Origin of the sequence: Streptomyces sp. NPDC091682, assembly GCF_044756625.1 — a bacterium.
Taxonomy (GTDB): Bacteria; Actinomycetota; Actinomycetes; order Streptomycetales; family Streptomycetaceae; genus Streptomyces.
This window is the reverse complement of sequence record NZ_JBIVTH010000013.1, coordinates 109,000-164,838: the sequence shown is the minus strand read 5'-3', so window position 1 is coordinate 164,838 and position 55,839 is coordinate 109,000. Positions and strand designations below refer to the sequence as shown.

Sequence of the window (55,839 nt, the reverse complement as noted above, 5' to 3'; positions counted from 1 at the left end):
CCGAGCGCGACGACCAGCCACAGGGCGGCGTGCACCAGCTGCTTGGTGGTGACCGTGACGAGGGCCGCGCCGAGGGTGGCGAGTCCGACGAGGACGAAGGCGATCTCGACGCCGGTCGGGGAGAGGAAGCCGGGCCCGGTGGTGACGGCGGCGGCCAGGGTGACGGCGGGGCTCACGCGTCTCCCTCCGGGGTCGGGTCGGTCGGCGGTTGGGTCTCGGCCGCCCGGGCGGCGGCTTCGGCTGCGGCTGCCGCCGCGGCTGCGGCTTCGGCCTTCTCCACCGCCTTGCGGGCGGCGGCGATCTCCTTGGGCTCCTCGGCCGCCGGGTCCAGCGCGGGCGGCGCCGGGACGGTCCACATCCATTCGCGGAGCTTGTCGCGCTCGTGGGTCAGTTCGTGGATGTCGGTCTCCGCGTACTCGAACTCCGGCGACCAGAAGAGGGCGTCGAAGGGGCACACCTCGATGCAGATCCCGCAGTACATGCAGAGGGAGAAGTCGATGGCGAAGCGGTCGAGGACGTTGCGGCTGCGCTCGCGGCCACCGGGGGTGGACGCCGGGACCGTCTCCTTGTGGGAGTCGATGTAGATGCACCAGTCGGGGCATTCACGGGCGCAGAGCATGCAGACGGTGCAGTTCTCCTCGAACAGACCGATGACCCCGCGGGAGCGGGGCGGCAGTTCGGGCTGGACCTCGGGGTATTGGGCGGTGTGCGAGCGCTTCGTCATCGTGCGCAGCGTGACGGCCAGGCCCTTGGCCAGGCCGGATCCGGGGATGGGCATTACTGGATCGCCACCTTCACGATGCCGGTGAGCGCGATCTGGGCGAGCGCGAGCGGGATGAGCGTGGTCCAGGCGAGCTTCTGGAGCTGGTCCTCGCGCAGGCGCGGGTAGCTCACGCGGAGCCAGATCACCACGAAGGCGAGGATCGCGATCTTGAGCAGGGTCCAGACCCAGCCGAGGTCGTCACCGAAGGGGCCGTGCCAGCCGCCGAGGAAGAGGACGGTGGTCAGGGCGCAGAGGACGACGATGCCGGCGTACTCGGCGAGGAGGAACAGTGCGAAGCGCAGGCCGGTGTATTCGGTGTACGCGCCGAAGATGATCTCGGAGTCTGCGACGGGCATGTCGAAGGGGGGCCGCTGTAGTTCGGCGAGGCCGGCGACGAAGAAGACGAGCGCGCCGACGATCTGCCAGGGCAGCCACCACCACTCGAAGGCGTCGACGATCCCGGGGAGGGAGACCGTACCGGCCGCCATGGCCACGGAGGCGGCGGCGAGCAACATCGGGAGCTCGTAGGCGAGCAGCTGGGCGGCGGTGCGCAGGCCGCCGAGCAGGGAGAACTTGTTCGCGGATGCCCAGCCGGCCATCAAGGAGCCGAGGACTCCGACGCCCATGACGGCGAGCGCGAAGAACAGGCCCGCGTCGATGACCTGGCCGACGGCGCCCTCGCCCGGGCCGATGGGGATGGCCAGGAGGACGAGGAGGTAGGGCAGCAGGGCGACGGCGGGGGCGAGCTGGAAGATCCGGCGGTCGGCGCCCGCCGGAACGATGTCTTCCTTCTGTGCGAACTTCACGCCGTCGGCGACGAGCTGGGCCCAGCCGTGGAAGCCGCCGGCGTACATGGGGCCGAGGCGGCCCTGCATGTGGGCCATCACCTTGTGCTCGGTCTGCCCGACGACGAGCGGGAGCACGAGGAAGACGGCGAAGACGACGATCAGCCGCAGGGCGACGTCGAGGACGTCGTTCACGCGTCGCCTCCGTTGTCGGTGGTGGGGTCGGTCTCGGTCTCGGTCTCGGCCGGACGCCGCTCGGGGGCGGGTCCGGCCTTCGGGGTGGGTCCGGGCTCGGTCTTCGGGGCCGGCTCGGGGGTCGGCTCCGGGGCCGGCTCGGGGGTCGGCTCGTCGAAGGCGGGCTTCGGGTCGTGCCAGGGGGCATCGGAGCTGCGGGGGGCGGGTCGGCGCGGGGCGCGGGGCGCGGGCTCGGCTGCCGGAGCGCCGACGTCCGGGGCGGTCGGTTCCGTGCCCGGGCTCTGGCTCGCGGAGCCGTCCGCTGCCGAACGCGTACGACGGGCCGGGCGCGGCGCGGCTTCGGGGGCCCCCGTTCCCGGGGCCTCCGTACCCGGGGTCCCCGTACCCGGGGCCTCCGTACCCGGGGCCTCCGTGCCCGGGGCGGCCTCTGCTGCCTGGCTCGCCGAGCCGTCGGACGCCGAGCGGGTGCGACGGGCCGGGCGGGCCGGGGTTTCGGGGGCCTGCGTGCCCGGAGCAGCCGCGTCCGGAGCGGCCGTCTCGGCTGTCTGGCTCGCCGAGCCTTCCGATACCGAGCGGGTCCGGCGCGGCGGTCGGGGGGCGGACTCCGCGGCCGCCCCGGTGGCCGCTTCCGCCGGGGGCTGGGTGGCCGAGCCCTCGGTGACCGAGCGGGTACGCCGGACCGGGGCGCCCTCGCGCGGGGTGCGCGCCGCGGCGCCAGCCGCGCCGGCCGCACGCGGGGTGCGGGCCGGACGGGACGGGGCCGGCGGGAGCTGGCCCTTCATCGGGCCCCAGTCGTTGGGGTCCGGTACGCCCGGCGGGAGCATCTGGCGGCGCTTGGGCGCGTCCGGGTCGTGCGCCTCGCCGGGCTCCTTGGCGCCGGGCCAGGCCTTGGCGACGCGCGCGGCCAGGACGAAGTCCTTGCGCAGCGGGTGGCCCTCGAAGTTCTCCGGGAGGAGGAGGGGGACGAGGTGCGGGTGGTCGGTGAAGGTCACCCCGAACATCTCGAACGTCTCGCGCTCGTGCCATTCCGCCCCCGCGTAGACGGCGACCGCGGACGGCAGGGCGGCGGCGCTGTGCGGGACGGTCGTGCGCAGCAGCAGCCGGCGCACCCGGTGGTTCTCCAGCGACGCGACGTGCGCGCAGATCCGGAAGCCGGTGCCGGGCTCGTCCACCGCGCTCAGCCAGTCGAAGTACGTGCAGCCCAGTTTGTCCCGGGCGATCTCGAGGGCGGGGATCCAGCTGCCGACGGGCACGTCCACCGTGAGGACGTCGTACGAGAACTCGGCGACCGCCTCGGCCCCGAAGACCGTTGCCGCCGCGTCGGGCAGGGAGTCGTAGAGGTTCACGCGCCGGCCCCCTGCGCGGGTGCCGGCGGGGGCGCGACCAGGCCGCTCGTCAGCTGGGACACGGACGGTCCGGCCGCGTAGCGCTCGGCCAGCGACTCGCGGGCGATCTTCTCCTGGAGCTTGAGGATGCCCTGGAGGAGGGCTTCGGGGCGCGGCGGGCAGCCCGGCACGTAGACGTCGACCGGGATGATCTGGTCGACGCCCTTCGTCACCGAGTACGAGTCCCAGTAGGGGCCGCCGCAGTTGGAGCAGGCACCGAAGGAGATGACGTACTTCGGCTCCGGCATCTGCTCGTAGAGCCGCTTCACCGCCGGAGCCATCTTGTCCGTGACGGTGCCCGAGACGATCATGAGGTCTGCCTGGCGGGGGCCGGGCGCGAAGGGGATCACACCGAGCCGGATGAAGTCGTGCCGGGCCATGGACGCGGCGATGAACTCGATCGCGCAGCAGGCCAGGCCGAAGTTGAACACCCACAGGCTGTACCGGCGGCCCCAGTTCAGGACCACCTTCATCGGTTCCGGGGCCAGGCGGGAGAGGACTCCGAGGCGCTTGGGCTCCGGGAGCAGCACGCCCTCGGTCGGCGTCACAGCCGGTGTCACGTCCATTCGAGGACGCCCTTCTTGTACGCATAGAGCAGGCCGACGGCCAGGAAGCCCAGGAAGATGAACATCTCCACCAGCGTCGTGGCGCCGTAACCGGCGGCGGCGAACACCGTCGCCCACGGGAACAGGAAGATCGAGTCGACGGCGAAGATGACGTAGAGGAACGCGTAGACGTAGTAGCGGACCTGGGTGTGCGCCCAGCCCTCGCCGACCGGGTCCACACCGCATTCGTAGGTCAGCAGCTTCTCGGGGGTCGGGACGACGGGCCGCAGCAGGCGGCCCGCACCGAAGGCGACGGCCACGAAAAGCACACCGAGCACGGCCAGTAGACCGACGACCGAATAACTCCGGAAGTAGTCCGCCGCGAGCACGGTTACGGTCGATACCGTCGGTTCAGGCACGTCCGTTCCTCGCTCCTCGGTCACTGTCGACGATCTGGTACGGACGGGAGTCTAGGGCCTGCCTCACACGGGGTGGGGTTATCCCCCGTTCACAGCACCCCGGCCACCCCATGGCATGAGCGGGTCGTACTTGACAGGGTGTGGCGCATGACCATGAGCCATGCCGTACCCGACAACGATCGACCTCCCCCCGTACGCGCCGTCTTCAGCGCCGTGACGTGGAAGGAGATCGCCTACATGGTGAGCAACCTGCCGTTGGCGATCGTCGGTTTTGTTTACGCGGTTGTCATGGTTTCCACGGCCGGCGGCCTTTCCGTGACCGCGGTCGGAATTCCCCTGCTCGCGTGCGGTCTGTATCTGTCTCGGCAACTGGGACGGCTGGACCGGGAGCGCGCCCGCGGGCTGCTGGGCGTACGGGTGGACGAGCCGACCCCGATCCCCGGTCCGAAGCGGTCCGGCGGATTCTTCCCCTGGCTGTGGACGAGCATCAAGGACCCGGTGGGCTGGCGGACGGTGCTGTACCAGCTGATCCGGTTGCCGTGGGGAGTACTCACCTTCACGGTAGCGCTGACCGGCCTGTTCGTGCTGTGGCCGGTGCTGCCGTACCTGGTGCGGCTGATGGCGAACGTGGACCGGGCGATGGTACGGGGGCTGCTGTCGCCCTCCGAGGACCTGGAGCGGCGGATAGCGGAGCTGGAATCCGACCGGGGAGTCGTGGTCGATACGGCGGCGGCCGACCTGCGGCGCATCGAGCGGGACCTGCACGACGGGGCGCAGGCCCGGCTGGTGGCTCTGGCGATGGGGCTGGGCCTGGCGAAGGAGAAGCTGCTGGAGGACCCGGAGGGCGCGGCGGCGATGGTCGACGAGGCGCACGGGGAGGTGAAGCTGGCCCTTCAGGAGCTACGGGACCTCGCACGGGGGATCCACCCGGCGGTGCTGACGGATCGGGGGCTGGACGCGGCGCTGTCGTCGGTGGCGGCGCGGTGCGTGGTGCCGGTGAAGGTGGCGGTGGATCTGCCGGCGGATCCGCCGGCGGCGCGGCCGGCGGAGGCGATCGAGGGGATCGCGTACTTCGTGGTGTCCGAGCTGTTGCAGAACGTGAGCAAGCACGCGGGGCCGGGAGCGCGGGGCGCGACGGTGGAGGTCTGGCGGGCGGGGGCGAGGCTGATGATCCGGGTGTCGGACGACGGGCGGGGCGGAGCGAGTCCCTCCGGGGGGAGTGGGCTGGCGGGGCTCACGGAGCGGTTGGGCGCGGTGGACGGGGTGCTGGTGGTGGACTCGCCCGTGGGGGCGGGGACCGTGGTCACGGCCGAGCTGCCGTGGCGGGACCGGGGGTAGGCCCCCGGGCCCCTTGGCCCCGGCCCCTGTGGCCCCGGGCCCCCTTGATTCGTACGTGAGCGGGACTCCCGTCCGGGGTGGGTGGGGGTCCCGTCCGCGTCTCCGGCGCGCCGCCGTTTCCCAGGGCTCCGCCCCGGACCCCGCGCCTCAAACGCCGGCGGGGCTGGATTTGGCGGCCGCCTCGGACGCCCGCGGGCTCGGAGGGGTGGGTGATAGCGCGGCCACCGATCCCCGCAGGGACGGGGTGAGTGGGGCGCGTCAACGCCGGCGGGGCAGGGTTTGGCGGCGCCGCTCCGGGTCCCGGCGGATACCGGCGGGGGTGGGGTTAACCCCCCGGTGGAGATGCCGACCCGCCGCATGGTCGGGGGGCGGGCGGGGCCGGCAGGGTGGGGGTGTAGCGGAGGACCGGAAGGGCGGGTCGGAATCATGGACAACGGCAGAACAGCGGGCGGCGGGATCGGCGCGGTACTGCGGGCTCCGGTCGAGGGGCGGACCTGGCGGGAGTTCGGGTACCTGCTGATCGGGCTGCCGCTGAGCACGTTGTACTTCTCGCTCGTCATCACCGGCCTGAGCCTCGGCGCCGGACTGCTCGTCACCTTCCTCGGCGTTCCGGTCCTTGCCGGCGTGCTCGTCATGTGCCGCGGCTTCGGGCACGTGGAGCGGGCCCGGGTGCGCGCGCTGCTCGGGACGGACATCGCCGCCCCCGCGCCGATCCGGGCGAAGAAGGCCGGACCGCTGGCCGCCATGGGTGCGCTGCTCAAGAGCGGGAGCGCCTGGCGCCACGCGCTGTACTCGGTCATCCACTTCCCGTGGGCGGTGTTCTCCTTCTGCCTGTCCCTGGTGCTCTGGGCGAACGGGTGGGCGTACCTGCTGTACCCGCTCTGGTTCTGGGTCTTCCCGACCTTCACCGACCAGCCCGGTCTGCAGCTCTTCCAGAACGACGACTACGCCTTCTACCTCGACTCGCCCGTCAGGATCGCCCTCGCCAGCCTCATCGGGCTGGCCGTCACCCTCGCCACCCCGTGGGTGATCCGTGCCCTGGCCACCGTCGACCGGGTCATGGTCGGCGGGCTGCTCGGGGCGTCCAGCCTGGCCACCCGCGTCAGCGAGCTGGAGTCCGACCGCGGGGTGGTCGTGGACACGGCAGCCGCCGACCTGCGGCGCATCGAGCGGGACCTGCACGACGGCGCGCAGGCCCGGCTGGTGGCGCTGGCGATGGACCTGGGGCTGGCGAAGGAGAAGCTGACCGAGGATCCGCAGGCCGCCGCCCGGATGGTGGACGAGGCGCACGGAGAGGTGAAGATCGCCCTGCAGGAGTTGCGTGACCTGGCCCGCGGGATCCACCCGGCCGTGCTGACCGACCGGGGGCTGGACGCGGCGCTGTCCTCGGTGGCCTCGCGCTGTGCGGTGCCGGTACGGGTGGCCGTGGACCTGCCGGCCCGGCCCGCGCAGGCGATCGAGGGGATCGCGTACTTCACGGTCTCGGAGCTGCTGCAGAACGTCAGCAAGCACGCGCTGGCCCGGTCGGCGTCGGTGGACGTGTGGAAGTCCGGGGAACGGCTGCTCATCCAGGTCGCCGACGACGGCCGGGGCGGGGCCGGGCCGCGGGAGGGGTCGGGGCTGGCGGGGCTGACCGAGCGGCTGGACGCCGTGGACGGGGTGCTGGTCGTCGACTCCCCCGCCGGGGGCGGGACGACGGTCACGGCCGAGCTGCCCTGGCGCCCTTAGGGCTCGACAGAGGGCCGGCCCGGACCCCGCGAGCCCGGTCCGGCCCGGCCCGGACCCCCAAACCCGACCCCTCCCGACCCCTCCCGACCCCTCCCGACCCCGCCACGTCCGGCCCGGCCCGGAAAGGCGCTCCCCCCGACGCGAGGGCCGGGCCCGATGGCCCGGCCCTCGCGCAACTCCCGGCGCGCGCAGCGCCCGTTTGCGGTATGCGACCCTCCAGTACTCGAAAACTCCCCCCGTACGGCGACGTGTTGTCCCGGCTCTGCCTTCAGCGGGACTCAGGGCTGGGATGCTTGGCTGAGTCGGGTAATGCGTGAACGAGTGGACGCGGGAGCTGCTGAGTCGTGGAAGACAGGGTGCGGGTGGTCATCGCCGAGGATTCAGTGCTGCTGCGCGAGGGCCTGACCCGGTTGTTGACCGACCGGGGGCATGACGTCGTGGCGGGCGTCGGGGACGCAGAGGCCCTGATCAAGACGGTGGCGGACCTGGCGGCCGAGGGTGCGCTGCCGGATGTGGTGGTGGCGGACGTGCGGATGCCGCCGACCCATACCGACGAGGGTGTGCGGGCGGCCGTCCGGCTGCGGCGCGACCACCCCGGGATAGGTGTGCTCGTGCTGTCCCAGTACGTGGAGGAGCAGTACGCCACCGAGCTGCTGGCCGGTTCCAGCACCGGGGTGGGGTATCTCCTCAAGGACCGGGTGGCCGAGGTGCGGGAGTTCCTGGACGCGGTGGTGCGGGTGGCCCGGGGCGGTACGGCCCTGGACCCCGAGGTCGTCGCCCAGCTGCTCGGCCGCAGCCGCAAGCAGGACGTACTGGCGGGCCTGACCCCGCGCGAGCGCGAGGTGCTCGGGCTGATGGCCGAGGGCCGGACGAATTCCGCCGTGGCGAAGCAGCTGGTCGTGAGCGACGGAGCGGTGGAAAAGCACGTCAGCAACATCTTCATGAAGTTGGGCCTTTCGCCGAGTGACGGGGATCACCGGCGAGTACTGGCCGTTCTCACCTATCTGAAATCTTGATCGACTGACACTCTGTCAGATATGGCATACCGGCAGGGCCGTCTCAAGGGGCGGCCCTACGGTCCAGAATGTGACCGCTCCTGGGGGCCTTGATCCCTACCGTCGTAGGGTGGGTCCCGGGGGGTCACGCCTCGAAGGAGGTCCAGTTCAGTGACCAGCCAGGTCAGCAGCCCAGCCGAGCAGGCCGACGGGGCCGGGGGTGCGGTTGTCGGTGGACAGCGCACTCCGGAGAGTCCGGGCGGCAAGGAAGTGCGCCGCCTCGATCGTGTGATCATCCGATTCGCAGGTGACTCCGGTGACGGTATGCAGCTCACCGGTGACCGCTTCACCTCGGAAACGGCGTCCTTCGGGAACGACCTGTCGACGCTGCCGAACTTCCCCGCCGAGATCCGCGCCCCCGCCGGCACCCTCCCGGGCGTCTCCTCCTTCCAGCTCCACTTCGCCGACCACGACATCCTCACCCCGGGCGACGCCCCGAACGTGCTGGTGGCGATGAACCCGGCGGCCCTCAAGGCGAACATCGCGGACCTGCCGCGCGGCGCGGAGATCATCATCAACACGGATGAGTTCACCAAGCGCCCCATGGCCAAGGTCGGCTACGCCACCTCGCCGCTGGAGGACGGCTCACTCGACGCCTACAGCCTGCACCCGGTACCGCTGACCACCCTGACGGTCGAGGCGCTGAAGGATTTCGGCCTCTCCCGCAAGGAGGCCGAGCGCAGCAAGAACATGTTCGCGCTGGGCCTGCTGTCGTGGATGTACCACCGCCCCACCGAGGGCACCGAAAACTTCCTGCGGCAGAAGTTCGCGAAGAAGCCCGACATCGCCGAGGCGAACGTCGCCGCCTTCCGGGCCGGCTGGAACTTCGGGGAGACGACCGAGGACTTCGCGGTCTCCTACGAGGTCGCCCCCGCCACCCGCGCCTTCCCGACCGGCACCTACCGCAACATCTCCGGGAACCTGGCGCTCTCCTACGGCCTCGTCGCCGCGAGCCAACAGGCCGACCTGCCCCTCTACCTGGGCTCCTACCCGATCACCCCGGCCTCGGACATCCTGCACGAGCTGTCGAAGCACAAGAACTTCGGCGTGCGGACCTTCCAGGCCGAGGACGAGATCGCCGGCATCGGCGCGGCGCTCGGCGCGGCCTTCGGCGGCGCGCTCGGGGTGACCACCACCTCCGGGCCCGGTGTGGCGCTCAAATCGGAAGCGATCGGCCTCGCGGTGTCCCTGGAGCTTCCGCTGCTGATCGTGGACATCCAGCGCGGCGGCCCGTCCACCGGGCTGCCGACCAAGACGGAGCAGGCAGACCTCCTCCAGGCCATGTTCGGCCGCAACGGCGAGGCCCCCGTCCCGATCGTGGCCCCGCGGACCCCCGCGGACTGCTTCGACGCCGCCCTCGATGCGGCCCGGATCGCGCTCACCTACCGGACTCCGGTCTTCCTGCTCTCCGACGGCTACCTCGCCAACGGGTCCGAGCCCTGGCGGATCCCCGAGGTCGCCGACCTGCCCGACCTGAAGGTCAAGTTCGCCACCGGCGCGAACCACACCCTGTCCGACGGCACCGAGGTGTTCTGGCCGTACAAGCGGGACCCGGAAACCCTCGCCCGCCCCTGGGCCATCCCCGGCACGCCCGGCCTCGAACACCGCATCGGCGGCATCGAGAAGCAGGACGGCAGCGGCAACATCTCCTACGACCCGGCCAACCACGACCTCATGGTCCGCACCCGCCAGGCCAAGGTCGACGGCATCCGGGTGCCCGACATCGAGGTCGACGACCCGGACGGCGCCACCACCCTGGTCCTGGGCTGGGGTTCCACCTACGGCCCCATCACCGCGGCCGTCCGCCGGCTGCGGAACGCCGGACTGCCCATCGCCCAGGCCCACCTGCGCCACCTCAACCCCTTCCCCAGGAATCTCGGCGGGGTCCTGGAGCGTTACGAGAAGGTAGTGGTGCCGGAGATGAACCTCGGGCAGCTCGCCACCCTGATCCGGGCGAAATACCTGGTCGACGCCCGGTCGTACAACCAGGTCAACGGAATGCCGTTCAAGGCCGAGCAGCTCGCCACGGTTCTCAAGGAGGCCATCGATGACTGAGGTGACCGAGGCGACCGACGGGGCGCGGACCCTGCTCTCGCTGGTACCGAAGGCCGAGAGCAAGCAGTCGATGAAGGACTTCAAGTCGGACCAGGAGGTCCGCTGGTGCCCCGGTTGCGGTGACTACGCCGTGCTGGCCGCGGTTCAGGGCTTCATGCCCGAACTGGGCCTGGCGAAGGAGAACATCGTCTTCGTTTCGGGCATCGGCTGCTCCTCCCGCTTCCCGTACTACATGAACACGTACGGGATGCACTCCATCCACGGTCGCGCCCCGGCCATCGCCACCGGCCTCGCCACCTCCCGCCGCGACCTGTCCGTCTGGGTGGTCACGGGCGACGGCGACGCGCTGTCCATCGGCGGCAACCACCTCATCCACGCCCTCCGCCGCAACGTCAACCTCAAGATCCTGCTCTTCAACAACCGGATCTACGGGCTGACCAAGGGCCAGTACTCCCCCACCTCCGAGCTCGGCAAGATCACCAAGTCGACGCCGATGGGCTCGCTCGACGCACCCTTCAACCCGGTGTCGCTGGCGATCGGGGCCGAGGCCTCCTTCGTCGCCCGCACCGTCGACTCCGACCGCAAGCACCTCACCGAGGTGCTGCGGCAGGCGGCCGACCACCAGGGCACGGCGCTCGTGGAGATCTACCAGAACTGCAACATCTTCAACGACGGCGCCTTCGAGGTCCTCAAGGACAAGGACCAGGCCCTGGAAGCCGTGATCCGGTTGGAGGACGGGCAGCCGATCCGCTTCGGCTCGGACGGCGCGAAGGGTGTCGTACGCAACCCGGCCACCGGGGACCTCGAGGTCGTGGACGTCACCGCGGCCAACGAGGCGCGGATCCTGGTGCACGACGCGAAGAACGCCAGCGCCACCACCTCCTTCGCGCTCTCCCGCCTCGCCGACCCCGACACGCTGCACCACACCCCGATCGGGGTGTTCCGCAGCGTGGAGCGGCCCGTCTACGACACCCTCATGGCCGACCAGCTCGACGCGGCCATCGACCGCAGTGGCAAGGGCGACCTCGGGGCGCTGTTGACCGGCAACGACACCTGGACGGTCGTCGGCTAGCGCGCACACCGCCGACGCGTGACAGAGCCCGGATCCTGCGCCAGGATCCGGGCTCCGTCACGTGTCGGCGCGCCCCGGGACCTCACGGGGCTTCGCAGGGGCCCGCGTGGCTTCGCAGGGACTCGCCGGGCCCGGAGCCCCGCGCCCCCGGGGACCTCGCTCGGCGCGCGGGCCCCGAAAGGTGTCAGGAGTATCTCCCGGCTACGGGCATGACATCTCGGCCGTACGGCGATACCGTCGTGAAGTTGGCTGGAAGTCGTACGGGAGGCCCCGTGAAGGCAGAGAACGAGCAGCGCACGGGTTTGCTCTACGGATTCGGCGCATACGGATTGTGGGGGCTCGTTCCCCTCTTCTGGCCGCTCCTCATGCCCTCCGGGGCGATCGAGATCCTCGCCCACCGCATGGTGTGGTCCCTGGCCGCGGTCGGTCTGGCGCTGCTCGCGCTGCGCCGCTGGGGCTGGATACGGGAGCTGCTCCGCCAGCCCCGCAAGCTCGGCCTGACCGCGCTGGCCGCCACGGTGATCAGCGTGAACTGGGGCCTCTACATCTGGGCCGTCAACAGCGGGAACGTCGTCGAGGCCAGCCTCGGCTACTTCATCAATCCCCTGGTCAGCATCGCCATCGGCGTGCTGGTGCTCGGTGAACGGCTGCGCCGGGCGCAGTGGGTGGCGGTCGGCCTCAGCTTCGCCGCCGTGCTGGTGCTCGCCGTCGGCTACGGACGGCCGCCGTGGATCTCGCTGATCCTCGCCTTCTCCTTCGCCACCTACGGGCTGATCAAGAAGAAGCTCAACATGGGCGGCCTGGAGTCGCTGACCGCCGAGACGGCCGTGCTGTTCCTGCCCGCCCTCGGATACGTCCTGTGGCTCGGTGCGCAGGGCCAGTCCACCTTCACCTCGCACGGTGTCGGCCACTCGCTCCTGCTGGCCTCGACCGGGCTGGTCACCGCGGTCCCGCTGGTGTTCTTCGGAATGGCGGCGGTCCGGGTCCCGCTCTCCACCCTCGGGCTGCTCCAGTACCTGGCCCCGCTCTTCCAGTTCGGGCTCGGCGTCCTGTACTTCCACGAGGCCATGCCGCCCGAGCGCTGGGCGGGCTTCTCCCTGGTGTGGGCCGCGCTCGCGATTCTCACCTGGGACGCTCTGCGTACGGCGCGGCAGTCCCGGGTCAGGCTGGCCGCGGCGGCGACCGTCCTGGCGACGCCGGCCCGCGAGCCCGCGTAGCGCCCGCCCGCGAGCCCGCCCGACGCCGCCGTCGGGGCTCGCATCACCGCACCCCGCGGGGCGCGCCCGTCAACCCTCCACACCCTCGATCCCCGGTACGGGCCACCCGTACCGGGGATCGTCCGCTTTCCGAACCGCCCTGACCGAATTGTGGTCTTGACGGACAGTCATACTCTCGCTGAACATCAGGCTCGCACTGACGCACTAACGCTCACCCGCTCTATCCCCACTCGTTCCGTCATGTCCCCGCGGAATCCCGGAGCCCCCACATGAGCCTGTCCGTCTCCCGGCGCCTTGCTGCCGTGACCGCGTTCGCGGTCGCCGGCCTGTTCGCCTCCGCCGCCCCCGCCGCACTCGCCGCACCCTCGGCGGTCGCCGCGGCGCCGACACCGCCCGACATACCGCTGGCCAACGTCAAGGCCCACCTGTCACAGCTCTCGACCATCGCCGCCAACAACGGTGGCAACCGTGCCCACGGCAGGGCCGGGTACAAGGCCTCCATCGACTACGTGAAGGGCAAGCTCGACGCGGCCGGCTTCACGACCACCCTGCAGACCTTCACCTCCAGCGGCGCCACCGGCTACAACTTGATCGCCGACTGGCCGGGCGGCGACCCGAACTCGGTCCTGATGGCCGGGTCGCACCTGGACTCGGTGACCTCGGGCGCCGGCATCAACGACAACGGCTCCGGCAGCGCTGCCGTCCTGGAAACGGCCCTCGCCGTCTCCCGGGCCGGTCTGCAGCCCACCAAGCACCTGCGTTTCGGCTGGTGGGGCGCGGAGGAGCTGGGCCTGATCGGCTCGAAGTACTACGTCAACAACCTGCCGGCGGCCGAGAAGGCAAAGATCTCCGGCTATCTGAACTTCGACATGATCGGCTCGCCGAACCCGGGCTACTTCGTCTACGACGACGACCCGACGATCGAGCAGACCTTCAAGAACTACTACGCCGGCCTCGGCATCCCGACCGAGATCGAGACCGAGGGCGACGGCCGCTCCGACCACGCCCCCTTCAAGAGCGCGGGCATCCCCGTCGGTGGCCTGTTCTCCGGCGCCGACTACACCAAGACGGCGGCGCAGGCCCAGAAGTGGGGCGGCACCTCCGGTCAGGCCTTCGACCGCTGCTACCACTCCTCCTGCGACAGTCTGACGAACATCAACGACACCGCCCTGGACCGCAATTCCGACGCCGTCGCCTACGCGATCTGGACGCTCGGGGCGGCCACTCCGGTCCCGCCGGGCCCGTCCTTCGAGAACACCGCGGACGTGAACATCCCGGATTCCCCCGCGGCAGCGGTGTCCTCGCCGATCACGGTCTCCGGCGTCACGGGCAACGCGCCCGCGACCACCAAGGTCGACGTGAACATCGTCCACACCTACCGCGGTGACCTCGTGGTCGACCTGATCGCCCCCGACGGCACCGTCTACAACCTGCACAACCGCACGGGCGGCAGCGCCGACAACCTCGTCCAGACGTACACCGTCAACGCCTCCAGCGAGGTCGCCAACGGTGTCTGGAACCTCCGGGTCAAGGACACGGCGGCGCAGGACGTCGGCTACATCAACAGCTGGAAGATCACCTTCTAGGCCTTCCGCCCGCCTCAGGCGTCCTCGGCGCGAGACGGCGAGGACGCCTGGAGCGGTCCCTGGATGCGGGCGCGCAGCTCCTCGGCCACGGCCGCGATGTCCACGCGGCCCAGCTTCGCCGCCTCCACCAGATCGCCGAGCTCCTCCGGCGAGGGCAGCTGCTCCGCCCCGGCCACCCGTAGGTACGAGCGGGTGGCGGCGGCCGCGTAGAACTCGTTCATCGGGGATTCCAGCGCCGGACACACCGCGAGGGTGTGCAAAAACGCGGCAGCCCGCCACGCGGTGTCCGGGGCGGGCTGTTCGGGCACCAGGACGAGGTCGTTCTGGTGCCGGGCGACCGCGGCGGCCACCCCGGAGGGATCCCACACGGCGGGATCGGACGGGAGATGGTGGGCCAGAGCCGTCCAGGCCCACTCCATGGTGATCTTCAATTGCCGAACCGTTGCTGGAAGTAACCCCAATGGTCGGCGAACTCCTCTATGCCGGAGAGGAAGTTCTTCCGGTCCTCGTCGAGTTCGCGTTCCGTGACCTCGGTGATCAGCGCGGTGACCGTCGTCCCCAGGGCCGCCGCACGTGCCTTCAGGCGCTCGTGGAACTCTTCGTCCAGGCGGATGGTGACGTGTCTCGACATGTCCAACACCGTACAGCGGGTGTGCTGTACGGGGAGCGGGAATGCCGCAAGGGTGGGCAGGGACACAGTCCCGGCCCACCCTCGCGGCTGCCCGTCCGACTACCGACTACTTGTTGGCGTCGGCCGCCTTGACCAGCGCGTCCTTGGTGACGGCGCCGACGTAGACCTTGCCGTCGTCCGTGATCAGGGCGTTGACCAGGCGGGTCGACAGGACACGGCCCTCACCGAACTTCCCGGTGGCCTTCTCCCCGAGGGAGTCGAGGAACTGCTTGGCCTCCTTCGGGGCGTTCTTGTCGTTCTCCAGGTCCTTCAGGCTCCGGTTCACGCCCGAGTCGATCCGGGCGATGGTCGACCAACCCTCGCCGAGCACCTTCACGTCGCCCTTGCCGCCCGCGCCGCCGGCCAGATCACCGAGGCCGGGGATGGACTCCAGCGCCTTGCGGTGCTCGTCCGCGCCGCCCTTGCCCGCCCCGTCCACGCCCTCGGTCACCTTGGCGCCCTTGGGGGCGGCGAAGGAGAAGGTGTCCGCGGCCGGCTTGGCGAAGTCGACCTTGGTGAAGCCGGCGTCCACGATCGGCTTGCCGCCCTGGGCGGACAGCAGCTGCACGCGCAGCGGCACGCCGTTCTTGGCGTCCACCGCGATCTGGACCGAGCCGACCGTGGAGCCGCTCTGCTTGGGCTTCAGCACCAGCTGGTAGGCGTCCCGGCCGGCCACCTGCGCGGTGTCGCCCACGCTGACGTCCGTGGTGGGGCCGGCGGACTTCAGGATCTCCTCGGCCAGCTTCTGCGGCGAGGCGGCCAGCCGATCGGCGGTCTTGTGCTCCTTGCCGCCGTCCTTGCCCTTGCCCTGGCCGGCCTCGGCGTTCTTCTCGTGGAAGACCTCGTTCGACTTGGAGTCGTAGCCCCACACGTCGTCACCGTTGTGGATGAGGCTGTACTCGTCCTTGCCGTCGAGGAAGGTCAGCCGCTGGCGGTCCGGGCCGTCGGCCGCGACGCGCAGGGTGTGGCTGCCGTTCGCCAGCTGGGCGACCTTGTCCTCCGGGTTGGCGGAGCCGCCCGCGATGCCGCCGCCGCCGAGCAGCCCGCTCGCGATCTTCGGCAGCCCCAGGTCGGTGGTGATCCGGGCGGTGCCGGACAGCTGCTGCACGTCCGAGGCCGCGACCTTCTCGATGAGCTGCTGCGCCGTCACCTTCGGCAGGTCGGGCCCGCCGGCGTTGGCGAAGGCCGGGACCATCGCAACGGTCGCCGCGGCCACGCCCGCCACCGCTACCGGTACGGCGTACCGGGCGGCCTTGCGGGAAGTCTTGGTGTTCGGTGCCATGTCAGTGCCCTGCCCTCTGTGTCGACTGCGGTGACCACCATGTCGCCGCGCTCACCCGATCTGGTGGGGTTTGATGACTCCATCTGACCAAATCTGCGGCCGTGGGGCGTCAGTCCCCGGACGCAACTCCGTGTACGCCCGTGGGATGACATGGAAAGGGCCCTCCTCCCCCGACCCGTAGGGGTCACCGGGGCGGAAGGGCCCGTTCCGCACTCGTGGCCGTTACCCGGCGCGGTGCACCACCGCGTCGCAGAGCTCTTCGAGCGCCGACTTGGCGAAGCACTCCGGCAGCGGCGCCAGCATGGCCCGCGCGTCCTCCGCGTACTGGATGGTGTCGCGGCGGGCCCGCTCCAGGGCGGGGTGCGCCCGCAGCCGGGTGAGCACCTCGGCGTGGCGGGCGTCGTCCGTCAGGTCGCCGTCCAGGAGTCGTACGAGCTCCAGGTCGGCCGGGTCGCCGCCCTGGGCCGCCATCTCGCGCAGCCGCAGCACGGGCAGCGTCGGAATGCCCTCGCGCAGGTCGGTGCCCGGGGTCTTGCCGGACTCGTGCGCGTCGGAGGCAATGTCGAGAACGTCGTCGGCGAGCTGGAAGGCGGTGCCGAGCCGCTCGCCGTACTGGGTCAGGATGTCGACGACCGACTCGTCGGCGCCGGACATGAGCGCGCCGAAGCGGCCGGAGACCGCGATCAGCGAGCCGGTCTTGCCGGCGATGACGTCGAGGTAGTGGGCGACGGGGTCGCGGCCGTCGCGCGGACCGGCCGTCTCCAGGATCTGGCCCGTCACCAGCCGTTCGAAGGCCTCTGCTTGGATGCGCACGGCTTCCGGCCCGAGGTCGGCCAGGATGTGCGAGGCGCGGGCGAACAGGAAGTCACCCGTGAGGACCGCCACCGAGTTGCCCCAGCGGGCGTTGGCGCTCTCCACCCCGCGGCGGACGTCCGCCTCGTCCATGACGTCGTCGTGGTAGAGCGTCGCGAGGTGCGTGAGCTCGACCACGACGGCGGACGGCACGATGCCGGGCGCGTAGGGATCACCGAAACGGGACGCGAGCATCACCAGCAGCGGCCGGAAGCGCTTGCCTCCGGCCCGGACCAGGTGTTGTGCGGCCTCGGTGATGAAGGGGACTTCGCTCTTGGTGGCTTCCAGCAGACCCGCCTCGACGGCGGCCAGTCCGGCCTGGACATCGGTCTCCAGAGCCTGGTCCCGCACGCTCAGTCCGAACGGCCCGACGACGGTCACGAGGGGTACTCCTGTCTGCTGACGATCACGCTGACGATCACATGGATTGTCGATGTGTCGCTGCCATCACTCAAGCCAGCGTATCGGGTCTGTTTTCGATCACCGAGAGCGCCTTCCCGGCCACCACCCGCGCACTATCCAATGAGCACCGGTATGTTCGGAATGAGCCGAAACACCGGAGAAATAGTTTTGCCTAGAACTGCGACCGATGTGGACGGGCCCGCCGGTCCGGAGGCCGACCGGCCGCCACCTCCGTCTCGGCGGTCTACGGGACCATGCTCCACCTCGTCTGCGTCGCCGGCGGACGGCTCGCCGAGCCCCGGCCGAACGGGGCCGGCACGGCGTCCACGGCCAAGTGGCGGAGCCCTCCACCGCGGCCGGGTCCGAGGGTCAGAGGGGCCGGTGGACCGAGGTGAACCTCCGGGGCGAACGTCCGAGGCGATTGGCGGCTGAGACCAGATGATCATCCGTACCGACTTCCCGTACGGCACCACCCACGAGGATGTCCGGATCCCACTGCCCGACGGTGTCGAGCTGTACGCGCGGATCTGGCGCCCGGTGACGGACGAGCCGGTTCCGGCCCTGCTGGAGTACCTCCCGTACCGGCTCACCGACTGGACCGCTCCGCGCGACCGGCAGCGCCACCCCTGGTACGCGGGGCACGGCTACGCCTCCGTACGGGTGGACGTGCGCGGGCACGGCTGTAGCGGGGGCGTGCCGGGAGACGAGTACGACGCCCGTGAGCTGGCCGACGGTGTGGCGGTGGTGGAGTGGCTGGCGGCGCAGCCGTGGTGCACGGGGTCAGTGGGGATGTTCGGGATCTCGTGGGGCGGGTTCAACTCCCTCCAGATCGCGGCACTGGCCCCCGAGCCGCTGAAGGCGGTCGTCACCGTCTGCTCGACGGACGACCGGTACGACAACGACGTGCACTACATGGGCGGCTCGGTGCTCGCCGTGGACATGCACGCGTGGGCGGCGACCATGCTGGCCTTCGCCTCCCGGCCGCCGGACCCGCAGTTCGTCGGCGACGACTGGCGCCGGCAGTGGCTGGAGCGGTTGGAGGCGGTGGAACCGCTCGTCCACACCTGGCTCTCCCACCAGACGCGCGACGCCTACTGGCGCCACGGCAGCGTCTGCGAGGACTACCCGGCCATCGGAGCGGCCGTGCTCGCGGTCGGCGGCTGGCACGACCCGTACCGGGACACCGTGCTGAGGCTGGTCGAACACCTGCCGCCCGCCCGCGTGCGGGGCCTGATCGGCCCCTGGTCGCACCAGTACCCGGACCGCGGCCTGCCGCCGGGACCGGCCATCGGCTTCCTGCAGGAGACCCTGCGCTGGTGGGACCACTGGCTGAAGGGCGCGGACAACGGGGTGATGGAGGAACCGCTGCTGCGCAGCTGGATCAGCGACTCGCACCCGCCGGCGACGGTGTACAAGGAGCTCCCGGGCCGCTGGGTCGGCGAGAGGTCCTGGCCGTCGGCGTCCGTCATCCCCGTCCCGTACGTGTTCCAGGGCGCGCCGGTGGCGGTGGCCTCCCCGCAGCACACCGGGCTGGACGCGGGCCGGTTCTTCCCCTTCGGCAACGACGCCGACCTGCCGCCGGACCAGCGGGAGGAGGACGCGAAGTCGGCCTGCTTCGAGTTCCCGGTGGGGCGCGAGGAGCCGGTGGAGATCCTGGGGCGGCCGTCGGTCACCCTGCGGCTGCGGCTCGACGTGCCGTACGGGCAGGTGGTCGCCCGGCTCTGCGACGTGGCCCCGGACGGCTCCTCGACGCTGGTCACGCGGGGCGCGCTGAACCTCTCGGCCCGCCGGGGCCGCGACCGGGCGCTGCCCTGGCCGGTGGGCGCGTACGAGGACGTCGCCTTCGAGCTGAACGGCATCGGCCACGCCTTCGCGCCGGGGCACCGGATCCGGCTCGCCGTGTCCTCCGCGTACTGGCCGTGGATCTGGCCGCGGGCCGGGTCCGAGGTCGGCTGGACCCTGGACCCGGCGGGCAGCGCGCTGACCCTGCCGGTGCGGGCGGGCTCCGCGGCGGACGGCGGGATCGTCTTCGAGGCCCCGGAGCAGGCGGAGCCGCTGGGCGTGGTCTTCCCGGCGACGCTGGACGAACCGCGCCCGGAACGGCTGGTCGTACGGGACGTCGCGCGCGGGACGTGGCGGCTGGAGGTGGACCCGCGGTACGGGGGCACCCGGGTGTACCCGGACGGCCTGGAGTACGGCGAGGACGCGGAGGAGGTGTACGAGATCCAGGACGCGGACGCGCTGTCGGCGCGGGCGCGGTCGCGGTGGCGGATCCGGCTCCACCGGCCGGAACTGGGCTGGGACGCGAGGGTGGAGACCCGGTCGGAGATCTCCTGTGACGAGGGCGGCTTCGTGACGTCGAACGAGGTGGTGTGCCGGGAGGGGGACGAGGTGGTCTTCCACCGGACGTGGGAGCGCCGGCTACCGCGCGCGGCGGGCTGAGCGGCTGGAGCCGCCCCGACGGGCGGCGCCCCCGGAAGCGGCGGTCAGCCGAAGAGCCGTTCCAGGACCACCGCGATGCCGTCGTCCTCGTTCGAGAGGGTGATCTCGTCGGCGACGGCCACGAGCTCGCGGTGCGCGTTCGCCATCGCCACCCCGTGGGCCGCCCACGCGAACATCGGGATGTCGTTCGGCATGTCCCCGAAGGCGATCGTCCGGGACGGGGAGACGCCGAGGACGTCCGCCGCCCGTGCGAGCCCGCTGGCCTTGTCGATGCCCGGCGGCTGGAGTTCCACCGTGTGCTCGCCCGCCATCGTGACGTTCACCAGGTGGCCGACCACCGACCGCGCCACCCGTGTCAGCTCGTCGTCGTCCAGCTCCGGGTGCTGGAGCAGCACCTTGTTGATCGGCGCCGACCACAGGTCGCAGCGCCGCGGGACGCGGACCGTCGGCAGGTGGGGGTGCCACATCCGGTAGCCCGGCCCTATCAGCATCTCCGCGTCCAGGCCCTCCTGGTTGACCGCCGCGTAGACCTCGCCGACCTCCGCCTCGATCTTGCCGAGGGCCACCTCGGCCAGCTCCCGGTCCATGGACACGGAGCGCAGCAGGCATCCGCGCGCCGCGTCGTACACCTGCGCGCCCTGCCCGCACACCGCGAGCCCCGTGTAGCCGAGCCGGTCCAGGACGTGTCGGACCTGGGGGACGGGGCGTCCGGTGACGATGATGTGTTGGGCGCCGGCCGCGCAAGCCGTCGCGAGCGCCTCGTACGAGCGGGCGGAGACGGTGTCCCCGGCTTGCAGCAGAGTCCCGTCCAGGTCTGTGGCGATCAAGGCATAGGGAAGGGCCGGAGGAAGGGCGGAAGTCACGGCGCCTAGGATACGGACCCCTTTGGACAAGTCCTACAAATAGAGCAGGAATCCGGCCTCCCCCACGTCCCATCCGTCACTTTGATGCGCTCCCGAGTCGAGCGGGGCAGGGGCAGGGCAGGGAAGTACACAACCCCGACCGTAGGGCTCTCGATCGGCCTCACGCACCAAAAGATCAGATATGACCGGAACTGTGGATACCTGACCACAGGCGTCGTCCAGAGGTGTGTTTCATCTCCGCCCGGGCACCCGCGCTTTCCTGCGGGATCCTGAGTAGCGTGTCCCGCACCGTGTCTACCGGGACACCCCCGGACCGCGTCGAAAGCGAGGCAGTACCCCATGCCCCAGCAGAGCCCCCTCGATGTCCCCGAGGGCGACCCGTTCGGGCCGCACAACCTCCCCTACGGCGTCTTCTCGACCGCCGCGGACGACCGGCGACGGGTCGGCGTGCGCATCGGCGGATTCGTCCTCGACGCGGGGGCGGCCGCGACCTCGCTCGGCTCCCCGTTCGCCGACCTGCTCGGACGGACCTCCCTCAACCCGCTGCTCGCCGCCGGCCACACGGCGTGGCGCGACGTGCGCCGCGCGCTGACCGCCTGGGTGACCGACCCCGGCCACCGCCCCACCGTCGAGCCGCACCTGGTGCCGCTCGACGAGGTCACCCTGCACCTTCCGTACGAGGTCGCCGACTACGTCGACTTCTACGCGAGCGAGCACCACGCCACCAACGTCGGGAAGATGTTCCGCCCGGACGGCGACGCGCTGACGCCCAACTGGAAGCACCTGCCCATCGGCTACCACGGCCGCTCCGGCACGATCGTGGTCTCCGGCACCGACGTCGTGCGCCCGAGCGGCCAGCGCAAGGCACCCACCGACCCGGCGCCCGTCTTCGGCCCGTCCGTCAAGCTCGACATCGAGGCCGAGGTCGGCTTCGTCGTCGGTACCCCGTCCGAGATGGGCCGCCCGGTGGCGCTGGGCGACTTCGAGGAGCACGTCTTCGGGCTGTTCCTGCTCAACGACTGGTCGGCGCGCGACATCCAGGCCTGGGAGTACGTGCCGCTCGGCCCGTTCCTCGGCAAGTCCTTCGCCACGTCCGTCTCCGCCTGGGTCACCCCGCTGGAGGCCCTCGACACGGCACGCGTCGCCCCGCCCGCCCGGGACTTCCCGCTCCAGCCCTACCTGGACGACGCCGACCTCGACCGCCCCGGCGGCTTCGACCTGCGCATCACCGTCTCCATCAACGGGCAGGAAGTGGCGCAGCCGCCCTTCGCCACCATGTACTGGACGGCCGCCCAGCAGCTCGCCCACATGACCGTCAACGGCGCCTCCCTGCGCACCGGCGACGTCTTCGGCTCCGGCACCGTCAGCGGCCCCGAGGTCGGCCAGCGCGGCTCGCTGCTGGAGCTCACCTGGAACGGCCGCGACGCCATCGAGCTCACCGACGGCAAGCGCACCTTCCTGGAGGACGGGGACACCGTCACCCTCACCGCCTGGGCCCCCGGCCCGGACGGCACGCGCGTCGGCCTCGGCGAGGTCACCGGCCGCATCGTGGGCGCCCGCTAGTCGGGCGCCCACGGCGCACACGGCCGGCGGGGTGGCGGATCTTCTCGCCGCCCCGCCGAGCCTGCTGGCCCTCACGCGGTGTCAGGCAGCGTTGCCGGCCCCCCGTTTGGGGGTCCGCGGCGTGCAGGGCCCGCGGGGCACCGGGATGGTGGACGAAAGCCCGTCGACGGCAGGAGTCCCCATGTCCCCCCGTGTCCGTGTACGCAAGACCGCCCTCGTGATCACCGCCGCCGTGTCGCTGGGTCTGACCGCCGTGGTCCCGGCGCACGGAGTGGAGGGACCCGCACCCGATCCGCGGAACGAGCAGGCCGTGCGGGACATGGCGACGGCGATCGCGGCGACGGCCAAGTACGCGGACGAGCGGGAAGCCCTCAAGGACGGGTACGTCCCCCACGGCCAGGAGTGCATGACCAACCCGTTCGGGGTGGGTGCCATGAACTACCACTACGTCAAGCAGGCCAACTGGGGTTCGAAGGACCCGGCCAGGCCGACCGCGCTCCTCTACAGCAGGGACAAGGACCGCAACGGCCGTCGCCGGCTGGAGACCGTGGAGTGGATGTCCACCGACCGGGACCAGGACCTGAAGACCGCCGACGACCGGCCGAGCATGTTCGGGCTGCCCTTCGACGGCCCGATGCCGGGCCACTGGAAGGGCATGCCCAAGCACTACGACCTCCACATGTGGGCGTACAAGAAGAACCCGGCGGGCCGCTTCCACAACTGGAACCCGGCGCTGACCTGCCCGTTCAAGGCCCCCGTCCCGGGCAAGCCGGCCGACGCCCACGCGCACGGCCACTAGTCCGGGCCCGTCGATGCTGTCAAGCGCCGTAGGCATATGACTCGCCTGTAAGGACGGCTTCTCCGGGAATCCCGGGCGATACGCTGATCGCACTCGCGAGACTCTGCCCCATGGGAGCACTGATGAGCGTCGAACCCGCAGCGCCGCAGCCTGAGCGGGAGCCGGGACCCCGCTGGCCCGTCCCGCCCGTGGGCGGCTGGACCGCGGACGACCTGGACACGCTGCCGAATCTGCCTCCGCACACGGAGCTGATCGACGGGAGCCTGATCTTCGTGAGTCCGCAGAGCATCTTCCACGAGCGAGCCGTCGACTTGTTCAAGTGGCAGCTGCGGTCGGTGGCCCCGCCGACTTCGAGATCTTTCGCGCGTTCACGATCGACATCGACAAACGCAATCGGCCCGAGCCGGACGTGGTGGTCGTACGCACAGATGTCGTAGACGATCTGGAACAAACCCGGTTCCCCGCCGAGGCAGTGGTGCTGGCCATCGAGGTGGTCTCCCCCGACTCCGTCGGACGTGACCGCGAAACCAAGCCGTTGAAGTACGCCAGGGCCGGGATCGTCCACTTCTGGCGGGTCGAGAACAAGGAGCCTCCGCCAACCTGAAGCCGCAGGTCAAAGGGCTGGTGTGACCGGCTCTCGGGATGCTCACGCTGGTTGTGGGCCACCGCCTGCGAAGTAGATCGTCCCCCCTGATTTTCATCATCTGCGGGCTATTAGGGTTGTCCTATGGGCCTTGAGCTGCGGCAACGGTGGGACAGATAGCCGTTGCGGGCGAGGTGGGGGGCCTTCGGGACACGATCGCGAAGGCAGATGAAAGGGTTCTGGTGCTGGAGAAGTCCTCTCCGCTGTGGTGGCTGTTCGCCGCGGTCAGTGTGGTTCTGTATCTCGCCGTGTTGTTCCCTGGGATGGTCAACCGGCGGCAGATGATCTGGGTGTCGTGCGGTCCGGTGGCAGGGTTCCTGGCGACTGTGGCCTTCAGCGCCAACTACGACTGGTCTCTGAAGGAGCTGCTTCCCGTCTACTGCGGGGGGATCCTGGGCATCGCCCTGGGTGTCGTGGGCCACTGGAAGGCGATGCGTGCCTTCATGACGTGGCGTGCGGAGAACCCCGGCAAGCCTGACGACGAGGGACCAGGTGTTCCCTGGACGCTCCAGATAGCTTTCACGCTGCCGATTTTCCTCGGTGGCGCGTTTTGGTACATGAACGCCTACTGACCTCAGCGGTTGACTTCGAGGTTCGTCAAGACGAGCAGAGCTCGCAGGAGCTGGGTGGCGCGGGCGGGATCGGTTCGGAGCTTGGTGAGGATCCGCCAGTTCTTTAGGTGAGCGAAGCCGTGCTCGACCGGTGCACGTCCGACGGCGAGGACGCGGTTGGCTCCCTTCTGGCCCGGGGTGAGCTTGTGAGTGCGGCTGGCGGCGTAACCAGTGACGATCACGGGGTCGAGGATGTCGTTGTCCAGGCCGCGGAAGCCGAGGTCGGCCAGCGCCCCGAGGCCGGCGGCGCGCAGGTGGGCCAGGATGTGGTCGTGGCGGGCGGCGGTGTTGTCGTGGGTGCGGCCGGGCCGGGCGGCGGATATCCAGATCAGGCGCCCGTTCTCGTCGGTCAGGGCGAGAAAGTGCAGGCCATGGCTGCGGTGCTTGCCGGAATAGTTCCGCCGGTCAGCTCTTCCGGTACGGCGCCTGGTGCGGATGAGGGTGCCGTCGATCAGGACCAGTTCCCCGCCCTGCTTGGCGACCTTCTTCAGGGCGCGGTCCAGGCGCGGGGCTTGGGCGGCGAGCAGTCCGATCAGCTCGTCGCGCCAGCGGCGGACGGTGGACTCGGACACGTCGTTGCCGCCGGCCATGTCGGCCAGGCGCTGGTCGTGACGCAGTACGGCCAGCACGATCACCGCGATCTTCCCAGGCGGCAGGATCCGCCACCTGGAGCGAATCGCCTTCAGATGACGCCGCAGCAGATCGGCGAGGTGGCTGACGGTGCGCGTGGACAGCGGCAGACGGCACTGATAGACAAGCGGGCAGGTGTCCTCGGCATGCTCCTTGGTATTCTTCACACAATTCCAACGGGCGCCGGGGGCACCCTGGTTACGCCCATTATTGATGAGGTGCCTTCGAGCTGGCTTTTGTCAGTTCTGCTGGGGCCGACCTCGAACCGTGCAAAGTAGTCCCGGGGCATGCGAGTGTGCAGTTCCGGCGGGACTGAGCAGGAAGAACGGGACACAAACCGCCCATGTGAGCGACTGACCCACGGGTCGCAACCCCGATACTCCGTTGCTTGATCAAAAACCAGTTCGACAGCATGGCGCCATGCAACGACATGAGCACGCCGGACCCGCAGCACTGCGCGCCATGCAGAGCCTGGCCACCCGAACTTTTCCGGCAACCGGCTACCACCACATCGGCGACCTCGCCTGGAACTGGTGCCTGGCCCTCGACCGCGCCGACCAGTACCCGACAGCCGTCTGGACCCAGGGCGACCAGACGCTGGCCTGGGGCTGGTTAGAACTGCCCGACACCTTGATGCTCCAGGTCGACCCGGAGCACCCGGAACTGGCTCACGAGGTTCTCACCTGGGCCGAACACACGGCATCAGGCCCGCTGAGCATCGACGTCACCGAGACCGAACCGCACCTGATCAAGGCGCTGGAGCAGCGCGGATACACACGGACCGACGGCGGCCCGTTCATGGCGTGCCTTGGCCGCCCCCTCGCCGACCTGCCGGACATCCCGCACCTGCCGGACGGCTACTCGATCCGCCCCCAGCGCGACCATGCCGATGTGGCAGGCCGGGCGGCAGCACACCGCGGCGCCTTCGGATCGACGCGAATCACCACCGAACGACACGCCCGCATGAGGGACACCTGGCCCTACCGGCCCGAGCACGATCTCATCGTGACCTCGCCCACCGGGGAAGTCGTCGCCTACTGCCAAGGCTGGTACGACCCGACCAACGGAATCGGTGAGTTCGAACCCGTCGGCACCCACCCCGATCACCGCCGCCTCGGTCTCGCCCGAGCCGCCTGCATCGCGGTGCTGCACGCCTTCGCCGACGCCGGCGGCCACCGTGCCATCGTCTACTCGCGCGGCGACGCCGCATACCCCATCCCCAAGCGGCTGTACGAGTCCATGGGCTTCACCGCGTACACCCGCACTCACACCTATGTCGGCACACCGACCGACTGAGGACGCTGACCGGATCCCATTAATCAGAACGACCGGGACCCGATCACTTCGCCGATCAGATAGCGGGGGAACCGCTCACTCCCACCAGGAACGGACAGGTGGGGCCAAAACAATCCGTTCCTCACCCGGGGCCAAGAGAACCCGTTACCCCGGGGCCCAAAGAGGCCGTCCTAGACAGGCGGTATTGCTGGTCACAGGCGGGTGGTGAACCGGCCGTCGGGCAGTTTGCGGAGCCAGCCGCGATCGACGAGTCTGACCAGCCTGCTGCGTAGCGGTTCCAGCTTGGCCTTCACGCTGACGTCCACCCCCACTACCTCGCCGACCTCGCGGGCCATGACCGGTCCGGCGGCCTGCCGCACGGCGGTGATGATGCGCTGGTAGTCCCACGGAAGCGAGCCCTCCTCCACGCCCGGCTCGCGGTGCGGGATCAGCATCACTGCTCGTCCGGCCACCTGCCCGGGCATGGGCGCGGCCGGGGCGCGTTCCTCAGCGAGCTGCCCGGTCATCCGTTCAAGAACGCGTTCGGCGACGGCGAGTTCGTCCCGCTCGGCCCGCACTTCCGCAAGCTGTTTGGCCAGCTGTTCTTCGAGTTCGTCCAGTTCCGCGCGCCGCGCGGTGATCCGTTCCAGCAGCTCGGGATCCAGCATGCAACGGATCGTAGAAGGCTGCCGAACCACGGCGAGCAAGAACCGGATAATTCAGCTACCTGCTTCTGCTGACGACCGCTTGCGCAGGGGCTCGATTGCTACGAGAGTCGGTTCTGGCCAGCCCGACCATGCGCCAGACGGTGAGCTTCGGCCGTGACCTCGGCATCGAGCTGGGCCAACGTCCTGTCCCCGTACTCGACGATGTCGTACTCGTCATCGAGCTCAGCAAGGCGCTCGGCCAGGGGTAGCTGGTGACCGAACCGCTGGTGGATACGCAAAGCAAGCTCTCGCGGCGTCAGCCGGCCCGCCAGCATTTGGTGCGCGAGCGCCCACACAGCAGCCTCCTGCCCGGCCTCGCTGCCGCGCGGGTAGAACACAAGGTTCAGCTCATCGAGTACGACGGGAAGCAGGTCGGGAACGTCGTACTCCGCCTCGGCACGCGTATATCCGGCCAGAATGCGCAGTGCCGGGCTGTCTAGTCCGGCAACGAGTGCCGCGCAGGCAGCCTCGACGACATCGTGAGCATGGGCCTCGCCAATACTCCAGAGAACAGCGAGGTCCTGCAGGTCATCGGTTGCGGCTTCGATCGGCGACACCCACACATGATCTCCTGTTCGAGATGATCCCGTCGACCGCCTTTCGGCTCAGGCGCCGACCGCGCTGACGGACGATCTACTGCTCAGACAGTCGCCCGTGACCAGCGCGAGTACCCCGACAGTCGATCACACCAGCCCTTTGACCTGCGAGTTCAAGTTGGCGAAGGCTCAAGGACGGACGCGCCGTGGTCTATGTCTACGAGTTGGATCCCGCCACGGGCGCCTACGTCGCGACGGGGATCTTCCACGACCGTCTAAAGGTCTCCGTGCCGTTCACCATCGATGTCGACCTCACCGCGATCACGCCCCGTCACCGTCCGAAGAAGTAGCCCCGCACAACGGGCGAAGGGCCCGGCTCCCCCAAGGGGAGCCGGGCCCTCCGTCCGGGCCGCACCGGTCAGCGGACGAAGGTGCTCGCCTGCCCCGCCAGGTCCAGGAAGTACTGCGGGGCGAGGCCCAGGACCAGGGTGACCGCGACGCCCACCGCGATGGTGGTCATCGTCAGCGGCGAGGGGACCGCCACCGTGGGACCGTCGGCCTTCGGCTCGCTGAAGAACATCAGGACGATCACCCGGATGTAGAAGAACGCGGCGATCGCGGACGAGATCACACCGATCACGACCAGCACCCCGGCGCCGCTCTCCGCCGCCGCACTGAACACGGCGAACTTGCCCGTGAAGCCGGAGGTGAGCGGGATGCCCGCGAAGGCGAGCAGGAACACCGCGAAGACGGCCGCCGTCAGCGGCGAACGCCGTCCCAGCCCCGCCCACTTGGACAGGTGCGTGGCCTCGCCGCCCGCGTCGCGCACCAGCGTGACCACCGCGAAGGCGCCGATCGTCACGAAGGAGTAGGCACCCAGGTAGAAGAGGACGGACTGGACGCCCTGCGCCGAGGTGGCGATCACACCGGCCAGGATGAAGCCCGCGTGCGCGATCGAGGAGTAGGCGAGCAGCCGCTTGACGTCCGTCTGGGTCACGGCGATCACCGCGCCCGCGAGCATGGTGACGATGGCCACCGCCCACATCACCGGACGCCAGTCCCAGCGCAGCCCCGGCAGGACCACGTAGAGGAGGCGCAGGAGGGCGCCGAAGGCGGCCACCTTGGTCGCCGCCGCCATGAAACCGGTGACCGGGGTCGGGGCGCCCTGGTAGACGTCCGGGGTCCACATGTGGAAGGGGACCGCGCCGACCTTGAAGAGCAGGCCCATCAGGATCAGCGCGCCGCCGATCAGCAGCAGTGCGTCATTGCCCATGGTGGAGGCCAGCGCCGGGTCGATCTTCGCGACCGTGCCGTCGACCACGTCGGCGATCACCGCGTACGAGACCGAGCCCGCGTACCCGTATAGCAGCGCGATGCCGAAGAGGAGGAAGGCGGAGGAGAAGGCACCCAGGAGGAAGTACTTCACCGCGGCCTCCTGCGACATCAGCCGCTGGCGGCGGGCGACGGCGCAGAGCAGGTACAGCGGGAGGGAGAACACCTCGAGGGCGATGAACAGCGTCAGCAGGTCGTTGGCCGCCGGGAAGATCAGCATGCCGGCGATCGCGAACAGGGCCAGCGGGAAGACCTCGGTGGTGGTGAAGCCCGCCTTGACGGCGGCCTTCTCGCTGTCGCTGCCCGGTACGGACGCCGCCTGGGCGGCGAAGGAATCCACCCGGTTGCCGTGCGCCGCGGGGTCCAGGCGCCGCTCGGCGAAGGTGAAGACCGCCACGACCGAGGCCAGCAGGATGGTGCCCTGGAGGAAGAGCGCCGGGCCGTCCACGGCGATGGCACCCATCGCGGCGATGTGGGCCTTGCCCGACGCGTACCCGCCGGCCGCGAGGCCGACGACCGCGGCGAAGGCCGAAGCCAGCGCCGCGACGGCGAGGAACACCTGGACGTAGTAGCGGGACTTGCGGGGCACGAAGGCCTCGACGAGGATCCCGAGGACCGCCGCGCCCACCACGATCAGCGTGGGCGCGAGCTGTGCGTACTCGATGGTCGGTGCCGGGATCCGCTCGGCCGGTACCTCGGCCGCCAGTGTCCACAGGCTGTGGGCGGAAGTCAGCGCGCTCACTTCGCCACCTCCCCGTTCTTCGCTTCGACGTCGACCGCGGGCTGCGGGTCCGTCTGCTTCACGTCCGACATGGTGTGCTCCACCGCCGGGTTGACGATGTCGGTGAGCACCTTCGGGTAGACGCCCAGCCCGATCAGCAGGGCGATCAGCGGGGCGACCACCAGGACCTCCCGCAGGTGCAGGTCCGGCATGGTGCGGACCTCCTCCTTCACGGGGCCGGTCATCGTGCGCTGGTAGAGCACCAGGGTGTAGAGCGCGGCGAGCACGATGCCGGTGGTGGCGATGATGCCGACGACCGGGTACCGGGCGAACGTGCCGACCAGGACCAGGAACTCACTGACGAAGGGCGCGAGGCCCGGCAGCGAGAGGGTGGCGAGGCCGCCGATCAGGAAGGTGCCGGCGAGGACCGGCGCCACCTTCTGGACGCCGCCGTAGTCGGCGATGAGCCGCGAGCCGCGCCGCGAGATCAGGAAGCCGGCCACCAGCATCAGCGCCGCCGTCGACAGGCCGTGGTTGACCATGTAGAGGGTGGCGCCGGACTGGCCCTGGGAGGTCATCGCGAAGATGCCCAGGATGATGAAGCCGAAGTGTGAGATCGAGGCGTAGGCGACCAGCCGCTTGATGTCCCGCTGGCCGACCGCGACCAGCGCGCCGTAGACGATGCTGATCAGGGCCAGGACGAGAATCACCGGCGTGGCCCACTTGCTGGCGTCGGGGAAGAGCCCGAGGCAGAAGCGGAGCATCGCGAAGGTGCCGACCTTGTCGACGACCGCGGTGATCAGCACGGCGACCGGGGCGGTGGACTCGCCCATCGCGTTCGGCAGCCAGGTGTGCAGCGGCCACAGCGGGGCCTTGATCGCGAAGGCGAAGAAGAAGCCGAGGAACAGCAGCCGCTCGGTGTTGGTCGACATGTCGAGCGTGCCCGCGGCGCGGGCGGCGGTGATCTCCTGGAGGGAGAAGTTCCCGGCGACCACGTAGAGGCCGATGACTGCCGCCAGCATGATCAGGCCGCCGACCAGGTTGTAGAGGAGGAACTTGACCGCCGCGTACGAGCGCTGCGCGGCGGCGTTCTCCTCGGAGCCGCCGTGTGCCCGGTCCCCGAAGCCGCCGATGAGGAAGTACATCGGGATGAGCATGGCTTCGAAGAAGATGTAGAAGAGGAAGACGTCGGTGGCCTCGAAGGAGATGATCACCATCGCCTCGACCAGCAGGATCAGGGCGAAGAAGCCCTGGGTCGGCCGCCAGCGCGAGGACTTGCCCGCGGCGGAGCCGCTGTCGGACGCAGCCAGGGGGTCGGCGTCGTGCCAGCCGGCCGCGATCACGAAGGGGATCAGGAGCGCGGTGAGCCCGATGAGCACCACCCCGATCCCGTCCACGCCCAGCTCGTAGCGGACGCCGAAGTCGGCGATCCAGGGCCGGGATTCGGTGAGTTGGTAGCGGTCACCGCTCGGGTCGAAGCGGACCGCGACGAGCACGGCCAGGGCCAGTGTCGCCAGCGAGAAGAGCAGCGCGAGCCACTTGGCGGCGGTCCTTCGGGCGGCAGGTACGGCCGCCGTCAGGATCGCGCCGACCGCGGGGACCGCGGCCGTCACCGTCAGAAGCGGGAAACTCATTTCACACCGCCCTCATCAGCAGGGTCGCGGCGATCAGAACCACCGTGCCCCCGAACATCGAGACCGCGTAGCTGCGGGCGTAGCCGTTCTGCAGCTTGCGCAGGCGGCCCGAGAGCCCGCCGACCGAGGCGGCCGTCCCGTTGACCACCCCGTCGACCACGCTGTGGTCGAGGTAGACGAGCGAGCGGGTCAGGTGCTCCCCGCCGCGCACCAGCACGACGTGGTTGAAGTCGTCCTGGTAGAGGTCCTTGCGGGCCGCCCGGGTGAGGAACGAGCCGCGCGGGGCGACGACCGGGACGGGCCGCTTGCCGTACATCGCCCAGGCGATGCCGACTCCGACGAGGAGCATCACCATGGTGGCCGCGGTGACCGTCATGGCGCTGACCGGTGGGTTGCCGTGCGAGTAACCCGTGACGGGCTCCAGCCACTTCAGGAAGCGCTCGCCGATCTCGAAGAAGGCTCCTGCGAAGACCGAACCGAAGGCCAGGATGACCATGGGGATGGTCATGGACTTCGGTGACTCGTGCGGGTGCGGCGGGTTGCCGTCCGCATCGGGCTGCCAGCGCTTCTCGCCGAAGAAGGTGAGGAGCATGACGCGGGTCATGTAGAACGCGGTGATGCCGGCGCCCAGCAGGGTGACGCCGCCGAGGATCCAGCCCTCGGTGCCGCCCTTCGCGAAGGCCGCCTCGATGATCATGTCCTTGGAGAAGAAGCCGGACAGGCCCGGGAAGCCGATGATCGCCAGGTACCCGAGGCCGAAGGTGACGAAGGTGACCGGCATGTACTTCCTCAAGGCCCCGTACTTGCGCATGTCGACCTCGTCGTTCATCCCGTGCATCACGGAACCCGCGCCGAGGAAGAGGCCCGCCTTGAAGAAGCCGTGCGTCACCAGGTGCATGATCGCGAAGACGTAGCCGATCGGGCCGAGGCCCGCGGCGAGGATCATGTAGCCGATCTGCGACATCGTCGAGCCCGCCAGGGCCTTCTTGATGTCGTCCTTCGCGCAACCGACGATCGCACCGAAGAGGAGCGTGACCGCGCCCACGACGGTGACCACCAGCTGGGCGTCCGGCGCCCCGTTGAAGATCGCGGCCGAGCGGACGATCAGGTACACGCCCGCGGTCACCATGGTGGCCGCGTGGATCAGGGCCGAGACCGGGGTCGGGCCCTCCATCGCGTCCCCGAGCCAGGACTGCAGCGGGACCTGGGCCGACTTGCCGCAGGCGGCCAGCAGCAGCATCAGGCCGATCGCCGTCAACGTGCCCTCGGAGGCCTTGTCCGCCGAGGCGAACACCGGCCCGAAGGCGAAGGTCCCGAAGGTGGTGAACATCAGCATGATCGCGATCGACAGGCCGATGTCACCGACGCGGTTGACCAGGAAGGCCTTCTTCGCGGCGGTGGCCGCACTGGGCTTGTGCTGCCAGAAGCCGATCAGGAGGTACGAGGCGAGGCCCACGCCCTCCCAGCCGAAGTACAGCAGCAGGTAGTTGTCGGCGAGGACCAGCAGCAGCATCGCCGCGACGAACAGGTTGAGGTAGCCGAAGAAGCGGCGGCGGCGCTCGTCGTGCTCCATGTACCCGATCGAGTACACGTGGATGAGCGTGCCCACCCCGGAGATCAGCAGGACGAAGGTCATCGACAACTGGTCCAGCTGGAAGGCCATGTCCGCCTGGAAGCCCTCGACGGGGATCCAGGTGTACAGGTTCTGGGTCAGCGTCCGGTCCTCGGCCGTGCGCCCCAGCATGTCGGCGAACAGTACGACGCCGATCCCGAAGGAGACGGCCGCGAGCAGGGTGCCGATCCAGTGACCGACCTTGTCGAGGCGTCGGCCGCCGCAGAGCAGCACCACCGCTCCGAGCAGGGGCGCCGCGATCAGCAGCGCAATCAGGTTCTCCACAGCGACCCCTTACAGCTTCATCAGGCTGGCGTCGTCGACCGAGGCCGAGTGGCGGGTACGGAACAGCGACACGATGATCGCCAGGCCGACCACGACCTCCGCGGCGGCGACGACCATCGTGAAGAACGCGATGATCTGGCCGTCGAGGTTGCCGTGCATCCGGGAGAACGCGACGAAAGCGAGGTTGCAGGCATTGAGCATCAGCTCGACGCACATGAACAGCACGATCGCGTTCTTGCGGATCAGGACCCCGACGGCACCGATCGTGAACAGCAGGGCCGCCAGGTACAGGTAGTTGACGGGATTCACTTCGAGGCCTCCTCACGGCCGAGGCGCTCCGAGGAGGCCTGCTCCAGTGCCTTGAGGTCGTCGATCGCCTGGCTGGAGACGTCCCGGATCTGACCGCGGGCGCGCAACGTCCGGTTGACGGTCAGCTCGGACGGGGTGCCGTCCGGCAGCAGGCCGGCGACGTCCACCGCGTTGTGCCGGGCGTAGACGCCGGGCGCGGGCAGCGGCGGGAGCTGGACGCCCTCGCGGACCCGCTTCTCGGCGAGTTCGCGCTGGGTGGCGGCCCGTTCGGTGCGCTCGCGGTGGGTGAGCACCATCGCGCCGACGGCCGCGGTGATCAGCAGCGCGCCGGTGATCTCGAAGGCGAAGACGTACTTGGTGAAGATCAGCTGTGCCAGGCCCTCGATGTGCCCGCCCGAGTTCACCCGACCGAGGCCGTTGAAGTGGGTGAGCCCGGCGTTGGCGATGCCGGCGATCAGCAGGATGCCGAAGCCGAGTCCGCACAGGGCGGCCAGCCAGCGCTGCCCCTTGATGGTCTCCTTCAGGGAGTCGGCGGCGGTGACGCCGACGAGCATGACCACGAAGAGGAAGAGCATCATGATCGCGCCGGTGTAGACGATGACCTGGACGACGCCCAGGAAGTACGCCCCGTTGGCGAGGTAGAAGACGGCCAGGATGATCATCGTCCCGGCCAGGCTGAGGGCGCTGTGCACGGCCTTCTTCATCAGGATCGTGGCCAGTGCGCCGATGACGGCGACCGTGCCGAGGATCCAGAACTGGATCGCCTCGCCCGTGGAGGTCATGGAGGTGGCGGCGGCGATGGCGCTCATGCGTCCACCTCCGTGGACTGGCCGTTCTCCGGAACGACTTCGCCGGCGACTTCGCCCTTGGAGACCGCGACCTGCCGGACGGTGCCCGGGGCGGCCCCGGTCACCAGCCCCCGGTAGTAGTCCGTGTCGTCCGTGCCGGGGAAGATCGAGTGCGGTGCCTCGACCATGCCCTCGGTCAGGCCGGCCAGCAGCTGCTCCTTGGTGTAGATGAGCGATTCGCGGCTGGAGTCGGCCAGTTCGAACTCGTTCGTCATGGTCAGCGCCCTCGTCGGGCACGCCTCCACGCACAGCCCGCACAGGATGCAGCGGGCGTAGTTGATCTGGTAGACCCGGCCGTACCGCTCGCCCGGGGAGTAGCGCTCCTCCTCGGTGTTGTCCGCGCCCTCCACGTAGATCGCGTCGGCGGGACAGGCCCAGGCACACAGCTCGCACCCGATGCACTTCTCCAGACCGTCGGGGTGCCGGTTGAGCTGATGCCGTCCGTGGAAGCGCGGTGCGGTCGTCTTCTCCTGCTCCGGGTACTGCTCGGTGAGGCGCTTCTTGAACATGGCCTTGAAGGTCACGCCGAAGCCCGCCACCGGGTTCTGCCACTTCTCGTCGGACATCTCTCAAGCCTCCTCTCGGTCACTGTCAGTATTCGTCCCGCCACTGACAATCAGCTCCCGCTCGGTGCGGGACCGCCTGCGCGGTACGGGTGCCAGGTGCTGGCCGGGCTTCGGCGGTACGGGGAATCCGCCCGCCAGCGGGTCGAAGGGTTCGGCGTCGTGCACCGCCCCGGCGGCCGCCGTCTTCTTCTCGCGCTTGTCGCGGAAGACGTCCGCGACGAAGGAGAGGAGCAGGATCGCCACGACGGCGCCGCCGACGTACAGGACGATCTCGCTGAAGTCGTACGCCTCGTTGCGCAGCGCCCGAACGGTGGCCACCAGCATCAGCCAGACCACCGAGACCGGGATCAGGACCTTCCAGCCGAGCTTCATCAGCTGGTCGTAGCGCACGCGGGGCAGCGTGCCGCGCAGCCAGATGAAGAAGAACAGCAGCAGCTGCACCTTGAGGACGAACCAGAGCATCGGCCACCAGCCGTGGTTCGCGCCCTCCCAGAAGGAGCTGATCGGGTACGGGGCCCGCCAGCCGCCCAGGAAGAGGGTGACCGAGACCGCCGAGACGGTGACCATGTTGACGTACTCGGCCAGCATGAACAGCGCGAACTTGATGGACGAGTACTCGGTGTTGAAGCCGCCGACCAGGTCGCCCTCGGACTCCGGCATGTCGAAGGGGGCGCGGTTCGTCTCGCCGACCATCGTGATGACGTAGATGATGAAGGACACCGGCAGCAGGACGATGAACCAGCGGTCCGCCTGGGCCTCGACGATCGCCGAGGTCGACATCGACCCGGAGTAGAGGAAGACCGAGGCGAAGGCCGCGCCCATCGCGATCTCGTAGGAGATCATCTGCGCGCAGGAGCGCAGGCCGCCGAGGAGCGGGTAGGTGGAGCCGGAGGACCAGCCCGCCAGCACGATGCCGTAGATGCCGACCGAGGCCACCGCGAGGATGTAGAGCATCGCGATGGGCAGGTCGGTCAGCTGCATCGTGGTGCGCTGGCCGAAGATGGAGATCTGGTCGTCCGCGGGGCCGAAGGGGATCACCGCGATGGCCATGAAGGCCGGGATCGCCGCGATGATCGGGGCCAGGACGTAGATGACCTTGTCGGCCCGCTTGACGATCAGGTCTTCCTTGAGCATCAGCTTCACGCCGTCGGCGAGCGACTGGAGCATGCCCCAGGGGCCGTGCCGGTTGGGGCCGATGCGCAGCTGCATCCAGGCGACGACCTTGCGCTCCCACACGATGGAGAAGAGCACCGTCACCATCAGGAAGGCGAAGCAGAACACCGCCTTCAGCAGGACGAGCCACCAGACGTCCTTGCCGAACAGGGACAGGTCCTCGGCAGCGAGTTGAACGGTGTTCACGCGCCCACCTCCGCAGTGGTGTCGCCTGCGCCGACCGGGGTCGCCGGGCCGATGCGTACGAGGGTGCCCGGGCGGGCGCCGGCGTCGGCGAGGACGCCGGAGCCGGTGGAGTTCAGCGGGAGCCAGACCACGCGGTCGGGCATCTCGGTGATCCGGAGCGGGAGTTCCACGGAGCCGGCCGGGCCGGTGACCGCGAGGACGTCGCCGTCCTTGACGCCGGTCTCGGCGGCCGTGGCCGCCGACAGCCGGGCGCTGGCCTCGTGCCGGGTGCCGGCCAGGGCGTCGTCGCCCTCCTGCAGCCGGCCCAGGTCCAGGAGGAGCCGGTGGCCCGCGAGGACCGCCTCGCCGCTGCCCGGGCGGGGCAGCGGCACGGTGTCCGCGCTCTGCCCGGCGGCCCGCTCCCCGGCCCACGGGCCGAGCCGGTCGATCTCCCGGCGTACGGCGTGCACGTCGGGCAGGGCGATCGGCCGGTCGGCGGCGTCGGCCAGCATGTGCAGCACGCGGGCGTCGGCCGGGGCGAGCCGGCGGGTCATCTGGTCGGGCTTGAGCGCGGCCTCGAACGGCCTCACCCGGCCCTCCCAGTTGATGAAGGCGCCCGCCTTCTCGGCCACCGCGGCGACCGGGAGGACCACGTCCGCGTGGTCGGTGACCTCGCTGGGCCGCAGTTCCAGGGAGACCACGAAGGCCTCCTGGAGGGCGGTCCGCGCGCGGGCCGGGTCCGGCAGGTCGGCGACCTCGACGCCCGCGATCAGCAGGGCCGAGAGCTCCCGGGTCGCCGCGGCCTCGACGATCTGGCCGGTGTCGCGGCCGTAGCGGTGCGGGAGCTCGTCCAGGCCCCAGGCGCCTGCGACCTCGTCGCGGGCCCGCGGGTCGGTGGCGGGGCGCCCGCCCGGCAGCAGGGACGGCAGCGCGCCCGCCTCGATGGCGGCCCGCTCACCGGCCCGGCGCGGGATCCACACCAGGGTGGCCCCGGTGACCCCGGCGGCCCGTACGGCGGCGGTCAGCGCGCCCGGCACCCCGGCGAGGCGCTCCCCGACGAGGATGACCGCGCCGGGCTGCCGCAGCGCCTCGGCGGCTTCGGCGCCCCCGGTCTCCAGGCCCGTCCGGGAGGCCAGCGCGTCGAGCCACTCGGGCTCGGTGCCGGGGGCGGCGGCCAGCAGGGTGCCGCCGGCCTTGTCCAGGCCGCGGGTGGCGAAGGGGGCGACGGAGAAGGTCCGCTGCTTCCGCTTGCGGTGGGCCTTGCGCAGCCGCAGGAAGACGCCGGGCGCCTCCTCCTCCGCCTCGATGCCGACGAGCAGCACCGCCGGGGCGGCCTCCAGGGCGGTGTACGAGAGCCACTGCCCGCCGAGGTCGACGCCGTACCCGGCGACCTCCGAGGCCAGGAAGTCGGCCTCCTCCGCGCTGTGCACGCGGGCCCGGAAGTCGATGTCGTTGGTGTCGAGCACCACCCGGGCGAACTTGGCGTACGCGTAGGCGTCCTCGACGGGGAGCCGGCCGCCGGTCAGCACCCCGGCCCGGCCGCGCGCGGCGGCGAGCCCGTTGGCCGCGGCCTCCAGGGCCTCGGGCCAGCTCGCCGGCTCCAGCACCCCGGCGGCGCTGCGCACCAGCGGGGTGGTCAGCCGGTCGGGGCGCTGCGCGTAGCGGAACCCGAAGCGGCCCTTGTCGCAGATCCACTCCTCGTTGACCTCGGGGTCCTCGGCGGCGAGGCGGCGCAGCACCTTGCCGCGCCGGTGGTCGGTACGGGTCGCGCAGCCGCCCGCGCAGTGCTCGCACACGCTCGGGGAGGAGACGAGGTCGAAGGGGCGGGAGCGGAACCGGTAGGCGGCCGAGGTGAGGGCGCCGACCGGGCAGATCTGGATGGTGTTGCCGGAGAAGTACGACTCGAAGGGGTCGCCCTCGCCGGTGCCGACCTGCTGGAGCGCGCCGCGTTCCAGCAGCTCGATCATCGGGTCGCCGGCGATCTCGTTGGAGAAGCGGGTGCAGCGCGCGCACAGCACGCACCGCTCGCGGTCCAGCAGCACCTGGGTGGAGATCGGGACCGGCTTCTCGTAGGTGCGCTTCTTGCCCTCGAACCGCGATTCGGCGTTGCCGTGCGACATCGCCTGGTTCTGCAGCGGGCACTCGCCGCCCTTGTCGCAGACCGGGCAGTCCAGCGGGTGGTTGATGAGCAGCAGCTCCATCACCCCGCGCTGGGACTTGTCGGCGACCTCGGAGGTCAGCTGGGTCTTGACGACCATGCCGTCGGTGCAGGTGATGGTGCAGGAGGCCATCGGCTTGCGCTGGCCCTCCACCTCGACGATGCACTGGCGGCAGGCGCCGGCCGGGGAGAGGAGGGGGTGGTCGCAGAACCGGGGGATCTCGATGCCGAGCTGCTCGGCGGCCCGGATGACGAGGGTGCCCTTGGGCACGGACAGTTCGACCCCGTCGATGGTCAGCGAGACGGTGTTCTCCGGTGGAACCGCCGCTGCGCCCCCGGAGGCCGCTGGAGTGGTGACGGTCATGCGTTCACCTCCGTGTCGGCCCAGAGGGTCGACTTCCTGGGGTCGAAGGGGCAGCCCTTGCCCGTGATGTGCTGCTCGTACTCCTCGCGGAAGTACTTGAGCGAGGAGAAGATCGGGCTGGCCGCGCCGTCGCCGAGCGCGCAGAAGGACTTGCCGTTGATGTTGTCGGCGATGTCGTTCAGCTTGTCGAGGTCGGACATGACGCCCTGGCCGGCCTCGATGTCGCGGAGCAGCTGGACCAGCCAGTAGGTGCCCTCGCGGCACGGGGTGCACTTGCCGCAGGATTCGTGGGCGTAGAACTCGGTCCACCGGGTCACGGCCCGCACCACGCAGGTCGTCTCGTCGAAGCACTGCAGGGCCTTGGTGCCGAGCATCGAGCCGGCGGCGCCCACGCCCTCGTAGTCGAGCGGGACGTCGAGGTGCTCGTCGGTGAACATCGGGGTGGAGGAGCCGCCCGGGGTCCAGAACTTCAGCCGGTGCCCGGGGCGCATTCCGCCGCTCATGTCGAGGAGCTGGCGCAGGGTGATGCCGAGCGGGGCCTCGTACTGGCCGGGGCCGACGACGTGCCCGGAGAGCGAGTACAGCGTGAAGCCGGGGGACTTCTCGGTCCCCATCGACTTGAACCAGTCCTTGCCCTTGTTCAGGATCGCGGGAACCGAGGCGATCGACTCCACGTTGTTGACGACAGTGGGGCACGCGTAGAGCCCCTCGACCGCGGGGAAGGGGGGACGCAGCCGGGGCTGGCCGCGCCGGCCTTCGAGGGAGTCGAGCAGCGCCGTCTCCTCGCCGCAGATGTACGCGCCCGCGCCCGCGTGCACCGTGATGTCGAGGTTGCGCCCGGTGCCGTCGATGTCCTTGCCGAGGTAGCCGGCCGCGTACGCCTCGCGCACGGCCTCGTGCAGACGCCGCAGGACGGGCACCGTCTCCCCGCGCAGGTAGATGAAGGCGTGCTCGGAGCGGATCGCGTAGCAGGCGATGATCATTCCCTCGATGAGGGAGTGCGGGTTGGCGAAGAGGAGGGGGATGTCCTTGCAGGTTCCCGGCTCCGACTCGTCCGCGTTCACGACGAGGTAGTGCGGCTTTCCGTCGCCCTGCGGGATGAACTGCCACTTCATTCCGGTGGGGAAGCCCGCGCCGCCGCGTCCGCGCAGACCCGAGTCCTTCACGTAGGCGATGAGGTCGTCCGGGGTCATCGCGAGCGCCTTGCGCAGGCCCTCGTACCCCTCGTGGCGCCGGTAGGTCTCCAGCGTCCACGACCGCGGCTCGTCCCAGAAGGCGGACAGCACGGGGGCGAGGAGCTTCTCCGGGCTGGTCCCGCCGCCGGCCTGGGGGTGGGAGGTGCCCCCGTTGCCCCCGTTGCTCAGTTCGGAAGACACCGACATCACTCCCCTCCCTCAGTGGTGGCCTCGCCGCGCGGGTGGACGATCGGGGTGTGCGCGGACTCGCCGCGGGCGATGCGCAGCCCGATCAGGGAGGCGGGGCCGGCGCCGCCGGTCGCCTCGACCGCGCCCTCGCGCTCGTCCGGGAAGCCGGCCAGGATCCGGGCGGTCTCCTTGTAGGTGCACAGCGGCGCGCCCCGGGTCGGCGAGACCTCGCGGCCGGCCAGCAGGTCGTCGACCATGGCCTTGGCGGACTGGGGGGTCTGGTTGTCGAAGAACTCCCAGTTGACCATCACCACGGGGGCGTAGTCGCAGGCCGCGTTGCACTCGATGTGTTCGAGGGTGACCTTGCCGTCGGGGGTGGTCCCGTTGTTGCCGACCCCGAGGTGCTCCTTGAGCTCCTCGAAGATGGCGTCGCCGCCCATCACCGCGCACAGGGTGTTCGTACAGACACCGACCTGGTAGTCGCCGGAGGGCCCGCGCCGGTACATCGTGTAGAAGGTCGCCACGGCCGTGACCTCGGCGGTGGTCAGGCCCAGTACCTCGGCGCAGAAGCGGATGCCGGTGCGCGAGACGTAGCCCTCCTCGGACTGGGTCAGGTGCAGCAGCGGCAGCAGCGCGGAGCGGCTGTCGGGGTAGCGGGCGATGACTTCCCGGGCGTCGGCTTCGAGGCGCTCGCGTACCTCCGCCGGAAAGTCGGGGGCCGGCAGCTGGGGCATGCCCAGCGAGACCCCTTGGTTCGAAGGACTGGCGGTCATCGGTCGACGCCTCCCATCACGGGGTCGATGGAGGCGACGGCGACGATGACGTCGGCGACCTGGCCGCCCTCGCACATCGCGGCCATGGCCTGCAGGTTGGTGAAGGACGGGTCGCGGAAGTGGACCCGGTAGGGGCGGGTCCCGCCGTCGGAGACGACGTGCACGCCGAGCTCGCCCTTGGGTGACTCGACGGCCGCGTACGCCTGGCCGGGCGGTACCCGGAAGCCCTCGGTCACCAGCTTGAAGTGGTGGATGAGGGCCTCCATGGAGGTGCCCATGATGTTCCTGATGTGGTCGAGCGAGTTGCCGAGGCCGTCCGGGCCCATCGCGAGCTGCGCCGGCCAGGCGATCTTCTTGTCGGCGACCATCACCGGGCCCGGCTCCAGACGCTCCAGGCACTGCTCGACGATCCGCAGCGACTGGCGCATCTCCTCCAGGCGGATCAGGAACCGCCCGTAGGAGTCGCAGCTCTCGGTGGTCGGCACGTCGAACTCGTAGTTCTCGTAGCCGCAGTACGGGTCCGACTTGCGCAGGTCGTGCGGCAGGCCGGCGGAGCGCAGGATCGGGCCGGTGGCGCCGAGCGCCATGCAGCCGGTGAGGTCGAGGTAGCCGACGTCCTGCATGCGGGCCTTGAAGATGGGGTTGCCGGTGGCGAGCTTGTCGTACTCCGGCAGGTTCTTCTTCATGGTCTTGAGGAACTCGCGGAGCTGGTCGACGGCGCCCGGGGGCAGGTCCTGGGCGAGGCCGCCGGGGCGGACGAACGCGTGGTTCATGCGCAGTCCGGTGATCAGCTCGAAGATGTCGAGGATCAGCTCGCGGTCGCGGAAGCCGTAGATCATGATCGTGGTCGCGCCCAGCTCCATGCCGCCGGTGGCGATGCACACCAGGTGGGAGGAGAGCCGGTTGAGCTCCATCAGCAGGACGCGGATGACGGTGGCGCGGTCCGGGACCTGGTCGGTGATGCCGAGCAGCTTCTCGACGCCGAGGCAGTACGCCGTCTCGTTGAAGAACGGCGTCAGGTAGTCCATGCGCGTCACGAAGGTGGTGCCCTGCGTCCAGTTCCGGAATTCGAGGTTCTTCTCGATGCCGGTGTGCAGGTAGCCGATGCCGCAGCGGGCCTCGGTGACCGTCTCGCCGTCGATCTCCAGGATCAGGCGCAGCACTCCGTGGGTGGAGGGGTGCTGCGGACCCATGTTGACGACGATCCGCTCGTCGTCGGCCTTGGCCGCGGACTGGACGACCTCGTCCCAGTCACCGCCGGTGACGGTGTAGACGGTGCCCTCGGTCGTTTCGCGGGAGGACGCGTGGTTTTCTGCGTCGTTGGAGATGGGGGACATCAGCTGTACGACCTCCGCTGGTCGGGAGCCGGGATCTGGGCGCCCTTGTACTCGACGGGGATGCCGCCGAGCGGGTAGTCCTTGCGCTGCGGGAAGCCCTGCCAGTCGTCCGGCATCATGATCCGGGTGAGGGCCGGGTGCCCGTCGAAGACCAGGCCGAAGAAGTCGTACGTCTCGCGCTCGTGCCAGTCGTTGGTCGGGTAGACGGCGACGAGCGAGGGGACGTGCGGGTCGCCGTCCGGGACGGACACCTCCAGCCGCAGGATCCGGCCGTGCGTGAGCGAGCGCAGGTGGTAGACGGCGTGCAGCTCGCGGCCCTTGTCCCCGGGGAAGTGCACGCCGGAGACGCCGGTGCAGAGCTCGAAGCGCAGGGCGGGGTCGTCGCGCAGGGTGCGCGCGACGCGGACGAGGTGCTCGCGGGCGATGTGGAAGGTGAGCTCGCCCCGGTCGACCACCGTCTTCTCGATGGCGTTCCCGGGGACGAGGTCCTGTTCCTCCAGTGCGCCTTCGAGCTCGTCGGCCACCTCGTCGAAGTAGGAGCCGTACGGCCGGCTCGTCGCGCCGGGCATGGCCACGGTCCGCACGAGGCCGCCGTAGCCGCTGGTGTCCCCGCCGCCCGCGGCACCGAACATTCCCTTGCGGACGCCGATGACCTCGGGGCCCTGGTCGCGCGGCGCAGGGACGTTGCTGCCGTTGCTTCCGTTGCTGCCGTTCTCCGGCTCTTGGGTCTGGCTCACCGGAGCAGCCCCTTCATCTCGATGGTGGGGAGGGCCTTGAGGGCCGCCTCCTCCGCCTCACGGGCCGCTTCTTCCCGGTTCACGCCGAGCTTTCCGCCCTGGATCTTCTGGTGGAGCTTGAGGATCGCGTCCATCAGCATCTCGGGGCGCGGCGGACAGCCGGGCAGGTAGATGTCCACCGGGACGATGTGGTCGACGCCCTGGACGATCGCGTAGTTGTTGAACATTCCGCCTGAAGATGCACAAACCCCCATGGAGATGACCCATTTGGGGGCGGGCATCTGGTCGTACACCTGCCGCAGCACCGGCGCCATCTTCTGGCTGACCCGCCCCGCCACGATCATCAGATCGGCCTGGCGCGGGGAGCCGCGGAAGACCTCCATGCCGAAGCGGGCCAGGTCGTACCGGCCCGCTCCGGTGGTCATCATCTCGATGGCGCAGCAGGCCAGACCGAAGGTCGCCGGGAAGACGGACGACTTGCGCACCCATCCCGCGGCCTGTTCGACGGTGGTCAGCAGGAAGCCGCTCGGCAGCTTCTCTTCCAGTCCCATGGAAAATTCAGCCCCTCAGTCCCATTCCAGGCCGCCGCGGCGCCACACGTAGGCGTAGGCGACGAAGACGGTGAGCACGAAGAGCAGCATCTCGACGAGCCCGAAGATCCCCAGGGAGTCGAAGGTGACGGCCCAGGGGTAGAGGAAGACAACCTCGATGTCGAAGACGATGAAGAGCATCGCCGTCAGGTAGTACTTGATCGGGAAGCGGCCACCGCCGGCCGGCATCGGCGTCGGCTCGATGCCGCACTCGTAGGCTTCAAGCTTTGCCCGGTTGTACCGTTTTGGACCGATCAGCGTGGCCATGACCACGGAGAAGATCGCAAACCCTGCGCCGAGGGCGCCGAGCACGAGGATGGGTGCGTACGCATTCACGCTCCTCGCTCCTTCCAGTCGTCCTTGACCGTTGGACCGCTGCCGGCCGGGGCGCCGCCCAGCGGTAGCTGGGGGCGTGCACCGCCTCGCGAAGATCGCGCTTCCGATCGAGCGCTCGCATGTGAGGCAGTTCACAAGCCGGACTGGTGCGCATCTTATGCCTGCTCGTCTGTGATCTGCGACACGGGTAACAACACCGAGTTTGTGATCTCCACCACCTGACGAACGATCATGAAGCCCGATGAGTGGTGATCTCCATACGCGAAGCATCCACATGGTCACTAAAGGTGACATCCGGGCCCGTTACCGCAGGTAGAAGGCGGGTCGCCCTATCAAACGATGCGCGGTGCAGGCAAATTGGCAAGGGGGGTGCGGGGCTGATAAAGGGATCGCCGTCCCCCGGTCGAGGGAGCCCATGCGTACGGAGGTGGACACGGGGCAGGCGCGGGGGTGGATGCGGGGCGGACGGGAGCGCCGGCGAGGGGTGGAGGACCGCACGAGGGGCGCGCCGATGCCCGCACCCCCGTCGGCGCGGGAAGCCGCGCGAGTGCGTGCATCCGTTCACGAACCTCTCGGCACGCTCACAGGAAGGTCACGGGAGGGGCACAGCGTCCGCATGGTGTGACGCAGCTGTGACCTGCGCCACACCAAATCGAGCCCTCCGAAAGAGGGCTTGGCCATCTGTGCGGAGTGATGGTAGGTCAAGGATCAATTGGGACTTAATACCGAAACCCCATGATCACAGCCTTGTGAAGGCCTGTCCGATTCGCCCGTTACGGCGTCAATAAGAAGTCGGACGCGCCCGGTTCACGCCTTTCTCGCGCAACTGTGGCGCACCCCACGTTTCTTGAAGGGAACCCGGACACCCTGATAGCGGTTGTCCTCATGTCCCACACCGCTCACATACCCAGCCACCGGAAGCCCCGTCGTAGCGCCTCGAAGCTCGCGGTCCGCGCCGGAGTTGCCGGTGGCGTCCTCAGCACCCTGGCCATGGCCGGCACCGCGAGCGCGTCCCCGTCCGCCGAGCCCGTGGCCGAGACGACGCTCGAAATGCCGGTCCTCAACCTGGACCTGGGCTCCGACGTCTCCTCCGCCATCACCGTGGCCGCCGAGAACACCCGCCTCGCCGCCGTTGAGGGCGAACTGACCGCCCAGGAGGAGAGCGCCCGTACCGGCGCCGCCGCCGAGGCGAAGCAGGCCAAGGAAGAGGCCCAGAAGAAGGCCGACGCCGACGCCGCCGCCGAGAAGGCCGAGAAGACGGCGAAGGAAGAGGCCGCCCGCAAGGCCGAGGCCGAGCGCTCCAGCCGCAGCTCCTCCGAGCGCACGACGCTGAAGAGCACCGCCGCCCCGCAGGGCACGGGCACCGTCTCCGCCCCGGCCACCGGCTCCGCCGCGGCCATCGTCAACTTCGCCCGTGCGCAGGTCGGCAAGGCGTACGTGATGGGCGGCACCGGCCCGTCCTCGTTCGACTGCTCCGGTCTCGTCCAGGCCGCCTACCGCCAGGCCGGCATCAGCCTGCCGCGCATGTCCCAGGCGCAGTCCTCGGCCGGCACCTCGGTGTCGCTGGACGCCCTGCAGCCGGGCGACATCCTGTACTGGGGCTCCAAGGGCAGCGCTTACCACGTCGCCATCTACGTCGGCGGCGGCAAGTTCGTCGGCGCGCAGAACCCCAGCACCGGCATCGTCGAGCGCAACCTCAGCTACGACAGGCCGACGGGCGCCGTCCGCGTCCTCTGAGCACCGCTCAGACCGAGGCACCAGACACGGCCGAGGGCCGGTACTCCCCCGCTCGGGGGTGGAGTACCGGCCCTCGGGCCGTTCTTGGTGCGTCCCGGGCCGCTGGGCGTGCCCCCAGGGACGACGGACGCGCCCTCAGGAGCCCCGGGGTCGCGGGGCGCAGGGTCGCAGGGTCGCGGGGTTGCTTCCTCAGACCAGCGAGGCGGCCAGCTTGAAGCGGGCCTCCCGCTGCTCCTTGTAGAGCGCGAGCGTCTCGGCGTGCTCCTCGACGAGCTGCTCCTGGTACGCCTTTTCGACCGCGCCCCAGATGCCGACGAGGTTCACCTCGCGCTTGCACGCGACATCGGCCTTGGCCGCCGTCACGGCCTTCGGACCGCCCTCGTCGTCCTGCAGGCCGAGCTTCTCCACGACTTCGTACGGAGATTCGATCCCGGCGTATCCCGACTTGTCCATGCATGACGCCCACTTCTTGAGGGTGTCGACGACCCGGGAGTCCTGCCGGGAGCGGTCGTGCGCCTCCGAGGCCAGCCCGAACGCGAACAGCAGGTCCACGCTGTTCTTGGTCGGGGCGTACAGCTTGCGGAACGCCTCGCGCCCGCACCCGCCGGCCGGCACCTTCTGCCCGGCCGCCGTCAGGCCGCTGTCCACGAGCGCGGCCTCCTCCTCGGTGTTCGCGTCGGGAGCCGTGCCGCCCTGGGCTCCGGGCCGCTCGCCGTTCATCACGACGTACGCGCTGTCGCTCAGCTGCGGCGGAACGGGCTTCGCCGGGCTCCCCTCCCCCGCGGACTTGTCGTACCCGTGGGCCGCCGCGTACGCCGGATCGGCCAGGCCGAAGAGGTACGCGTGCCGGTCCTCGGGCCCGGCACCGGGGGCCTCGGCCGATCGCACGCCCTCGTAGGTGAACCCGTACCGGGCCATGCACCGGGAGACCAGGGCCTGCTGGACCTGGCCCATCCGGATCCGTTCGGCCTCGGTGTCCGTGTACGCGTCCATCGGAAGGGACAGCGCGGACGTCGCCGGGTTCACCTCGACGGGACCGAGGCCCGGTTCACCGCCCCCGGAGCCACCGGTCCCGGCGCAGCCGGCCAGGAGGACGGCCGCCAGCAGGACGGAGGCCGGGGCGGCGGGCCGGCGGCGCCGGGAATTGATCATCGCGTGGAACTCCTTCTGCTGGATTCCGGATTACGGATTACGGACTACGGGTGGAGGGTGTACTTGGCCGAGCTGATCTTGTTCTTGAAGTTGGCCGAGGCGTTGCCCACGTAGTTCGACGGGATCTCTCCGACGTTGCCGCCCAGGTCCTTGTCGGTGCCGACCTTCCAGGCGTAGGCGTCCCGGTTCCGGTAGGACTCGGTGGTGTCGTTGATCCAGTTCCCGCTGGCCGAGCAGGAGCCCTGGTACTTGTCGTCGCTGAAGTTCACGTCATTCGTCGCCAGGTCGAAGACACAACCGGACTGGTTCTGCCAGTAGAAAAGTCCGAACTCGTGGTTCTCCAGATTTCCGTCGCGCGCCCAGGCGGCCGCCGGACCCGCGGTTCCCAGCAGAATGGCGCCGACCGAAACGGCGGCGACGCAGCCGGCCGCCAGCTTCCGCATTGCGTTGTCCATCACGCTTACCTCACTCTTCGGGTGAAAGTCGGGCTGTTCGGGGCGGACCGGGATGGCGCTTTTCCGCCCGGCGGGGATTCAACATCGAACCCCCTGCCGGTTCAAGCTCCTTCTCAGCTGATGAACAGTCACTTCTGTTGTCTGATAGGTAACTTGTCGCAAGCAGCCACGGTTCTCTACTATCTGGCGCGCGCCCTCCCCCACCCGTCAAACGGATGCACATAATCCACTCCTACCGCCGCAAGGGAAGCTGTCGTGCACGCGAGATATTTGACCCCTCTACTTCTTCTGTGCATTTCACTGACGGGATGCGGTGGCGGCGAAAAAAAGCCTGTGGCAAGCGACAGCCCGCCTCCCACCAGGGAGGAAATCGCGTACTACGACTGCTTGAAGGAGCAGGGCGTGGCGATCGTGTATACGGACTACGGCGCTCCGCGCGAGGACAAGTCGAAGCCCTGGAACGACGAGGCGCACAAGACCTGCGCACCGATGTTGCCGCCCCCGCCGAAGCCCCAGCCGGCCGAGCCCGCCCAGATCGCCGCCGCGCAGAAGGAGTCCGCGTGCCTGCGGGCCGAGGGCATCACCTGGTACCCGGACCCGGACCCGGTCACCGCCCAGATCGACGAGCGCAAGGGCACTCCCGAACAGTGGATCTCGCTCAAGCGCGACCACCTCGACGCATTGAAGAAGTGCCGGCCGGACGAATGAGCGAGCCGGAGCAGGTCGTGGAGCGCACCGGGACCCCGACGACCGCCGAGGACGACCGCGGCGGGCTCGCGCGCGGGCGGCGCGTGGTGCTCGCGGTCGTCGGCGGGGCCGCGCTGATGGCGGTGGGCGGACTGCTGGCGACCACGCTGGTGAAGTCCCCCGCACAGGTGGCCGCGGAGACCGGCCCGCCCGCACAGGGGGCCCTGACCGCGGACGTCGAGCGGCGGGTGCTCGCGCAGACCGTGGTCATGCGCGGGACGGTGGTCGCCGACCAGAGCGTCGCCGTGTCCCCGCAGGGGGTGCGCTCCGGCGAAGGAACGGGCGCGGCCCTGGTGACCAAACTGCCGCTGAAGGCCGGGGACCCGGTCACGGCGGGGCAGCTGATCGCCGAGGTGTCCGGGCGGCCGGTGTTCACCCTGCACGGCGCGCAGCCGATGTACCGCGACCTCAAGCCCGGGGCCAGCGGCGACGACGTCGCGCAGCTGCAGCAGGCGCTGCGCGAGCTCGGGCACGGCACCGGAGGCGACGCGAAGGGCGTCTTCGGTGCCGGTACGAAGGCTGCGCTCGCCGCCCGCTACCGGGCCATCGGGTACGAGCCGCTGCCCGCGGTCGCCGACGGGGGCGCGGCCCTGAAGTCGGCGCGGGAGGCCGTGCGGTCCGCGACGTGGGCCGTGGAGGACGCGAGCGGACCCACCGGCTCCGTGGGCGCGCCCGCGGAGGGCGGATCGAGCAAGGGCGGGGCCGCGGAGGGCCCCGGCGCGACAGCGAGCCCCGGCCCGCGTCCCGGCTCCGGTACCGGCTCCGGCTCCGGCTCCGGCTCCGGCTCCGGCTCCGGCTCCGGCAGGGAACTCGCGCGGGCCCGGCAGGCCCTCGGCGAGGCCCGGGCCGCGCTGGTGGCCGCCGAGGCCGCCGACGGCCCGATGCTGCCCACCGCCGAGACCGTGTTCCTGGGCTCCTTCCCGGCCCGCGTCAGCTCCGTCGGCGCCCGCGCGGGCTCCCCCGTGTCCGGGACGGTGCTCACGCTCTCCGGCGGGGAGCTCGTCGTCGAGGCCTACCTCAAGGACGACAAGCGGCAGCTGCTGCGTGCCGGGATGACCGTGGTGATCTCCTCCGAGCTCTCCGGCACCGATGTCCGCGGCTCGGTGGCGGTCGTCGCCACCGAGCGGTCCGCCGCGCAGCCCGCCGGAGCACAGCCGCAGCAGGACCCCGGCCAGAACCCCAAGGGCGGCGGGAGCGGCGGGAACGGCGGCACGGGCGGCGGCGACCTCGGCTACCGGATGCTGGTCCGCGCCGACCAGCCGCTGCCCGCCGGCTTCGCCGGGCAGGACGTCCGGCTGACCATCGAGTCCGCCGCCACCGACGGCGAGGCGCTCGTCGTCCCGGTCACCGCCGTTTCGGCGGGCGCGGACGGACGTACGGTCGTCACCGCCGTGTCCGCCGACGGCACCCAGCGGCGCGTCGAGGTGCGGACCGGCACCCGCGGCGACGGCTTCGTGGCCGTCACCCCGTCCCGGGCGGGCGCCCTCGCCGCCGGGACCAAAGTGGTGATCGGGGTCGCACCCCGTGAGACCCGGGGGAAGTCCAAATGAGGCTGCTGTCCCGTCAATTCCGTCTGTCCCGTCAATCCCGGCCGCCCTCCGGCGACACGGGCGACACAGGCGGCACACGCGACACGGGCGACACGGGCGGCACGGGCGGCGGCGAAAGCCCCGTGATCGAGCTCCGCGGGGTCGGCCTCACCTACCCCGGGCCGCCGCCCGTCGAGGCCCTGCACCCCTGCGACCTGACCGTCCGGCGCGGCGAGTTCATCACCGTCGTCGGCCCCTCCGGGTCAGGGAAGTCCACCTTCCTCAACGTCGCCGGGCTGCTCGACTCCCCCACCAGCGGCCGGTACCTGCTCGACGGGATCGACACCGCCGCGCTCCCCGACCGGGAGCGCACCGCGTTGCGCGGGCGCCGGATCGGCTTCGTCTTCCAGTCCTTCCACCTCCTCCCCCACCGGTCCGCCCTGGAGAACGTCACCCTCGCCATGCTCTACACCGGAATCCCGCGCGCCGGGCGCCTCGTACGGGCCCGCGAGGCCCTCGACCAGGTCGGTCTCGGGCACCGGGCCGGCGCCGTGCCCGGCCGGCTGTCCGGCGGCGAGCGCCAGCGGGTGGCGATCGCCCGCGCCCTCGTCGGGCGTCCCTCGCTCCTCCTGTGCGACGAGCCGACCGGCAACCTCGACTCCGTGAACGCCGCGTCCGTCCTCGGGCTGCTGGACGAACTGCACGGAGCCGGGATGACCGTCCTCGTCATCACTCACGACCCCGAGGTGGCCCGGCGCGGCGCGCGGACCGTCACCATCCGCGACGGGCGGCTGGATCCTTGAGCGCCGTCGCACCCACCCGGCTGTCCGTGCGCGACGCCCTTGCCGAGGCCGTCGCCGGGATGCTGCGCCGCCCCGGCCGGGCCGTGCTCACCTCCCTCGGCACCGTCCTCGGCGTGGGCAGCTTCGTGGCCGTACTCGGCCTCACCGCCACCATCTCCTCGCAGATCGACGCCAGGTTCAACGTCCTGACCGCCACCGAGGTCAGCATCGAGGACGTCGCCGCCCAGCAGGACGAGTTCGCAGGGACCGCCTTCCCCGCCGACGCCGAGCAGCGGCTGCGCGCCGTCGCGGGCATCGAGCACGCCGGAGTGCTGTGGACGGTGCGGCTCGACTCGCACACCGCGGTCGGCCCCCTGCCGTCCGGCGCCGGCGACCCGACCACCGGCGCAGCCGTCGTGGCGGCCTCCCCCGGCGCCGTCGCCGCCCTCGTACCGACCCTCCAGCAGGGCCGGCTCTACGACGACTTCGCCGAGCGCGGCCACGAGCGCGTCGTCGTCATCGGCAGCGGACTCGCCGCCCGCCTCGGCATCACCACCCTGGCCACCCGGCCCGCCCTCTACATCGGCCAGGAGCCCTTCACCGTGGCGGGCATCGTCGCGGACCTCCGGCGCCGGCCCGAACACCTGATGTCGATCCTCGTCCCGCGCACCACCGCCGAGCAAATGTGGGGGCCGCCCGCACCCGGCGGCGCGACCATGCTGATCTCCACCGAACTCGGCGCCGCCCGCCAGGTCGCCGGCCTCGCCCCGCTCGCGCTGCGCCCCGACCACCCCGAGTACCTCAAGGCCGTCCCGCCGCCCGATCCGCGGATGCTGCGCTCCGGTGTCACCGCCGACCTGAGCGCGCTCTTCCTGCTGCTCGCCGGGATCTGCCTGGTCATCGGCGCGGTCGGGATCGCCAACACCACCCTGGTCGCCGTACTGGAGCGGACCGGCGAGATCGGGCTGCGCCGGGCGCTCGGCGCCCGGGGACGCCACGTCTCGGCCCAGTTCCTGACCGAGTCGGCGGCCCTGGGGGCCCTCGGCGGGCTGGTCGGGACCTCGCTGGGCGAGTTGACCGTGGTCGCCGTCGCCCTGGCCCGGGACTGGACCCCGGTGATCCATCCGGCCACCGTCGCCGCGGCCCCGCTCGCCGGCCTGGTCACCGGGCTGCTGGCCGGGCTCTATCCCGCCTGGCGGGCGGCCCGTGTCGAACCGGCCGAGGCCCTGCGAAGATAGGGGGGCGCGCGCCTGACCGTCAGGGCCGCCCCGACCCGCCCCTGGAGCTGGTGGTCCCGTGAACCCGAAGCCGTACGCGTCCGACGGCGCCGGCGACCCCACCGCGGTCCCGGCGGCGCTCGGGCTCGGCCTGCTCGCGGTGGGCGGCTGGCTGTTGACCACCGCCCGCCCCTGGCACAAGCCCGGTCACCCGCTCACGCTGGGCCTCGGCTGGGCCGCCTCGGTGGCGCTGCTGGTGTGCGGGCTGGTCCTGCTGGCCCGGTGCGTCCGCACCGTCCACGGCCGCCCGGAGCCGGACACGGACGTGCCCGCACCCACCGAAGCGGGCACGGTCACGCCCTCGCCGCCGACCTGCCCCTGATCATCGACGCCGCGGGGCATCCCACTACGCTGCGGCGACCAGTTCCCGGGCGCGCTCGTTGAAGTCGGCGACAAGGCGGTGCGTACCGAACGGCTGCATCCGGCGCTGCAAGTCCTGCACCGCCTCGACACACCGAGAGCTCTTGACCTGGCGCGACAGGGAGAGTGTGCGAAGCCCCGCCGAGTGCGCCGCTTCGAGGTCATTCCGCTGGAGATGCGAGGCGGCAAGGGCGGCCTGCGACATCGCACCGCGGCGGGCCCGCCGCTGCTTGCGGGCGTGGACGATGGACCGCTGTGCGTGTTCCTCGGCGGCGGCTGCGTCCTTGAGGTCACGGAAGGTGTTCGCGTGCTCGCCGTGCAGGTACGCAGGGTCGATGAACGCCGCCCACTCCGGCTCGTTCTTGAGCTGTACGCGGCTGTAGGCCGCCTCGGATTCAGCCACCGCTCGAATTGCGGCGGAACCTTCGCCAAGCTTGGCGAGGGCCCGGGCCTCGAGTGCCCACAGATCAGCCATGCACGCGGGCGACACGTCCTTGCCGAGCCCGGCACGACCAGCCTGCGCGAGCCGCCGGCCTTCCGTGGGGTTGCCGAGCAGGGTGGTCTGATCCGCCATTCCGGCGAGGACGTGTGCACCGAGGGCTGCGTTACCGGATTCCTCGGCAAGCCGAAGCGACTGGATCAAGTAGCGCTGCGCGGTCCCGTGCTCTCCGCTGTCGTAGCTCATCCAGCCGAGCAGGTACGTCTGCTCGGCCGCCGCCTCGCACAAGGCCCGCCGGACGTCCTCGGAGTGGGTTTCGCGCAACAGCGGGTAGACGTGCTGGTTCATGTACTGAGCCAGGATGAGACGTCCCGAGCCTCCGCCTTGCAGTACATCCATCTTCTGGAACTCGCCGAACATGTTCTTGACGGCGGACACGTCTTCAAGGCGGACGCGCCGGCCCGGCTCTGGCTGCTGCTCAAGCATGTTCAACAGCCAGTCTCGTGACGGCCCCACAGCGGCGACGGCGGCAAAGGGTGCCGCTGCCAGGAACTTTCGACGGTCCACGTCGGCCCTCCCCAAATCGGCTACGGCTTCAACCGTAACGGCGAATGAGGAGTTGTAGGCGAGTGAGCGGTCGGCCGTTCCGCCTTCAGGAAAGCCCAAATCGTACGTCGTGACCCGGAACCCAACCTTCGCCGAGATGACATCGGCGATGATCTCGGGTACGGGCGGTCGCGGCCGAAGCCCGTTCAGCCATCGTCGGACCGCCGTTGCGTCGGGCTGGATGTGGGGCTCACCCCACACCTGAGCTGCGACTTTGATCTGGCGAGCCAACTCCTTGTTGCTCATGCCGGATCGTCCCAGCCACTTCGCTAGATCAGTGTTCGGCAACGTCATGCTTGGTACCTACCCCTTCGACAGGCGCGGTTGCTCAAGTGCCACCCCTTGCCACCCCCCACGACGGTAGCCCCGCTGTCCGCCTCGCGGTTGCCTGGTTGCTCGAACCAACGGCACAGGCAAGGGGGTTGAACTCATGCTGAGATCGGCGACGCAGCGGTTTCCGCGAGCAGACGGCGCGGTACCCGAGGCCCGTTCGTTCTTAGGTGACGTGCTTGAGGAGTGGAGGGTTACCGACCGCTCCGACGACGCGGCGCTCTGCCTCTCCGAGCTTGCAGCCAACGCGGTACGGCACGGCGAACACTGCGGCTTCCTCGTCGAGGTCTCACTCGATGACGAGCGCCTGCGTGTCGAGGTGTACGACGCAGGGGCGGGGGCTCCCCGCCTCGCGCAGCCGAGTGACGACGACACCACCGGGCGCGGGCTGCTCATCGTGTCCTCCCTGGCGGACGGATGGGGGGTGACGCCGCACGGCTCGTGCGGCAAGACCGTATGGGCGGAGTTCAAGACGGACGAGAACACGACGTGGGTCGGCGTGATCCGATGCTGATCGCGACCGCACCCGTCCCGACCGCCGGCCTACTGGCATCCCTCGCGGCTTGGTTCTGGGTCGACCCCGCCAAGGTCGGGCACACCGCCTTTCTCCTCCTCGCCCATCCTCCCGCCCGCAGGAAAGGCGGTTCGCCCGAGTCCATCGAGGGACACATGCGCGGCCTCGCGTCGGCGCTGCCTGGCATCTGCCGGACCCTCGGCGCCACGCACCGACGCTTATCCGAGCACCGTAGGCCCCCCACGCCCCCGGCCTACGCGCGCCGCCCCCTCCCCTCCCACCATCACGACCGCCTGCGGCCGATCGACGGCCACGCCTACTTTCTGCGCCCGTATGTGCAGCCATACGCCCCGGTGGTCCACCGTGGATAGGGCCGCCGTGCTTGCGCGGTGCGGTATCTGCGCGGCGCTCGTGCCGCAGGACGAAACCGAGACCGGAACGTTCGTTTGGTTCGATGCTGACGGCCGCGAGCAGACCGCGAGGCGACGCTCGTGCAGTGACGTCGTCGCCTGCTACCTGCGAACCGGCAGTCCGACCACCTGGCAGCGCCTCGGGGGATCACTGCCCGTGGGTGTCGAACCTCCCCCGGGCGCCCCGGTCGTCAAATGCCACTGCTGCGACGTCGCGGCGCGCGTGGAGGACCTCGATATCGCCCGCGAGCTCGATGACGTCGACGATGTTTGGTTCTCCTCCATCGTCTGCACGGACGAAGACGTCTGCTACGACCGACAGATGCTCTACCCGTACCGGCCAGAGCTCCCCGAGTGAACCAAGCCCGGACCGTCGGTCAATCGCGCCCCCGCTGTCCGGGCACCGCTCCACCCCTCACCGCGACAGCGGCGCCCATGGCGACCATCCGGGTCAGGGTCGCACCAAAAACTCCCCCGCCAGGGGCGGCTCGTCGCCCCTCCCCGATGGGGGCACCGCCTCGCCGCGGCATTGTCGCCGAGCCGAGGAGGGCGCACCGTATGGCAACTCAGAGCATGTGATCGATGACCAGAGATCAGGAGAACCTATGACCACCGCAGTAGCGCCTTGGGGCACCAAGCGCTTAGCGCTGTACCCCAGCATCACCGAAGTCCCGTACGCCCGAACGGAGATCGACCCGGACACTCAGACGACGCGCTATCTCGACGCGGACGGCAGGCGTGTCGAGATGGCCGGGGGCCACGGCACCGGGACGAGCACGGCCAACAGCACCGCGACGTCATCCGACGGCGGGGGCAAGAATCCGCCCCCGCCCGCCGACTCCGACCTCACCGAAGACAGCGACTCGGACTGACATGACCGACGCACCGGTTCTCGTCATCACCGCACTCGGTGACGTCACGGCGGATCTGGTGATGGAAGAGCTGTACGGTCGGGGCATCCCGGCCGTACGGCTCGACCCCGCCGCCGACTTCGCGCACACGGCCAACATGAGCGTCCGGATCGAACGGGGTTCCTTCACCGGGGATGTCACCACCTCGACTCGGCATCTGGACCTGTCGGGCGTTCGGTCTGTCTACTGGCGGCGCCCGAGCCCCTTCGCCGCCCCTCAGACAACGGCATCTCCCGAGCAGCGATTCGGGGTTGAGCAATCGCGCCGCGGCTACATGGGGGCGCTGACCGCACTTCCCGGGGCCTTGTACGTCAACCACCCCTCGCGGAACCGCGACGCCGAGAACAAGGCTCTACAGCTCGCCACCGCGGCCCGCCTCGGCTTCACGCTCCCCGACACATTGATCACAAACACGCCGGCAGATGCCCAGAAGTTCGCGGCCGACCACGGACCCGTGATCTACAAGCCCATTCACCGCGTGCACCTCGCCGGCGAGGACGGACGGAACCGAACAGTCTGGGTGCGCACCGTCCAAGCGGACGAGCTCGACGACTCGATCGCCCTGTGCCCCCATCTCTTCCAAGCCTGCGTCCCGAAGATCGCCGACATTCGTCTCGCCGCCATCGGAGATGACGCGTTCGCAGCCCGGATCGACACCGCCGGCGATCACCTCGATTGGCGCCAGGACCAAAGCCTCATCACCTGCTCCCCGATCGCGGTTCCCTGTTCCGTTCGCGAGGCTGTCCGCACGTTCCTTCATGCGTTCGGGCTCAGCTTCGGCGCTTTCGACTTCGCCCTCGACGCCGACGGTCGATGGTGGTTCCTCGAATGCAACCCGAACGGGCAGTGGGCGTTCGTCGACGAGCCG

At 70.3% G+C, this 55,839-nt stretch carries 53 protein-coding genes and 2 pseudogenes (2 of these 55 cut by a window edge); 24 read left to right on the top strand and 31 right to left on the bottom strand.

Annotation, left to right across the window (positions count from 1 at the left end):
- The 6 genes in view from ACIQK6_RS28040 to ACIQK6_RS28015 are tightly spaced (each overlapping or abutting the next) and all read right to left on the bottom strand, a layout consistent with a single transcriptional unit that may run on beyond the window.
- Window positions 1-176: the 5' end (the start) of an NADH-quinone oxidoreductase subunit J gene (locus ACIQK6_RS28040; protein ID WP_329099629.1), read on the bottom strand. Its footprint begins 421 nt before the window's first position; 176 of the gene's 597 nt are visible here — the first part of the coding sequence; the start codon lies at window positions 174-176; its stop codon lies beyond the left edge, outside the window.
- On the bottom strand, window positions 173-778 hold the full coding sequence (locus ACIQK6_RS28035) for an NADH-quinone oxidoreductase subunit I (RefSeq protein WP_329099630.1): 606 nt from the start codon (window positions 776-778) through the stop codon (window positions 173-175). The genes ACIQK6_RS28040 and ACIQK6_RS28035 overlap by 4 nt, the downstream gene beginning before the upstream one ends.
- Window positions 778-1,743: a complex I subunit 1 family protein gene (locus ACIQK6_RS28030; protein WP_329099631.1), complete on the bottom strand. Its 966-nt coding sequence runs from the start codon at window positions 1,741-1,743 to the stop codon at window positions 778-780. The genes ACIQK6_RS28035 and ACIQK6_RS28030 overlap by 1 nt, the downstream gene beginning before the upstream one ends.
- Window positions 1,740-3,089, bottom strand: coding sequence for an NADH-quinone oxidoreductase subunit C (locus tag ACIQK6_RS28025; RefSeq protein WP_329099633.1), 1,350 nt, complete (start codon window positions 3,087-3,089; stop codon window positions 1,740-1,742). The genes ACIQK6_RS28030 and ACIQK6_RS28025 overlap by 4 nt, the downstream gene beginning before the upstream one ends.
- On the bottom strand, window positions 3,086-3,694 hold the full coding sequence (locus ACIQK6_RS28020) for an NADH-quinone oxidoreductase subunit B family protein (RefSeq protein ID WP_329099635.1): 609 nt from the start codon (window positions 3,692-3,694) through the stop codon (window positions 3,086-3,088). The genes ACIQK6_RS28025 and ACIQK6_RS28020 overlap by 4 nt, the downstream gene beginning before the upstream one ends.
- The gene (locus ACIQK6_RS28015) at window positions 3,685-4,092 is read right to left on the bottom strand and encodes an NADH-quinone oxidoreductase subunit A (RefSeq protein ID WP_030388327.1); all 408 of its coding nucleotides are present in this window, start codon (window positions 4,090-4,092) and stop codon (window positions 3,685-3,687) included. Before ACIQK6_RS28015 ends, ACIQK6_RS28020 begins: the two co-directional genes overlap by 10 nt.
- 147 nt (window positions 4,093-4,239) lie before the next feature.
- On the opposite strand from ACIQK6_RS28015, the gene ACIQK6_RS28010 reads away from it, so the two are divergent.
- The 7 genes from ACIQK6_RS28010 to ACIQK6_RS27980 all read left to right on the top strand — a co-directional run bounded on the left by ACIQK6_RS28010 (window position 4,240) and on the right by ACIQK6_RS27980 (window position 14,143).
- Window positions 4,240-5,430: a sensor domain-containing protein gene (locus ACIQK6_RS28010; protein WP_329099637.1), complete on the top strand. Its 1,191-nt coding sequence runs from the start codon at window positions 4,240-4,242 to the stop codon at window positions 5,428-5,430.
- Between the two features lie 426 nt (window positions 5,431-5,856).
- Window positions 5,857-7,158: a sensor domain-containing protein gene (locus ACIQK6_RS28005; RefSeq protein ID WP_329099638.1), complete on the top strand. Its 1,302-nt coding sequence runs from the start codon at window positions 5,857-5,859 to the stop codon at window positions 7,156-7,158.
- A gap of 356 nt (window positions 7,159-7,514) precedes the next feature.
- Window positions 7,515-8,174, top strand: coding sequence for a response regulator transcription factor (locus ACIQK6_RS28000; protein WP_150262025.1), 660 nt, complete (start codon window positions 7,515-7,517; stop codon window positions 8,172-8,174).
- 150 nt (window positions 8,175-8,324) lie between these two features.
- Window positions 8,325-10,268 carry a 2-oxoacid:acceptor oxidoreductase subunit alpha gene (locus ACIQK6_RS27995; protein WP_329099639.1) on the top strand — a complete coding sequence of 648 codons (1,944 nt, stop codon included), beginning with the start codon at window positions 8,325-8,327 and terminating at the stop codon, window positions 10,266-10,268.
- Complete coding sequence (locus tag ACIQK6_RS27990) at window positions 10,261-11,340, top strand: 2-oxoacid:ferredoxin oxidoreductase subunit beta (protein WP_329099641.1); 1,080 nt, start codon at window positions 10,261-10,263, stop codon at window positions 11,338-11,340. The genes ACIQK6_RS27995 and ACIQK6_RS27990 overlap by 8 nt, the downstream gene beginning before the upstream one ends.
- Before the next feature lie 272 nt (window positions 11,341-11,612).
- Window positions 11,613-12,557 carry an EamA family transporter RarD gene (gene rarD, locus ACIQK6_RS27985; protein ID WP_329099643.1) on the top strand — a complete coding sequence of 315 codons (945 nt, stop codon included), beginning with the start codon at window positions 11,613-11,615 and terminating at the stop codon, window positions 12,555-12,557.
- Between the two features lie 269 nt (window positions 12,558-12,826).
- The gene (locus ACIQK6_RS27980; RefSeq protein ID WP_329099644.1) at window positions 12,827-14,143 is read left to right on the top strand and encodes a M28 family metallopeptidase; all 1,317 of its coding nucleotides are present in this window, start codon (window positions 12,827-12,829) and stop codon (window positions 14,141-14,143) included.
- 14 nt (window positions 14,144-14,157) lie between these two features.
- On the opposite strand, the gene ACIQK6_RS27975 is transcribed toward ACIQK6_RS27980, so the two are convergent.
- The 4 genes from ACIQK6_RS27975 to ACIQK6_RS27960 form a co-directional block, all read right to left on the bottom strand.
- On the bottom strand, window positions 14,158-14,574 hold the full coding sequence (locus tag ACIQK6_RS27975) for a hypothetical protein (protein WP_329099645.1): 417 nt from the start codon (window positions 14,572-14,574) through the stop codon (window positions 14,158-14,160).
- On the bottom strand, window positions 14,571-14,774 hold the full coding sequence (locus ACIQK6_RS27970) for a ribbon-helix-helix domain-containing protein (RefSeq protein ID WP_223835884.1): 204 nt from the start codon (window positions 14,772-14,774) through the stop codon (window positions 14,571-14,573). The genes ACIQK6_RS27975 and ACIQK6_RS27970 overlap by 4 nt, the downstream gene beginning before the upstream one ends.
- A 106-nt stretch (window positions 14,775-14,880) precedes the next feature.
- Window positions 14,881-16,095 carry a sigma-E factor regulatory protein RseB domain-containing protein gene (locus ACIQK6_RS27965; protein ID WP_329099646.1) on the bottom strand — a complete coding sequence of 405 codons (1,215 nt, stop codon included), beginning with the start codon at window positions 16,093-16,095 and terminating at the stop codon, window positions 14,881-14,883.
- Window positions 16,096-16,317: 222 nt separating this feature from the next.
- Window positions 16,318-17,328 (bottom strand): polyprenyl synthetase family protein, encoded by a 1,011-nt coding sequence (locus ACIQK6_RS27960; RefSeq protein ID WP_150258736.1) that lies wholly within the window; start codon window positions 17,326-17,328, stop codon window positions 16,318-16,320.
- Window positions 17,329-17,787: 459 nt separating this feature from the next.
- Between ACIQK6_RS27960 and ACIQK6_RS27955 the strand changes: the two genes are divergently transcribed.
- On the top strand, window positions 17,788-19,791 hold the full coding sequence (locus ACIQK6_RS27955) for a CocE/NonD family hydrolase (protein WP_402695667.1): 2,004 nt from the start codon (window positions 17,788-17,790) through the stop codon (window positions 19,789-19,791).
- 44 nt (window positions 19,792-19,835) lie between these two features.
- Here ACIQK6_RS27955 and ACIQK6_RS27950 read toward each other — a convergent pair whose 3' ends face one another.
- A complete protein-coding gene (locus ACIQK6_RS27950) occupies window positions 19,836-20,654 on the bottom strand; it encodes an HAD family hydrolase (RefSeq protein ID WP_329099648.1) in 819 nt (272 codons plus the stop codon).
- Window positions 20,655-20,993: 339 nt separating this feature from the next.
- On the opposite strand from ACIQK6_RS27950, the gene fahA reads away from it, so the two are divergent.
- The 4 genes and pseudogenes from fahA (at window position 20,994) to ACIQK6_RS27930 (ending at window position 24,231) form a co-directional block, all read left to right on the top strand.
- The gene (gene fahA / locus ACIQK6_RS27945) at window positions 20,994-22,217 is read left to right on the top strand and encodes a fumarylacetoacetase (protein ID WP_329099649.1); all 1,224 of its coding nucleotides are present in this window, start codon (window positions 20,994-20,996) and stop codon (window positions 22,215-22,217) included.
- Between the two features lie 181 nt (window positions 22,218-22,398).
- On the top strand, window positions 22,399-23,016 hold the full coding sequence (locus tag ACIQK6_RS27940) for a hypothetical protein (RefSeq protein ID WP_329099650.1): 618 nt from the start codon (window positions 22,399-22,401) through the stop codon (window positions 23,014-23,016).
- A 122-nt stretch (window positions 23,017-23,138) separates the two neighbouring features.
- Window positions 23,139-23,605: pseudogene (locus ACIQK6_RS27935) on the top strand (Uma2 family endonuclease); the annotation flags it as partial.
- Between the two features lie 161 nt (window positions 23,606-23,766).
- Complete coding sequence (locus ACIQK6_RS27930; RefSeq protein ID WP_329099652.1) at window positions 23,767-24,231, top strand: hypothetical protein; 465 nt, start codon at window positions 23,767-23,769, stop codon at window positions 24,229-24,231.
- 2 nt (window positions 24,232-24,233) lie between these two features.
- Here the strand turns inward: ACIQK6_RS27930 and ACIQK6_RS27925 are convergent, their stop codons facing one another.
- Window positions 24,234-25,067 carry a transposase family protein gene (locus ACIQK6_RS27925; protein ID WP_329099653.1) on the bottom strand — a complete coding sequence of 278 codons (834 nt, stop codon included), beginning with the start codon at window positions 25,065-25,067 and terminating at the stop codon, window positions 24,234-24,236.
- Window positions 25,068-25,320: 253 nt separating this feature from the next.
- Between ACIQK6_RS27925 and ACIQK6_RS27920 the strand changes: the two genes are divergently transcribed.
- Entirely contained in the window at window positions 25,321-26,196 is an 876-nt protein-coding gene (locus tag ACIQK6_RS27920) for a GNAT family N-acetyltransferase (protein WP_329099654.1), read from the top strand.
- A gap of 191 nt (window positions 26,197-26,387) precedes the next feature.
- On the opposite strand, the gene ACIQK6_RS27915 is transcribed toward ACIQK6_RS27920, so the two are convergent.
- The gene (locus tag ACIQK6_RS27915; protein ID WP_329099655.1) at window positions 26,388-26,843 is read right to left on the bottom strand and encodes a hypothetical protein; all 456 of its coding nucleotides are present in this window, start codon (window positions 26,841-26,843) and stop codon (window positions 26,388-26,390) included.
- Window positions 26,844-26,941: 98 nt separating this feature from the next.
- Window positions 26,942-27,439, bottom strand: coding sequence for a hypothetical protein (locus ACIQK6_RS27910; protein ID WP_329099656.1), 498 nt, complete (start codon window positions 27,437-27,439; stop codon window positions 26,942-26,944).
- Between the two features lie 173 nt (window positions 27,440-27,612).
- Between ACIQK6_RS27910 and ACIQK6_RS27905 the strand changes: the two are divergent.
- Window positions 27,613-27,768, top strand: a pseudogene (locus tag ACIQK6_RS27905) (Uma2 family endonuclease); the annotation flags it as partial.
- A 68-nt stretch (window positions 27,769-27,836) separates the two neighbouring features.
- Here ACIQK6_RS27905 and nuoN read toward each other — a convergent pair.
- Genes nuoN through ACIQK6_RS27835 form a run of 14 tightly spaced genes read right to left on the bottom strand, consistent with a single transcriptional unit; the run spans window position 27,837 to window position 43,722 of the window.
- Window positions 27,837-29,492, bottom strand: coding sequence for an NADH-quinone oxidoreductase subunit NuoN (nuoN, locus tag ACIQK6_RS27900; RefSeq protein WP_329099657.1), 1,656 nt, complete (start codon window positions 29,490-29,492; stop codon window positions 27,837-27,839).
- The gene (locus ACIQK6_RS27895) at window positions 29,489-31,105 is read right to left on the bottom strand and encodes an NADH-quinone oxidoreductase subunit M (RefSeq protein WP_329099658.1); all 1,617 of its coding nucleotides are present in this window, start codon (window positions 31,103-31,105) and stop codon (window positions 29,489-29,491) included. Before ACIQK6_RS27895 ends, nuoN begins: the two co-directional genes overlap by 4 nt.
- Before the next feature lies 1 nt (window position 31,106).
- Window positions 31,107-33,002 carry an NADH-quinone oxidoreductase subunit L gene (nuoL, locus tag ACIQK6_RS27890; RefSeq protein WP_329099659.1) on the bottom strand — a complete coding sequence of 632 codons (1,896 nt, stop codon included), beginning with the start codon at window positions 33,000-33,002 and terminating at the stop codon, window positions 31,107-31,109.
- A gap of 9 nt (window positions 33,003-33,011) precedes the next feature.
- The gene (nuoK, locus tag ACIQK6_RS27885) at window positions 33,012-33,311 is read right to left on the bottom strand and encodes an NADH-quinone oxidoreductase subunit NuoK (RefSeq protein ID WP_030016652.1); all 300 of its coding nucleotides are present in this window, start codon (window positions 33,309-33,311) and stop codon (window positions 33,012-33,014) included.
- Window positions 33,308-34,120, bottom strand: a complete 813-nt coding sequence (locus ACIQK6_RS27880) for an NADH-quinone oxidoreductase subunit J (RefSeq protein ID WP_327383816.1) — start codon at window positions 34,118-34,120, stop codon at window positions 33,308-33,310. The genes nuoK and ACIQK6_RS27880 overlap by 4 nt, the downstream gene beginning before the upstream one ends.
- A complete protein-coding gene (nuoI, locus tag ACIQK6_RS27875; RefSeq protein ID WP_402695666.1) occupies window positions 34,117-34,725 on the bottom strand; it encodes an NADH-quinone oxidoreductase subunit NuoI in 609 nt (202 codons plus the stop codon). Before nuoI ends, ACIQK6_RS27880 begins: the two co-directional genes overlap by 4 nt.
- 3 nt (window positions 34,726-34,728) lie before the next feature.
- Complete coding sequence (gene nuoH / locus ACIQK6_RS27870) at window positions 34,729-36,084, bottom strand: NADH-quinone oxidoreductase subunit NuoH (RefSeq protein WP_329099661.1); 1,356 nt, start codon at window positions 36,082-36,084, stop codon at window positions 34,729-34,731.
- The gene (locus tag ACIQK6_RS27865; RefSeq protein ID WP_402695665.1) at window positions 36,081-38,585 is read right to left on the bottom strand and encodes an NADH-quinone oxidoreductase subunit G; all 2,505 of its coding nucleotides are present in this window, start codon (window positions 38,583-38,585) and stop codon (window positions 36,081-36,083) included. Before ACIQK6_RS27865 ends, nuoH begins: the two co-directional genes overlap by 4 nt.
- The gene (nuoF, locus tag ACIQK6_RS27860) at window positions 38,582-39,967 is read right to left on the bottom strand and encodes an NADH-quinone oxidoreductase subunit NuoF (protein WP_329099663.1); all 1,386 of its coding nucleotides are present in this window, start codon (window positions 39,965-39,967) and stop codon (window positions 38,582-38,584) included. Before nuoF ends, ACIQK6_RS27865 begins: the two co-directional genes overlap by 4 nt.
- Window positions 39,967-40,722, bottom strand: a complete 756-nt coding sequence (gene nuoE, locus ACIQK6_RS27855) for an NADH-quinone oxidoreductase subunit NuoE (protein ID WP_030010009.1) — start codon at window positions 40,720-40,722, stop codon at window positions 39,967-39,969. The genes nuoF and nuoE overlap by 1 nt, the downstream gene beginning before the upstream one ends.
- Complete coding sequence (locus ACIQK6_RS27850) at window positions 40,719-42,059, bottom strand: NADH-quinone oxidoreductase subunit D (protein WP_329099664.1); 1,341 nt, start codon at window positions 42,057-42,059, stop codon at window positions 40,719-40,721. The genes nuoE and ACIQK6_RS27850 overlap by 4 nt, the downstream gene beginning before the upstream one ends.
- Window positions 42,059-42,796: an NADH-quinone oxidoreductase subunit C gene (locus ACIQK6_RS27845; protein ID WP_329099665.1), complete on the bottom strand. Its 738-nt coding sequence runs from the start codon at window positions 42,794-42,796 to the stop codon at window positions 42,059-42,061. Before ACIQK6_RS27845 ends, ACIQK6_RS27850 begins: the two co-directional genes overlap by 1 nt.
- A complete protein-coding gene (locus ACIQK6_RS27840; protein ID WP_030162005.1) occupies window positions 42,793-43,347 on the bottom strand; it encodes an NADH-quinone oxidoreductase subunit B family protein in 555 nt (184 codons plus the stop codon). The genes ACIQK6_RS27845 and ACIQK6_RS27840 overlap by 4 nt, the downstream gene beginning before the upstream one ends.
- Window positions 43,348-43,362: 15 nt before the next feature.
- On the bottom strand, window positions 43,363-43,722 hold the full coding sequence (locus ACIQK6_RS27835; RefSeq protein ID WP_030010013.1) for an NADH-quinone oxidoreductase subunit A: 360 nt from the start codon (window positions 43,720-43,722) through the stop codon (window positions 43,363-43,365).
- 885 nt (window positions 43,723-44,607) lie between these two features.
- Between ACIQK6_RS27835 and ACIQK6_RS27830 the strand changes: the two genes are divergently transcribed.
- Window positions 44,608-45,459: an NlpC/P60 family protein gene (locus tag ACIQK6_RS27830; RefSeq protein ID WP_329099666.1), complete on the top strand. Its 852-nt coding sequence runs from the start codon at window positions 44,608-44,610 to the stop codon at window positions 45,457-45,459.
- Window positions 45,460-45,648: 189 nt separating this feature from the next.
- Here ACIQK6_RS27830 and ACIQK6_RS27825 read toward each other — a convergent pair whose 3' ends face one another.
- Together ACIQK6_RS27825 and ACIQK6_RS27820 are read right to left on the bottom strand one after the other, a co-directional pair.
- Window positions 45,649-46,611, bottom strand: coding sequence for a hypothetical protein (locus ACIQK6_RS27825; RefSeq protein WP_329099667.1), 963 nt, complete (start codon window positions 46,609-46,611; stop codon window positions 45,649-45,651).
- Between the two features lie 44 nt (window positions 46,612-46,655).
- Window positions 46,656-47,066 (bottom strand): hypothetical protein, encoded by a 411-nt coding sequence (locus ACIQK6_RS27820; RefSeq protein WP_329099668.1) that lies wholly within the window; start codon window positions 47,064-47,066, stop codon window positions 46,656-46,658.
- A gap of 402 nt (window positions 47,067-47,468) precedes the next feature.
- On the opposite strand from ACIQK6_RS27820, the gene ACIQK6_RS27815 reads away from it, so the two are divergent.
- The 5 genes from ACIQK6_RS27815 to ACIQK6_RS27795 are packed head-to-tail and all read left to right on the top strand — an operon-like array spanning window position 47,469 to window position 51,723.
- On the top strand, window positions 47,469-47,774 hold the full coding sequence (locus ACIQK6_RS27815) for a hypothetical protein (RefSeq protein ID WP_329099669.1): 306 nt from the start codon (window positions 47,469-47,471) through the stop codon (window positions 47,772-47,774).
- The gene (locus ACIQK6_RS27810) at window positions 47,771-49,363 is read left to right on the top strand and encodes a peptidoglycan-binding domain-containing protein (protein ID WP_329099670.1); all 1,593 of its coding nucleotides are present in this window, start codon (window positions 47,771-47,773) and stop codon (window positions 49,361-49,363) included. The genes ACIQK6_RS27815 and ACIQK6_RS27810 overlap by 4 nt, the downstream gene beginning before the upstream one ends.
- The gene (locus ACIQK6_RS27805; RefSeq protein ID WP_402695664.1) at window positions 49,360-50,145 is read left to right on the top strand and encodes an ABC transporter ATP-binding protein; all 786 of its coding nucleotides are present in this window, start codon (window positions 49,360-49,362) and stop codon (window positions 50,143-50,145) included. Before ACIQK6_RS27810 ends, ACIQK6_RS27805 begins: the two co-directional genes overlap by 4 nt.
- Window positions 50,142-51,362: an ABC transporter permease gene (locus ACIQK6_RS27800; RefSeq protein ID WP_402695663.1), complete on the top strand. Its 1,221-nt coding sequence runs from the start codon at window positions 50,142-50,144 to the stop codon at window positions 51,360-51,362. Before ACIQK6_RS27805 ends, ACIQK6_RS27800 begins: the two co-directional genes overlap by 4 nt.
- 58 nt (window positions 51,363-51,420) lie before the next feature.
- Entirely contained in the window at window positions 51,421-51,723 is a 303-nt protein-coding gene (locus tag ACIQK6_RS27795; protein ID WP_329099673.1) for a hypothetical protein, read from the top strand.
- Between the two features lie 24 nt (window positions 51,724-51,747).
- Here the strand turns inward: ACIQK6_RS27795 and ACIQK6_RS27790 are convergent, their stop codons facing one another.
- Complete coding sequence (locus ACIQK6_RS27790; protein WP_329099674.1) at window positions 51,748-53,100, bottom strand: transcriptional regulator; 1,353 nt, start codon at window positions 53,098-53,100, stop codon at window positions 51,748-51,750.
- A gap of 136 nt (window positions 53,101-53,236) precedes the next feature.
- Here ACIQK6_RS27790 and ACIQK6_RS27785 point away from each other — a divergent pair, with 136 nt between their 5' ends.
- From ACIQK6_RS27785 to tgmB, 4 genes are all read left to right on the top strand, one after another.
- The gene (locus tag ACIQK6_RS27785; RefSeq protein ID WP_329099675.1) at window positions 53,237-53,650 is read left to right on the top strand and encodes an ATP-binding protein; all 414 of its coding nucleotides are present in this window, start codon (window positions 53,237-53,239) and stop codon (window positions 53,648-53,650) included.
- A 567-nt stretch (window positions 53,651-54,217) separates the two neighbouring features.
- A complete protein-coding gene (locus ACIQK6_RS27780; RefSeq protein ID WP_329099676.1) occupies window positions 54,218-54,418 on the top strand; it encodes a hypothetical protein in 201 nt (66 codons plus the stop codon).
- 247 nt (window positions 54,419-54,665) lie between these two features.
- Window positions 54,666-54,932, top strand: a complete 267-nt coding sequence (gene tgmA / locus ACIQK6_RS27775; protein ID WP_329099677.1) for a putative ATP-grasp-modified RiPP — start codon at window positions 54,666-54,668, stop codon at window positions 54,930-54,932.
- A gap of 1 nt (window position 54,933) precedes the next feature.
- Window positions 54,934-55,839 carry the 5' portion of an ATP-grasp ribosomal peptide maturase gene (tgmB, locus tag ACIQK6_RS27770; protein WP_329099678.1) on the top strand. It continues 66 nt past the right edge of the window, so the window shows 906 of its 972 coding nt (coding positions 1-906); its start codon is at window positions 54,934-54,936; its stop codon lies beyond the right edge, outside the window.

What these genes read in the sequence shown, in the direction of transcription:
- ACIQK6_RS28035 (WP_329099630.1), bottom strand. Translation starts at nt 778, where the DNA reads ATGCCCATCCCCGGATCCGGCCTGGCCAAGGGCCTGGCCGTCACGCTG.
- ACIQK6_RS28020 (WP_329099635.1), bottom strand. Translation starts at nt 3,694, where the DNA reads ATGGACGTGACACCGGCTGTGACGCCGACCGAGGGCGTGCTGCTCCCG.
- ACIQK6_RS28010 (WP_329099637.1), top strand. Translation starts at nt 4,240, where the DNA reads ATGACCATGAGCCATGCCGTACCCGACAACGATCGACCTCCCCCCGTA.
- ACIQK6_RS28005 (WP_329099638.1), top strand. Translation starts at nt 5,857, where the DNA reads ATGGACAACGGCAGAACAGCGGGCGGCGGGATCGGCGCGGTACTGCGG.
- ACIQK6_RS27990 (WP_329099641.1), top strand. Translation starts at nt 10,261, where the DNA reads ATGACTGAGGTGACCGAGGCGACCGACGGGGCGCGGACCCTGCTCTCG.
- ACIQK6_RS27980 (WP_329099644.1), top strand. Translation starts at nt 12,827, where the DNA reads ATGAGCCTGTCCGTCTCCCGGCGCCTTGCTGCCGTGACCGCGTTCGCG.
- ACIQK6_RS27970 (WP_223835884.1), bottom strand. Translation starts at nt 14,774, where the DNA reads ATGTCGAGACACGTCACCATCCGCCTGGACGAAGAGTTCCACGAGCGC.
- ACIQK6_RS27965 (WP_329099646.1), bottom strand. Translation starts at nt 16,095, where the DNA reads ATGGCACCGAACACCAAGACTTCCCGCAAGGCCGCCCGGTACGCCGTA.
- ACIQK6_RS27955 (WP_402695667.1), top strand. Translation starts at nt 17,788, where the DNA reads ATGATCATCCGTACCGACTTCCCGTACGGCACCACCCACGAGGATGTC.
- fahA (WP_329099649.1), top strand. Translation starts at nt 20,994, where the DNA reads ATGCCCCAGCAGAGCCCCCTCGATGTCCCCGAGGGCGACCCGTTCGGG.
- ACIQK6_RS27940 (WP_329099650.1), top strand. Translation starts at nt 22,399, where the DNA reads ATGTCCCCCCGTGTCCGTGTACGCAAGACCGCCCTCGTGATCACCGCC.
- ACIQK6_RS27920 (WP_329099654.1), top strand. Translation starts at nt 25,321, where the DNA reads ATGCAACGACATGAGCACGCCGGACCCGCAGCACTGCGCGCCATGCAG.
- ACIQK6_RS27915 (WP_329099655.1), bottom strand. Translation starts at nt 26,843, where the DNA reads ATGCTGGATCCCGAGCTGCTGGAACGGATCACCGCGCGGCGCGCGGAA.
- ACIQK6_RS27895 (WP_329099658.1), bottom strand. Translation starts at nt 31,105, where the DNA reads ATGAGTTTCCCGCTTCTGACGGTGACGGCCGCGGTCCCCGCGGTCGGC.
- ACIQK6_RS27880 (WP_327383816.1), bottom strand. Translation starts at nt 34,120, where the DNA reads ATGAGCGCCATCGCCGCCGCCACCTCCATGACCTCCACGGGCGAGGCG.
- nuoI (WP_402695666.1), bottom strand. Translation starts at nt 34,725, where the DNA reads ATGTCCGACGAGAAGTGGCAGAACCCGGTGGCGGGCTTCGGCGTGACC.
- ACIQK6_RS27865 (WP_402695665.1), bottom strand. Translation starts at nt 38,585, where the DNA reads ATGACCGTCACCACTCCAGCGGCCTCCGGGGGCGCAGCGGCGGTTCCA.
- nuoF (WP_329099663.1), bottom strand. Translation starts at nt 39,967, where the DNA reads ATGTCGGTGTCTTCCGAACTGAGCAACGGGGGCAACGGGGGCACCTCC.
- nuoE (WP_030010009.1), bottom strand. Translation starts at nt 40,722, where the DNA reads ATGACCGCCAGTCCTTCGAACCAAGGGGTCTCGCTGGGCATGCCCCAG.
- ACIQK6_RS27850 (WP_329099664.1), bottom strand. Translation starts at nt 42,059, where the DNA reads ATGTCCCCCATCTCCAACGACGCAGAAAACCACGCGTCCTCCCGCGAA.
- ACIQK6_RS27840 (WP_030162005.1), bottom strand. Translation starts at nt 43,347, where the DNA reads ATGGGACTGGAAGAGAAGCTGCCGAGCGGCTTCCTGCTGACCACCGTC.
- ACIQK6_RS27830 (WP_329099666.1), top strand. Translation starts at nt 44,608, where the DNA reads ATGTCCCACACCGCTCACATACCCAGCCACCGGAAGCCCCGTCGTAGC.
- ACIQK6_RS27825 (WP_329099667.1), bottom strand. Translation starts at nt 46,611, where the DNA reads ATGATCAATTCCCGGCGCCGCCGGCCCGCCGCCCCGGCCTCCGTCCTG.
- ACIQK6_RS27820 (WP_329099668.1), bottom strand. Translation starts at nt 47,066, where the DNA reads ATGGACAACGCAATGCGGAAGCTGGCGGCCGGCTGCGTCGCCGCCGTT.
- ACIQK6_RS27810 (WP_329099670.1), top strand. Translation starts at nt 47,771, where the DNA reads ATGAGCGAGCCGGAGCAGGTCGTGGAGCGCACCGGGACCCCGACGACC.
- ACIQK6_RS27805 (WP_402695664.1), top strand. Translation starts at nt 49,360, where the DNA reads ATGAGGCTGCTGTCCCGTCAATTCCGTCTGTCCCGTCAATCCCGGCCG.
- ACIQK6_RS27790 (WP_329099674.1), bottom strand. Translation starts at nt 53,100, where the DNA reads ATGACGTTGCCGAACACTGATCTAGCGAAGTGGCTGGGACGATCCGGC.
- ACIQK6_RS27785 (WP_329099675.1), top strand. Translation starts at nt 53,237, where the DNA reads ATGCTGAGATCGGCGACGCAGCGGTTTCCGCGAGCAGACGGCGCGGTA.
- tgmA (WP_329099677.1), top strand. Translation starts at nt 54,666, where the DNA reads ATGACCACCGCAGTAGCGCCTTGGGGCACCAAGCGCTTAGCGCTGTAC.